Annotated in this window: 49 protein-coding genes and 6 pseudogenes; 23 read left to right on the forward strand and 32 right to left on the reverse strand. The window is 65.4% G+C overall.

Translation table 11 applies throughout. From position 1 onward, the window contains the following. Positions 1-362: 362 nt before the first annotated feature. The 3 genes from QM841_RS37590 to QM841_RS37600 all read right to left on the reverse strand — a co-directional run bounded on the left by QM841_RS37590 (position 363) and on the right by QM841_RS37600 (position 4781). The gene (locus QM841_RS37590) at positions 363-3338 is read right to left on the reverse strand and encodes a UPF0182 family protein (protein ID WP_283335915.1); all 2976 of its coding nucleotides are present in this window, start codon (positions 3336-3338) and stop codon (positions 363-365) included. A 258-nt stretch (positions 3339-3596) separates the two neighbouring features. Next, entirely contained in the window at positions 3597-3836 is a 240-nt protein-coding gene (locus tag QM841_RS37595; protein ID WP_283335916.1) for a hypothetical protein, read from the reverse strand. Between the two features lie 456 nt (positions 3837-4292). Continuing rightward, complete coding sequence (locus QM841_RS37600; protein ID WP_283335918.1) at positions 4293-4781, reverse strand: Ig-like domain-containing protein; 489 nt, start codon at positions 4779-4781, stop codon at positions 4293-4295. 600 nt (positions 4782-5381) lie between these two features. Here QM841_RS37600 and QM841_RS37605 point away from each other — a divergent pair. Next, positions 5382-5540: a hypothetical protein gene (locus QM841_RS37605; protein ID WP_283335919.1), complete on the forward strand. Its 159-nt coding sequence runs from the start codon at positions 5382-5384 to the stop codon at positions 5538-5540. A gap of 183 nt (positions 5541-5723) precedes the next feature. On the opposite strand, the gene QM841_RS37610 is transcribed toward QM841_RS37605, so the two are convergent. Then, the gene (locus tag QM841_RS37610) at positions 5724-6161 is read right to left on the reverse strand and encodes a helix-turn-helix domain-containing protein (RefSeq protein ID WP_283335920.1); all 438 of its coding nucleotides are present in this window, start codon (positions 6159-6161) and stop codon (positions 5724-5726) included. A gap of 132 nt (positions 6162-6293) precedes the next feature. On the opposite strand from QM841_RS37610, the gene QM841_RS37615 reads away from it, so the two are divergent. Next, the gene (locus QM841_RS37615; RefSeq protein WP_283335921.1) at positions 6294-6734 is read left to right on the forward strand and encodes an excalibur calcium-binding domain-containing protein; all 441 of its coding nucleotides are present in this window, start codon (positions 6294-6296) and stop codon (positions 6732-6734) included. 43 nt (positions 6735-6777) lie between these two features. On the opposite strand, the gene QM841_RS37620 is transcribed toward QM841_RS37615, so the two are convergent. The 12 genes and pseudogenes from QM841_RS37620 to QM841_RS37680 form a co-directional block, all read right to left on the reverse strand. Next, on the reverse strand, positions 6778-7218 hold the full coding sequence (locus QM841_RS37620) for a hypothetical protein (protein ID WP_283335923.1): 441 nt from the start codon (positions 7216-7218) through the stop codon (positions 6778-6780). A gap of 657 nt (positions 7219-7875) precedes the next feature. Beyond that, a pseudogene (locus QM841_RS37625) lies at positions 7876-8199 on the reverse strand (rhodanese-like domain-containing protein); the annotation flags it as partial. After that, positions 8196-8462: a hypothetical protein gene (locus QM841_RS37630; protein ID WP_283335924.1), complete on the reverse strand. Its 267-nt coding sequence runs from the start codon at positions 8460-8462 to the stop codon at positions 8196-8198. The gene QM841_RS37630 and the pseudogene QM841_RS37625, both read right to left, overlap by 4 nt. Then, positions 8459-8914 (reverse strand): hypothetical protein, encoded by a 456-nt coding sequence (locus QM841_RS37635; protein ID WP_283335925.1) that lies wholly within the window; start codon positions 8912-8914, stop codon positions 8459-8461. The genes QM841_RS37630 and QM841_RS37635 overlap by 4 nt, the downstream gene beginning before the upstream one ends. A gap of 36 nt (positions 8915-8950) precedes the next feature. Next, positions 8951-9370, reverse strand: coding sequence for a MarR family winged helix-turn-helix transcriptional regulator (locus tag QM841_RS37640; RefSeq protein WP_283335926.1), 420 nt, complete (start codon positions 9368-9370; stop codon positions 8951-8953). Between the two features lie 613 nt (positions 9371-9983). Beyond that, positions 9984-10439: a MaoC family dehydratase gene (locus QM841_RS37650; protein ID WP_283335927.1), complete on the reverse strand. Its 456-nt coding sequence runs from the start codon at positions 10437-10439 to the stop codon at positions 9984-9986. Then, positions 10436-11209, reverse strand: a complete 774-nt coding sequence (fabG, locus tag QM841_RS37655) for a 3-oxoacyl-ACP reductase FabG (protein ID WP_283335928.1) — start codon at positions 11207-11209, stop codon at positions 10436-10438. The genes QM841_RS37650 and fabG overlap by 4 nt, the downstream gene beginning before the upstream one ends. Positions 11210-11224: 15 nt before the next feature. After that, a pseudogene (locus QM841_RS37660) lies at positions 11225-11424 on the reverse strand (hypothetical protein); the annotation flags it as partial. 238 nt (positions 11425-11662) lie between these two features. Further along, entirely contained in the window at positions 11663-12499 is an 837-nt protein-coding gene (locus QM841_RS37665; protein ID WP_283335929.1) for an SDR family oxidoreductase, read from the reverse strand. A gap of 117 nt (positions 12500-12616) precedes the next feature. Then, complete coding sequence (locus tag QM841_RS37670) at positions 12617-13564, reverse strand: helix-turn-helix transcriptional regulator (protein WP_280781013.1); 948 nt, start codon at positions 13562-13564, stop codon at positions 12617-12619. 92 nt (positions 13565-13656) lie between these two features. Continuing rightward, positions 13657-15177: a long-chain-fatty-acid--CoA ligase gene (locus QM841_RS37675; protein ID WP_283335931.1), complete on the reverse strand. Its 1521-nt coding sequence runs from the start codon at positions 15175-15177 to the stop codon at positions 13657-13659. Positions 15178-15229: 52 nt separating this feature from the next. Beyond that, on the reverse strand, positions 15230-16246 hold the full coding sequence (locus QM841_RS37680) for a polysaccharide deacetylase family protein (protein WP_283335932.1): 1017 nt from the start codon (positions 16244-16246) through the stop codon (positions 15230-15232). Between the two features lie 187 nt (positions 16247-16433). On the opposite strand from QM841_RS37680, the gene QM841_RS37685 reads away from it, so the two are divergent. Next, positions 16434-17444, forward strand: coding sequence for an NADP-dependent oxidoreductase (locus tag QM841_RS37685; protein WP_283335933.1), 1011 nt, complete (start codon positions 16434-16436; stop codon positions 17442-17444). A 252-nt stretch (positions 17445-17696) separates the two neighbouring features. Here QM841_RS37685 and QM841_RS37690 read toward each other — a convergent pair whose 3' ends face one another. The 4 genes from QM841_RS37690 to QM841_RS37705 form a co-directional block, all read right to left on the reverse strand. After that, positions 17697-17864, reverse strand: coding sequence for a hypothetical protein (locus QM841_RS37690; protein ID WP_283335934.1), 168 nt, complete (start codon positions 17862-17864; stop codon positions 17697-17699). A 121-nt stretch (positions 17865-17985) separates the two neighbouring features. After that, complete coding sequence (locus QM841_RS37695) at positions 17986-18747, reverse strand: NADPH-dependent F420 reductase (protein WP_349307453.1); 762 nt, start codon at positions 18745-18747, stop codon at positions 17986-17988. Positions 18748-18999: 252 nt separating this feature from the next. After that, positions 19000-19644, reverse strand: coding sequence for an RES family NAD+ phosphorylase (locus QM841_RS37700; RefSeq protein ID WP_283335936.1), 645 nt, complete (start codon positions 19642-19644; stop codon positions 19000-19002). Then, complete coding sequence (locus QM841_RS37705) at positions 19645-20271, reverse strand: hypothetical protein (RefSeq protein ID WP_283335937.1); 627 nt, start codon at positions 20269-20271, stop codon at positions 19645-19647. Positions 20272-20354: 83 nt separating this feature from the next. Here QM841_RS37705 and QM841_RS37710 point away from each other — a divergent pair. From QM841_RS37710 to QM841_RS37720, 3 genes and pseudogenes are all read left to right on the forward strand, one after another. Continuing rightward, positions 20355-20513 (forward strand): annotated as a pseudogene (locus QM841_RS37710) (DUF808 family protein); the annotation flags it as partial. A gap of 15 nt (positions 20514-20528) precedes the next feature. Beyond that, positions 20529-21464, forward strand: coding sequence for a hydantoinase B/oxoprolinase family protein (locus QM841_RS37715; protein ID WP_242323852.1), 936 nt, complete (start codon positions 20529-20531; stop codon positions 21462-21464). A 1035-nt stretch (positions 21465-22499) separates the two neighbouring features. Then, positions 22500-23015, forward strand: coding sequence for a hypothetical protein (locus QM841_RS37720; RefSeq protein WP_283335938.1), 516 nt, complete (start codon positions 22500-22502; stop codon positions 23013-23015). Positions 23016-23164: 149 nt separating this feature from the next. On the opposite strand, the gene QM841_RS37725 is transcribed toward QM841_RS37720, so the two are convergent. Together QM841_RS37725 and QM841_RS37730 are read right to left on the reverse strand one after the other, a co-directional pair. Beyond that, complete coding sequence (locus QM841_RS37725) at positions 23165-24517, reverse strand: MFS transporter (protein WP_283335940.1); 1353 nt, start codon at positions 24515-24517, stop codon at positions 23165-23167. Positions 24518-24664: 147 nt separating this feature from the next. Then, the gene (locus QM841_RS37730; protein WP_283335941.1) at positions 24665-25540 is read right to left on the reverse strand and encodes a FadR/GntR family transcriptional regulator; all 876 of its coding nucleotides are present in this window, start codon (positions 25538-25540) and stop codon (positions 24665-24667) included. Positions 25541-25677: 137 nt separating this feature from the next. On the opposite strand from QM841_RS37730, the gene QM841_RS37735 reads away from it, so the two are divergent. From QM841_RS37735 to QM841_RS43610, 5 genes and pseudogenes are all read left to right on the forward strand, one after another. Next, the gene (locus tag QM841_RS37735) at positions 25678-27276 is read left to right on the forward strand and encodes an AMP-binding protein (protein ID WP_283335942.1); all 1599 of its coding nucleotides are present in this window, start codon (positions 25678-25680) and stop codon (positions 27274-27276) included. 7 nt (positions 27277-27283) lie between these two features. Further along, positions 27284-28048 carry an enoyl-CoA hydratase-related protein gene (locus QM841_RS37740; RefSeq protein ID WP_095869598.1) on the forward strand — a complete coding sequence of 255 codons (765 nt, stop codon included), beginning with the start codon at positions 27284-27286 and terminating at the stop codon, positions 28046-28048. Further along, entirely contained in the window at positions 28045-29283 is a 1239-nt protein-coding gene (locus tag QM841_RS37745; RefSeq protein WP_283335944.1) for an acyl-CoA dehydrogenase family protein, read from the forward strand. The genes QM841_RS37740 and QM841_RS37745 overlap by 4 nt, the downstream gene beginning before the upstream one ends. 8 nt (positions 29284-29291) lie before the next feature. Next, positions 29292-30347 (forward strand): acyl-CoA dehydrogenase family protein, encoded by a 1056-nt coding sequence (locus tag QM841_RS37750; protein ID WP_283335945.1) that lies wholly within the window; start codon positions 29292-29294, stop codon positions 30345-30347. Between the two features lie 2 nt (positions 30348-30349). Next, positions 30350-30550: pseudogene (locus tag QM841_RS43610) on the forward strand (IS256 family transposase); the annotation flags it as partial. A 66-nt stretch (positions 30551-30616) separates the two neighbouring features. On the opposite strand, the gene QM841_RS37755 reads toward QM841_RS43610, so the two are convergent. From QM841_RS37755 to QM841_RS37765, 3 genes are all read right to left on the reverse strand, one after another. After that, positions 30617-33760, reverse strand: coding sequence for a lantibiotic dehydratase (locus QM841_RS37755; protein WP_283335946.1), 3144 nt, complete (start codon positions 33758-33760; stop codon positions 30617-30619). Next, the gene (locus QM841_RS37760; RefSeq protein WP_283335947.1) at positions 33705-35858 is read right to left on the reverse strand and encodes a peptidase domain-containing ABC transporter; all 2154 of its coding nucleotides are present in this window, start codon (positions 35856-35858) and stop codon (positions 33705-33707) included. Before QM841_RS37760 ends, QM841_RS37755 begins: the two co-directional genes overlap by 56 nt. Positions 35859-35995: 137 nt before the next feature. Continuing rightward, positions 35996-36142: a hypothetical protein gene (locus QM841_RS37765; RefSeq protein ID WP_283335948.1), complete on the reverse strand. Its 147-nt coding sequence runs from the start codon at positions 36140-36142 to the stop codon at positions 35996-35998. A gap of 275 nt (positions 36143-36417) precedes the next feature. On the opposite strand from QM841_RS37765, the gene QM841_RS37770 reads away from it, so the two are divergent. Continuing rightward, positions 36418-36585 carry a hypothetical protein gene (locus QM841_RS37770; RefSeq protein WP_166680782.1) on the forward strand — a complete coding sequence of 56 codons (168 nt, stop codon included), beginning with the start codon at positions 36418-36420 and terminating at the stop codon, positions 36583-36585. 1191 nt (positions 36586-37776) lie between these two features. Here the strand turns inward: QM841_RS37770 and QM841_RS37775 are convergent. Then, complete coding sequence (locus tag QM841_RS37775) at positions 37777-37938, reverse strand: hypothetical protein (protein ID WP_283335949.1); 162 nt, start codon at positions 37936-37938, stop codon at positions 37777-37779. A 307-nt stretch (positions 37939-38245) separates the two neighbouring features. Here QM841_RS37775 and QM841_RS43615 point away from each other — a divergent pair, with 307 nt between their 5' ends. Both QM841_RS43615 and QM841_RS37785 read left to right on the forward strand, forming a co-directional pair. Then, a complete protein-coding gene (locus QM841_RS43615) occupies positions 38246-38626 on the forward strand; it encodes a hypothetical protein (RefSeq protein WP_502943312.1) in 381 nt (126 codons plus the stop codon). Between the two features lie 393 nt (positions 38627-39019). Next, positions 39020-39313, forward strand: a complete 294-nt coding sequence (locus QM841_RS37785) for a hypothetical protein (RefSeq protein WP_283335950.1) — start codon at positions 39020-39022, stop codon at positions 39311-39313. A gap of 223 nt (positions 39314-39536) precedes the next feature. Here the strand turns inward: QM841_RS37785 and QM841_RS37790 are convergent. Then, positions 39537-39716, reverse strand: a pseudogene (locus QM841_RS37790) (glutamate dehydrogenase); the annotation flags it as partial. Positions 39717-39920: 204 nt separating this feature from the next. Further along, positions 39921-41318, reverse strand: a complete 1398-nt coding sequence (locus QM841_RS37795; protein ID WP_095869603.1) for an NAD-dependent malic enzyme — start codon at positions 41316-41318, stop codon at positions 39921-39923. Positions 41319-41826: 508 nt separating this feature from the next. Between QM841_RS37795 and QM841_RS37800 the strand changes: the two genes are divergently transcribed. The 4 genes from QM841_RS37800 (at position 41827) to QM841_RS37815 (ending at position 44985) form a co-directional block, all read left to right on the forward strand. Further along, on the forward strand, positions 41827-43020 hold the full coding sequence (locus QM841_RS37800; RefSeq protein ID WP_283335951.1) for an MBL fold metallo-hydrolase: 1194 nt from the start codon (positions 41827-41829) through the stop codon (positions 43018-43020). 531 nt (positions 43021-43551) lie between these two features. Next, positions 43552-43914 carry a cupin domain-containing protein gene (locus QM841_RS37805; protein WP_095869605.1) on the forward strand — a complete coding sequence of 121 codons (363 nt, stop codon included), beginning with the start codon at positions 43552-43554 and terminating at the stop codon, positions 43912-43914. A gap of 347 nt (positions 43915-44261) precedes the next feature. Then, positions 44262-44585, forward strand: coding sequence for a hypothetical protein (locus QM841_RS37810; protein ID WP_283335952.1), 324 nt, complete (start codon positions 44262-44264; stop codon positions 44583-44585). Positions 44586-44616: 31 nt separating this feature from the next. Further along, positions 44617-44985, forward strand: a complete 369-nt coding sequence (locus QM841_RS37815; RefSeq protein ID WP_095869606.1) for a histone-like nucleoid-structuring protein Lsr2 — start codon at positions 44617-44619, stop codon at positions 44983-44985. Between the two features lie 685 nt (positions 44986-45670). Here the strand turns inward: QM841_RS37815 and QM841_RS37820 are convergent. Then, positions 45671-46305, reverse strand: a pseudogene (locus QM841_RS37820) (alkaline phosphatase D family protein); the annotation flags it as partial. Positions 46306-46693: 388 nt separating this feature from the next. Beyond that, entirely contained in the window at positions 46694-47365 is a 672-nt protein-coding gene (locus QM841_RS37825; protein ID WP_283335953.1) for a M23 family metallopeptidase, read from the reverse strand. Between the two features lie 1143 nt (positions 47366-48508). Here QM841_RS37825 and QM841_RS37830 point away from each other — a divergent pair. From QM841_RS37830 to QM841_RS37845, 4 genes are all read left to right on the forward strand, one after another. Further along, positions 48509-49567, forward strand: a complete 1059-nt coding sequence (locus QM841_RS37830; RefSeq protein WP_095869974.1) for a hypothetical protein — start codon at positions 48509-48511, stop codon at positions 49565-49567. A 6-nt stretch (positions 49568-49573) separates the two neighbouring features. Next, a complete protein-coding gene (locus tag QM841_RS37835; protein ID WP_283335955.1) occupies positions 49574-50560 on the forward strand; it encodes a hypothetical protein in 987 nt (328 codons plus the stop codon). A gap of 82 nt (positions 50561-50642) precedes the next feature. Continuing rightward, complete coding sequence (locus tag QM841_RS37840; protein ID WP_283335956.1) at positions 50643-51935, forward strand: adenylosuccinate synthetase; 1293 nt, start codon at positions 50643-50645, stop codon at positions 51933-51935. A 7-nt stretch (positions 51936-51942) separates the two neighbouring features. Then, on the forward strand, positions 51943-52590 hold the full coding sequence (locus QM841_RS37845) for an NUDIX hydrolase (protein ID WP_283335957.1): 648 nt from the start codon (positions 51943-51945) through the stop codon (positions 52588-52590). Between the two features lie 508 nt (positions 52591-53098). Here the strand turns inward: QM841_RS37845 and QM841_RS37850 are convergent. Further along, a complete protein-coding gene (locus QM841_RS37850) occupies positions 53099-53353 on the reverse strand; it encodes a hypothetical protein (protein WP_005572871.1) in 255 nt (84 codons plus the stop codon). Between the two features lie 410 nt (positions 53354-53763). Then, entirely contained in the window at positions 53764-55611 is a 1848-nt protein-coding gene (locus QM841_RS37855) for an RNB domain-containing ribonuclease (protein WP_283335992.1), read from the reverse strand. Positions 55612-56658: 1047 nt separating this feature from the next. Between QM841_RS37855 and QM841_RS37860 the strand changes: the two genes are divergently transcribed. Beyond that, positions 56659-57327: a ScbR family autoregulator-binding transcription factor gene (locus QM841_RS37860; RefSeq protein ID WP_275957911.1), complete on the forward strand. Its 669-nt coding sequence runs from the start codon at positions 56659-56661 to the stop codon at positions 57325-57327. Positions 57328-57671: the final 344 nt, after the last annotated feature.

The raw sequence follows: 57671 nt of genomic DNA on the forward strand, positions 1-57671 counted from the left end.
CAGACTGGCTTCCCGAAAGCATCTTCGAGTAGGAATGATGCCTGGACCAGGGACTCCTACAATCGAGAGCGAGCGGATGTACATAACCCCCGCAAGTGTGCTCACAGTTGGGTGTCCACCTTGGTGTGGGCCGCCGAGTAACGACACAAGGATGGGTCGCTACCCGATGAGCGGGAGCGCAACCAGACCGAGGATCGGCAGAGAGTTCGCCGCCGTCGATCTTGATCAGTTCGAGGGGGGCGGAGAGACGGCGATGGTGAACGCGTGCGCGGCCGGCGGGTGGTCCTGGCCGGTCTACAGCCCGAATCCGCAATTTTCCATACGGGACAACGTCATTGCGCGGATCGCGCGGAGGGGATGGGTCAGCGCGGGGTGCCTCCCGCGGCCAGGTAGGTGTCGATGGCCTGTTGCAGGCGGTCCAGGGCCGCACCGTAGGCGGTGAAGTCGCCGGTGCGTTGCGCCTCGCGCAGGTTGGCCAGGGCGTCGTTGAGTTCGAGGACCGCGGCGGTCAGCTGGTCCGATGCCGCCGGCGGCGGGGCGGGCGGGGCGCCCGGTGGGGACGGCGCCGGCGGTTGCCCGCCGGTAGGTGGTGGTGTGGTGGCATCGCCGCCGGGTGCGGTGGCAACGGCGCCGGTGCCGGTGCCGAAGACCTGGTCGAGGGCCTCGGCGAGGGTGGGGGCGTACCCGATCCGCACCCCGCCCGTGCCGGGTTCGCGGTAGCTGACCAGGACCCGGGCCAGCTGCGGGAACGTGGAACTGTTGGGCGTGCTGGTCAAACGTTCGGTGAACACCGGTTCGACATAGAGAATGCCGCCGTCGGCGATCGGCAGGGTCAGCAGGTTGGCGTAGTAGATCCGGTTGGACCGCTCGAGCAGGGTGCGCTCGGAGGCGACGCGGGTGTCGGAGATCATCGAATTCTGGGTCTGCCGCGGGCCCTGGGTCTGGGTGTCCGTCGGCAACCGCAAAATGTCGATCCTGCCGTAGTTTTCGGGGTCGGAGTGCACCGAGAGGTAGGCAGAGAGGAATTCGCGGTTGAAGCCGACCATGGCGCTGGTGAGCCGGAAGGACGGGGCCGCGGTACCGGCGTCGCCGACCAGAACGTAGTACGGCGGCTGCTCCCCACCGGTGTCGGCGGTCGGATCGCTGGGCACCGACCAGAACGCGTTGGTGGTGAAGAACTCCCGCGGATCATCGACGTGGTACTTCGCCAGCAGGTCCCGCTGCAGGCGGAACAAATCCTCGGGGTAGCGGAAGTGCGCGCGCAGCTCGGTCGGGATCGCCGTCGGCGGCTGCACGGTGCCGGGGAACACCTTCATCCACGCCCCCAGGACCGGGTCGTTCTCGTCGACCTGGTACAGGGTGACGGTGCCGTCGTAGGCGTCGACGGTAGCCTTCACCGAATTCCGCACATAGGACACCTCCTCGCGGGCCAGGGTTCGGCCGGTGTCGTTCACGACCGGCTCAGCGAGTGAACCGACCTGCGAGTACGGGTAGTGCGCGGCGGTGGTGTAGCCGTCGACAATCCACACGATCCGGCCGCCGACCACCGCCGGATACGGGTTGGAGTCGGTGGTCAGCCACGGGGCGACGTGTTCAACCCGGCCGGCCGGGTCCCGGTTGAAGATGATCTTCGACTCGGACCCGATGGCGCCGGAGAACAAGATGTTTCGCTCGCCGTACCGGGCGGCGAACGCCAACCGGTTGACCCAACTGCCCACCGGCACCCCACCGCTGCCCGTATAGGTGTACTGGGCGGTGTCGGTGTCGTACTCGCGCGGCGGCACACCCTCCGGGCCGCCGACGATGGCGTAGTCCGGGTCCGCCTGCGCGATCACCTCACCGAAGTAGATGCGCGGTTGCTCGACCGGGATCACCTGGTCGCCGCCCACCTGGGAGGCGATATCGCTGACCGCATAGATCGGATACCCGCTGTCACTGCTCGCGCTCTGCCCGGCGACATCGCGGACGGCGGCGTTGACCCTATTGGCGGGAGCGGCGATGAACCCGTTGCCGTGGGTGTAAACGGTGTGCCGGTTGATCCACTGGGTCTGGTTGCCGCTGAGGCTGTTCGGGGAGAGCTCGCGGGCCGCGACGATGTAATCGGTGAGTTGTCCGTCGATGGTGTAGCGGTCGATGTTGAGATGCTCGGGAAAACCGTAGAAATTCTTCAGCTGTTGCTGCTGGGTGAAGGTGCGCGAGAGCACGGTCGGGTCCAGCAGGCGGGCGTTGGCGATCGTGGTGACGTCGGCGGGAATGTCCCGGGGCGACCGGGTGCCCACCCCGGGGTAGTCGAGGTAGCCGACCCGGTCCGGGCCGATTCCGTAGGCCTGCCGGGTCGCGGCGATGTTGCGTTCGATGTAGGGACTCTCCCGGTCGGCGGCATTCGGGCGGACCGAGAACTGCTCGATCAGCGCCGGATAGATTCCACCGACCAGGATCGCCGAGAGCACCAGCAGTGCCGTGGCCATCGCCGGGATCCGCAGGTCCCGCACCGCGATCGCGACGAAGAACGCCACCGCGCACAGCACCGCGATCGCGACCATGATCAACCGGGCCGGCAGCACCGCGTTGATGTCGGTGTACCCGGCGCCGGTGAAAGTCGGCTCCTTCCGGCCGCTCCACAACAAGGAGTACCGGTCGAGCCAGTAGGACGCCGCCTTCAGCGCGATGAACGTGCCCGCGAACACCGCAAGCTGGATGCGCGCCGGCCGGGACACCTCGATGACATGGTCCTTGCTCGGTGCCAGCCGGATGCCGCCGAACAGGTAGTGGGTTCCCGGGCCAATCAACAACGCCAGGAACACCGCGATGAACAGCCACGCCAGGATCAGCCGGTAGAACGGCAGATCGAAGACGTAGAAGCCGACGTCGTACCCGAACTCCGCGTCCACGATGCCAAACGCGCCGCCGTGCAAAAACAGTTGCACCGTCTCCCAACTCGCCTGCGCGTGCAGCCCGAACGGCAACGCCAGCAGCAATGCGATCCCCACCGTGAACGACCGCGGACGGCGCGACACCACCTCCCGGTACCGCTCGACCGGATCCTTCGCCGTGTTCGCGCCCGGGGCCGCGAACAGTGGGCGGGACCGGTACGCCCACACCACGGCCGCGAAGATCACCGCACCCACCAGCAGCGTCACCGCCGTGAACAGGATCAGGCGGGTGACCAGGACCGTCCCCCACACGCGACGGTAACCAACCTCACCGAACCACAGCCAATCGGTATACCCCACGACCAGACGCGGCCCGATCACCAGCAACGCAATGAGCGCCACCGTCACCATGATCATGACCCGGGCCCGCCGCGGCAGCGCCCGCATCCGGTCGGACGGTTGCATGGCCACCTCCCACGGGTCGGCTCACGAGCAGCCCCGCCGCGGACCACCTCGCCCGATCCAGCGAAGGCGTTCGTATCACCCCATTCTATTTCTAAGCGGCGCCGGGCTCATCCTGGCCGGCGCGCACTCGGCATCGGATTGGGCGAAGTGGACCCGCGAGTGGAGCGCCGCCGGGTTCGAGGGCGCGGCTCGTCGCCGGTTCCTCCTCGGCCGGTGACCGCGGAGCGGAGCGCGCAAGCCCGGTCCTTCAGGGCCGGGTTAGCGCATCGACTTCGGTCTACCGGGAGCACGGGGCGGTCGCCGCTGCTGCTCGATGTACTGCCGGATGATCGAGACGTCCACCAGGGTCACCATCAGCGCGACGCCTGCCGCACCGGATACGCCGAGCGCGGCGAGGAACGCGCCCATCTGCACGTCGACCGGGTCGATCAGCCGGGTCTTGGCGCGCAGCTCCCAGCCGACGAAGGCGACGGTCGCGACACCGACCCCGACCAGCATCGGCCCTCCCCACGGTGGCAGCACGGCGGTGCGCGGGTCCGGGTTGTACAGGCCGACGACGGCCAGCCCAAGGGCGACCGCGAGCAGCAGCCCCCGGCCACATCCACCCGGACGGGTTCGTGCGCCGGATCGCGGCGCGACACCGAAACCTGCACCGCGATCATGGCGAGCACGCCGAGCGGTACGTTCATCCAGAACACGCTCTGCGCTACGACCGGGCGATAATCCTCGCCGTCGAATAGCAGGGTTGCCCGGCCAAGATCTCAGCTTCGAAGCCCAGGCCGGCTCAGCGAGTCCTCCTCCCAAAGCTTCGACTTCGGTGTGATCTGCATGGGTTTCGTGGAGCGCCCCCACCTCTTGGAAAGGTGGGGGCGTCCAACGATTCCGAGGCCACCTCAGATCTCGCCGTACCAATTCTGAACCCGGAGATGTTGACCCGACCCGACGACCCCGGATTTAGCCGATGGGGAGGCATACCGAGCCAAGGTTCAGTCCTGTCGCGACGGTGACCGTCAGCGCTCCGGACGTTGAGGCTCTGAAATCGTCCACACCAACTTTTGCTCCGCCAAAGGTTGCTACCACCACATGCGCGCCCGTCGTGCTGAAGGTGTGCTGGACACTGGCGGTTCCGTTCGTCACGGCCGCTGCGGCGCCGAGCGTCGCATTGCCCTCCTTGAATGTGACCGTGCCACCGGTGAAAGCGGGCGTGACCTGGGCGGTCAAGGTGACTGGGCACGTTGTCGCAGCCATACCCTGGATCGAGATTGTCGTTGTGGTGTTGATGGTCGCAGCTGCGGCGGGTGGAGCCACCAGGATCATTGCCGCGGCGGTGGCTCCAAGGGTCAACATTCCGGCCCTCAGGCGGCGCGCAGGTCTGCGTCGACTATGTGCACCAAGGCCTGCAGATTCCCAACCTGACAGGTTGGATACAACTGATGTGATCATGACCGCACTCCTTCGATTCGCGCTGTGGGGGACGCGAAGCGGACGACCACGCATCAGACGTTTCGCGGCCGCCCGGGCCGCTGAATTTGACGTTACTCGGGGCAAGTAGCCACCAACAATGCCAAACCGACCGCTCGGCACAGTGTGGTCAGCCCCGGTGCTTCTTTCCTGGTGATCTGGACATATCGGCAACTCACCCGTAACTCCTGCCGCTCATAGGGCGGTATGGTCGGCGGCCGTGCGCGACGTGCGTGAGCTGCTGATGCTTCCTGCGTACCGACCTCGGCAGGCCGATCACCCACATGTTTCCGCCGCGAGGGTTAGCATCCCAGAGCGTGACAAGCTTGCGGTCGATACCGCTCACGCTTTTGCGAATGAATTACCGATTGTTGCGTATCCCTTTGCAATTGATCGAACAGGTCGCGGAATCACGCCTGGATGAGCACGACCGGTCCAGGCTGACCTACGAGGGATTCCTTGTCCACGATGCGGACGTGCACGGTCTGGCCTTTCTGCGACCGAACTGCCGCCACTCATCTCGGTGACACTGTCGCCGCGGAGCGCGCCGAGGAGTTGCGGCGCCATATCCTGGCCACGCAGATGACCGTCGCTTTGCAACAGCGGCGACTCGAGGAGCGACGAGAGGCCGAGGCGGCCGGCAGGACGGCGCAGTGGGAGGAGCGGCAGCGACATAAGAAGCGGCTCCGCGCGGCGAAGGTGGTGCCACTTTTCGAACAGATCGATCCCCCGTCGCCTTGACTTCGCCACGATCATCGCTCGGATGTCCGGGCGATCTTCCGCCAAGTTCTCGAACACCGGACCCGGGGATGCGATCCGTCCACCGCGCGTGCGCCAGGCCGGTCTGCGCGAGCCGGATCAGCACGTCTCGTAAAACATTCGGGTACAGCCCATTCGCGTCGCAGAAGCACGGTGAAGGGCACGTCAGTACAGCCCGAGGTCTTCCGTCAGGGCCGCCAGCTCGTCCGCGGCGCCGCGCGAGGTCCCCAGTTGCGTCCGCTGGTAGGCGAGCAGCGAGGAGGCGAGGATTCGGCGATGGCGGCCGACCATCCGGTACTCGATGTGCCCTTCGTCGAGGAGCTTGATCACATGTGGGCGCGAGACGTTGAGTATCTGCGCGGCCTGCTGGGTCGTCAGCTCCGCGTGTGCCGGGACGACGGTGACCCCCCGGCCCGCGGCCATATTCGCCAAGACCTCGCGGATCAGATCGAGTGCCGCGCGAGGAAGATGCACCGACTCTGCGGTGCCGGCGACGGTCACATCGAGGGTCTCCCCCGCCGGCTCGACGTAACGAAGCAGCTGCAGTGCCTGCCGGGCCTGTTCCTGCTCGACCACGGTCGGCTGATCATGTGCTGCGGACATCACGCCACGTCCTAAACGATATATACGCAACAAACGAAACAACCGCAACGGCGTGCTCGGTCCGTGGGGGGCCTTCGCCTGTCGGTCACGCAGCGGATACCGAACGTTCTGTTTTCCTGATTTCATGCCGCAATGAAGAAGACAACCCTGGGGATGGCAGCGCTGGCCGTTTCCGCACTCATCAGCGGCTGCGGTGGCGGCACGCAGTCCAGCAGCACGTCGCCCACCACCACGGCCTCGGTGGCCCGGCTGATCGACGCATCGAGCGCACGGCCCACGACCACCACGGGCGCGGCGCCCGCTACGACAACCGCCGCCCTGCCGGTAATCACGACGGCGGCCGTCGCCCCGCCGGTCGCGCCCACGACAACCGTGGCCGTTGCTCCCCCGCCGGCCCCCGCCGTCATTCCGGCAAACCCCCCGGCGCCGATCCACACCGCCCCGCAATCATCGGTCAGCTTCGCGTCCTGCGCCGACGCAAAAGCAGCCGGTGCGGCGCCGATCTACCAAGGCGAGCCCGGCTACTCGACGAAGCTCGACCGGGACAAGGACGGTATCGCCTGCGACAAGTGAGGCGTCAACATCGTCGACGTCGTGCCGTGATCGACGGTGCGGGTCACAGGGGGCACAGTGTTTGCCGGGTCCGGTTCCAGAACGGAAACAGCTCGGGGCTGCCGGCGTCCGGGTGTTGCCGTTGCGCCTGCTCGATGAATTCGAGGACCGTCTTTCCGGTGGTGTGCGAGAGTGCGCAGGCGTCCAGACTCAGCTTCGCCGACGCCACGAACCCGATCCGCTCGGCGTACGGGCCCAGGACCCCGGAATCGACGAACGGAGCGAGGCCTGTCCCCCACCGGTTGAAGGCGGACTGCAACCCGAAATCACAGGGAGACCCGAATAGTTCACTGCACGTCGTCGGTCCGCCGTGGACCATGACCGTGGTATCGGGCAGCGGGCGCGGCGGCTCGGGCGAGTCCGGCCGCGACGCGACCGCCCACACCACCAGCACCGCGGCGCCGACCACCAGGCACACCAGCACCGCCTTCAGGACCTGCTTCATCGCTCACTCACCTCGTCACACACCTTCATTGCACCACTCCTGCCCTGCGGCCGACCCGAAAAACCGGTGGACGCCAACGAGAAAGCCGGAACGCGAGCGCTGTCGTGGGTCATCGGCGGGGTATATGCGTAGATCCACCTCATAGAGGCCGCTACAACCGTGCGCGGCCGGCCACCTCAGATGCGAGGCCCCGCCACCGGTCCGCACCGGCGGGGGTCAGTTCCGCTTCCGCGGCGCCCGTTCGAGACTGTTGAGCTCATCGAGAACCCGGTCTACGGCGGTGGTCGGGATCCGTAAGTCTGTGCCCTCCGAGACCCGGAGGCGGTCGCGGACGTAGGCGAGCATGGCGAGCTCACGCTCGACGTCGGCTACGTTTCGCTCGCTCACGGTCTTAGCATCCCACCCCAGCGGAGTGCGAGTAGGAACTATGCCTCCCGCGTGGCGCCGAGCAGAACGCCGACAACGCAGCGCGGACCACCACTCCGCCCTTGCGGGACATGGCGTCACTCCAGTCGACACCCATTGCATATCGAGCGAATGACACCAAGTATCGGGCGGGCGGCGCACACCCTTAGACGATCCGCCCAGGCCGGGTGCCAGCTCGACCAGTGTCGCAAGGGACGGAATCGCGGGGAGAGTGCCACCCTCTCCCCGGGCGGTCAGTGACCCGCCCGCACCGCGCCAGTGGACGAGGCCACCGCTCATGTTCACCGCGTCGAAGCCGTTCTCCACCAGCAGGTTCGCAGCCCCGGCCGAGCGAATTCCGCCGGTACAGAAGGTGATGAGCAGACGGTCGTCGGGGAACTCCAGGCAGCGGTCGAGCAGTTCCTCGAGTGGCGCGTGCACGGCGCCGGGGATGTGTACCCGGTTCCACTCGAACTGGCGGCGGACATCGACAACGAGGGCACCGTGTTCGACGAGGCGGACCGCCTCCGCGGCGCTGATCGCCGGCGGTCGGCGCAGATAATGCCTGAGACTCATGCGCTGCGCGCCTCCTGCCGCAGGTTGACCATCGTGAGAGGGCCGCTGAGCACGGGCACGAGCGCACCAATGCGGGTCCGGGTCGGCAGGCCGCGACCGAGCAGTGCCGTGACGGCGACGGACAGGTAGAGCGCACCGTGGATCGGGCCGAGGACACCGGCGACCGCGGCGTCGTGCACGGTGCCGAGGTTGGCCAGCAACCCCAGGACGCTGACGGTCTCGAGTGCCGAGAGCACGGCCAGCGTGCACAGCAACCCGGTCATACGTAGCTCGATCCGGGTCGCACGATCATCAGCACGACGACGACCACCCACAGCAGGTTGAACAGGCCAGTCACCATGCCGAGGCGCCGGAGTTGGGTTCCGTCGTCGGGTGTGGTGAGCGCCTGTTGTTGGAGCGGGGCGATTTGCAGGGCGAGCAGTCCACCGGCGATCGCGGTGAGCACCATCGCGACCACGACCCAGACCTCGCTCGTGCGGCCTTGCACGGTGGCGAGGAGAAGGCCGACGACCGGGACCGCGATCGCCAGGACGCCGTAGATACGGGTGATCCGGTGCAGCACCCGGGCGGTGTTGGTGTTCCGCTCGATCTGCTGTGCACCGCCCACTGTGGCGGTCACCGGCGCGTGCCGGGGGAACAGGCTGGTGGCCACCGCGACCGGGCCCACGAAGAGGATGCCCGCCACGACGTGGAGGGAGAGCAACAACGATTCCATGACCTTCAGCCTAACTGAAGGTTGGCGGGTGAGGTGTCAGTCAGTCGCCGACATCACCCGCACCAAGTGCGCCCGCAGCGCCTCGGTCAGCTCGGGATGCTGCGCGGCGAACTCGTCATCGAGACGGGCCACTACCTCGGCCGCGCGAGCCAGCAGTGATTCGCCCTCCGCCGTGATCCGCAGGGTCGAGGCGGCCCCGGCGTGCGCGGTCGAGTCGTCGACCAACCCGGACTCGACGAACGCCGCGACCGCCGTGTGAGCGCTCTGCACGGTGATGCGGGAACGCCGAGCGAGCTCACTGAACGAGATGCCCGGCGTCCCGCGGATGTGCCCCAACAGCCCGTACTTGCGGGTAGTCAACCCGAGCGGCTTCAAACCGTCGGTGAATGCCGCCTCCCACACCCGGCTCACCGTGAGCAGCGTGACCGTAGGACTGAAAGGCGGAGGCTGCGACATGGGAGCAGGCTACCCACACCGCACCACCACAGCTCAATTTTGTGGGCGAACCCGTCGATTCCCCCTCAGAGTTCACGCCGAGAGAAGCCGAAGTCCACCCCCGGCCCTGACCAGCCTCGCCGGTGCCGGCGAAGACCCGACGCCGGCACCGCTGACGCGGACAACCGCCACCGCACGGCGCCGAAGATCATCGTCCCGCAGGCTCATAGCCTCCCTGGCAGGATGGCCACACTTTGGAACAGGGCAATGTTGCGACTCACGCGACCGGCGTCGCTACCTGAGCATCACGGAAGGCTCGCTCGAGCTCGGCCGAAATCCGCCGCGGGACAACACCTCGTGACCCTCGCTGATCGCCCACTCACGAATCTCCTTCGGCGACGTCTTCACCGGAGCCTCACTCCCCACTTCCCTCGTCACCGAGACCCATTTTGACCAGTTGTGCAGGGTCGCCTCGGAAATCCCGAAGTCTTTCGCGATCCCGAAGCCGTTCCCCGAAGAGTTTCCGCCGCGACGTGGTCGCCGCAAGCGAGAAGACCCGCTGAGCCAGTGCAGCCCCCTTCGATCACTTGTCATCGTGCAATCTATCCGGTGGGGATTTCGCAAATTTGCGACGTTAATTCGGAAAGTAGATGCTGACAATCTCAGCAATACAAATCGGCTTGTCGGCATTCTCGCGTTCGATCGTGACGGCCGTGACAACCTGGACGCCCGAGGGAACGGTTTCAACGTCTGCTATTTCAACCGCAGCCCGAATCCGCGAGCCGACGGGAACGGGTGCCGGGAATCGAACCTTGTTCGACCCGTAGTTGATTCCCATTCGGACGCCGTCGACAACGTAGACCTCCCATACAAGCATCGGGATCATCGAAGTCAGCAGATGTCCGTGGGCGATGGTGGCACCGAACGGTCCGTCAGCAGCCCGTGAGGGATCGACGTGAATCCACTGGTGGTCACCCGTCGCGTCAGCGAACGCGTCGATTTTCTCCTGTGTGAGGGTGTGCCATGACGAGTAGCCGATCGGGGTGTTCGCCACCGCGTGCAATTCATCGATTCCGTTGAGTGTCTTCATACTTTGGGCCCTCCGGCGACGTAGAGAACCTGCCCGGAGACGAATCCGGCTCCCTCACTGGCAAGGAATGAGATCGCGTGTGCGATGTCGTCGGGGACCCCAACTCGGGCGACGGGGATGTCGGCGGCCGCCCTCTTCTTGAGATCGTCGAATTTCATTCCCATTCGCGCTGCCGTCGCGGCTGTCATCTCGGTCTCGATGAAACCGGGAGCAACGGCGTTGGCGGTAACGCCGAATTTGCCGAGTTCGAGGGCCAGGGTTTTGGTGAAACCTTGCAGCCCGGCTTTGGCTGCGGCGTAGTTCGCTTGACCGCGGTTTCCGAGCGCCGACACGCTCGAGAGGTTGATGATCCGTCCGAAACCGGCCTGAGTCATGTGTCCCTGAACCTCTCTCGTCATCAGGAACGAGCCACGCAAGTGGACGTTCAGGACGGTATCCCAGTCGGTGGCCGACATTTTGAACAGAAGATTGTCGCGGGTGACGCCAGCGTTGTTGACCAGAACGACCGGCGCTCCGAGCTCCGTTGTGATCTTATCCACTGCTTTCTCGACACCAGTTCCGTTGGAGACGTCTGCGCCGACAGCAAGTGCAGTGCCTCCGGCCTGAGTGATCGTGTCGACCACGTACTGGGCGGCGGCCTCCTCGAGGTCGAGGACGGCGACAGCGTGGCCGTCTGCGGCGAGCCGCTGCGCGACGGCGGCGCCGATTCCCCGTGCAGCACCGGTGACGATTGCGGTACGGCGGTGTTCGGGATGAGGTGATGCGTTCACGAGATGGGGTACCTCTCAAGGATTGGATCGATGTGACTTCGGGTCAGGAGAGCGTTCGAGGATCAGTACCATGCCCTGTCCTCCGCCTACGCACATGGTTTCGAGGCCGAACTGCTTGTCGTGTGTCTGCAGTGAGTTGATGAGGGTGCTTGTGATCCGCGCACCGGTCATGCCGAACGGGTGGCCGATGGCGATGGCCCACCGCTGACGTTCAGTCACTGTTCGCCGACACCGAGCATGAGGTCGTCGATGGCGCTTGGATCGAGTGCAGGTACATTCGCCAACGCGGCCGTGACCATCTGGAGGGGGAGGTCATCGAGCCGAATGTCCTTCAATGGAGCCCTTGATGGCTCTTCCGATCGGCGAACGTGCAGTGGCGACGATGACAACTTCAGGCATGGTTGTTCCTCGAATCGGTGATTGCTGTACGTGGAAGAAGGTGGAGGCGAAGGTTCAGCCGGCGCAGCCGGAGATCCCGCCGTCAAGCGGAATGATGGTGCCGGTCAGGTAAGAGCCGGCGCGGGAGGCCAAGAACCGGACCGTGCCGATCAGGTCGTCGGTTTGTCCGTAGCGGCCCAGCGGGACGCGCTCGAGCAGCTCTGCCTCGACCTCTGGATCCGCCGCGACGTGTCCGAGCATGTCCGTCAAGACCGGTCCGGGGGCGATCGCGTTGACGGTGATGCCGTCGGAAGCCAGTTGCTTGGCTAAATGGCGGGTGACCATGTGCAGCCCGGCTTTGCTCGCACTGTAGGAGTAGTTCTCCCAGCTAGGTGTAGCCAAGGCATCCACGCTGCCGATGTTGATGACACGAGCGGGCCGGTCTGGGCGTGCCGCATTGCGAAGAAGCGGAAGCGTTCCCGTGATGAGGTAGAACGGAGCGACAAGGTTGGTGTTGAGCACCTTCGTCCAACCGATGAGGGGAAACTCTTCAAGTGGCGCACCCCAGGTGGCCCCGGCATTGTTCACCAGGACGTCGATGCGTGTCAGGTGCTCGCCAAGCCATTCGACCAGACCGGTCACCCCTTCGGCCGACGACAGGTCACTGGCGACGGGGGTGCAGCGTCCTGCCGTTCCCGCAGCGTCTGCCTCGGCATTGATGGCTTCGGCCGTCGCGCGGCACTGTTCTTCCTTTCGGCTGGTGATGACAACGTGGGCACCACCCAGTACCAGGCCGCGGGCGATCGTGGCGCCGATCCCTCGTGAGCCACCGGTTACGACGGCGGTCCGCCCGGCGACAGAGAAGAGGGTGTCGGGCGCCGGTCGCACTTCTGAGGTGGTTGCACTATTCATGCCATCTACGCTAGGTCCGCATTGGCGTTATCTCTTGGGGGGCAGCGCACTTCGCTTGCATCGCGCGCAGCAGACACGCGCAGACCCGGTCGTCGAGCGGGCCCGCGGGCCGCTGATTCAGTCGTTTGCGGATGCCGCAGAACGTGTGTCGGACGGGCGCTCACCGAAGGCCCGCCGGTACGCATTACTGAAGGTGCTGAGGTCGCCGAATCCTGAGGAGTAGGCCACCTGAGTCACGCTCTGGTGGCTCCAGCCACGGTCCTGCAGACGCAACCGCGCCAACGCCAGACGCTCCTCTCGGATGAGATCCGACGGTGTTGTCCCAATCCGCTGCAACTGGGCCTGAACGTGCCGGAGCGACCAGCCGAGGCGCGCCGCTGCCACGGCTCCTGTGAGGTTCGGGTCGTGCGCATTCTCTCGAACAAAGCGCCGGATGGCGGTGACCAACCCTTCCTGAACATCGACGGAGGGGGTGGCCGTGTCTGCGTTGTAGGCGAGCGCCACGAGATCGACGATTCGGTCGGCTATCGCATCGAACTGACTCCCGGTGAGCTCGTGCCGCTCCCTGCGCAGACTACTGACCACGTCGACAACGATGCGTCCCAGTCCAGATGTCGCATCGAGGACGGTGCCAGCTTGCGGCAATGTCGGCACCCGCGCCTCGATCCGGTCACGTGGAATCACGAATGCAACAGAAGAGAAGCCATCACCATGGCGCAGAACAGTCGCGGTGTCCAGCGATGTGAGAGCCATGACCGCCGGTGTGATCGTGGCTTCACGACGATCCTGCTCGAGGATCACTTCGCCCCGGACCGGTAGGAGCAGTTCGTAGGCGCCATGTGGATGTCGACGGATGTCCGCTGCCGTGCGGGAGAGGACCTCCGCTTCGCCCCACCAACGAACTAGCTGGTACGTGTCCGAATGTTGATGCTGAAGGATTCCCTGGTAGCTGTCCGCAAGGGAGAAGGCCATCGGACAGTGGATCGACGAGACCTGATCGCGCCACCAATCACCACGCTCGCGCTGGTCGTGCTCGTTGCTGCGCAACGTATCGACGGAATACAACGTCAAAGCACCTTCTCACACCGCTATGCCGAAACTGCGACTCGTGCCACCGTCGACGCTAGCGCGCGCCGGCGCCCACGCCAACGGCGTGATCATCGCAGAGCCCGCTTGAGTAGCTTTCCTGTCGCGTTCATCGGCAAGGTATCCCTGAACTCCACCAGGCGCGGGTACTTGTAAGCCGCCAACCGTTCCCGTGACCAGCCGATCAGGTCTTCCTCCTTCAACTCCGATCCGGGCTCGCGGATGACGAAGGCTTTCACTTCCTCACCGATTCGCTCATCGGGGATTCCGACGACGGCCACGAGGCTGACCTCTGGATGGCCGATGATCACCTCCTCGAGCTCGCGCGGATAGACGTTGAAGCCTCCCCGCACGATCAAGTCCTTGGCGCGATCGACGATGAAGTAGTAGCCGTCCTCGTCTCGCGTTGCGATATCGCCCGTGCGGAACCAGCCGTCGCGGATCACTTCCTTTGTCGCCTCGGGCCGCCCCAGGTATCCCTTCATCACGTTGTATCCACGTACGGCGAGTTCTCCTGGTTCACCGACGGGGACCTCGTTCCAGTGATCGTCGATGAGCTCCACCTCTACTCCCCAGATCGGTTTGCCGATCGATCCCGACCGGTTTGGTTGGTCGAGCGGGTTGAACGTGACGGTGGGACTGGTTTCGGAGAGTCCGTAGCCTTCCCGGATCCCGACACCGAAGACATCCCTGAACCGCTCCAGCACATCGACGGGCATGGCAGCTGCGCCGGAAAGCGCGATTCGCAGGAGACCGGCGAGGTCAACGTCTATTCCGTCAGCGGCCTTGTTGAGCAGAGCCCAGTACATCGTCGGGACACCGGCAAAGACTGTCACCCGGTGCTGCGTGATCAACGCCAGGGCCTCGGCTGCGTCGAATCGTGGCAGCAGGACCAGGGTGGCCCCCATTGCGAAGCCGGCGTTCAGCTGTACGGTCTGTGCGAACGAATGGAAGAGCGGAAGAGTGACCAGATGTACGTCGTCGGCGCGGGCGTCGAGCAGTTGGTTATGCCCGATGGCGTTGAGGACCATGTTGGCGTGGGTGAGCTCCGCCCCCTTCGGCTTGCCAGTCGTCCCGCTCGTGTACAGGACCACCGCTGTGTCCGTTGCCTCGGTCACCTGCAGGACCTCTTCCGCGGGGTGTTCGGCCAACGCGTCAGCCAAGGTAGTTCCCACGCCTGGCTCATCGAACACTGCGGAGCCAAGGGTGACCAGATGCTCACAGGACTCGACGTCCTGGAATCCGCGCCACGCCTCGTCGTCGAGCCCCAGCACGGTACAGAAGTACACCGTCGCGCCCGAGTCACGGAGGTGGTAGGCAACCTCCTCCCGCTTGAGCATCGTGTTGAGCGGCACGACGGCTCCACCGGCCTTGAGGATGCCGAAGTAGACAATCGGAAACTCGACAACATTCGCGATCGTCAGGGCAACGCGGTCGCCTGGGCGCAACCCCCGTGAGAGAAGAAAACGGGCAACACTGTTCGCAGCCGCATCGATCTCACCGAAGGTGAGGGTTCGGTCACCTTCGATGACAGCGGTTCTGCCGGGAGTGCGTCGAGCAGTGTCGGCAAGCATGGTGGCCAGGTTGAGCATGATCCTGCTTTCAGATAATGACGGTGTGACGTTGTGAATGTGGATTGCCGACTCAGGACCAATCCCAGTCGTACTCAGCTCCCACCCGCTTCGCCAACGGCTTGAACATGCGCTCTTCGTAAGTCGCCATCGTGTCGAGGCCGGGAATGGGCGCGAGGTTCAGGATCTCGGCAAGCCGCTCGACGTCGAGTTCAGGTTTCGGCAAGCCCGCAGCAAGCGCGAACCTCTGAAGCTGGTTGGTGAAGCTCTCATTACACGGCGGCTTCCCGAAGTTCACCGGATGCTTCATCGCCTCATCGAGGGCTACGAACTCCACGCCACGCTCGAGGAATGCCTCGAGGATCGGAGCGAGGGTGTCACGAGAGATCGTGGTGCCGTGTACGAGCCAGATGAGAGGCGCGTCGGCACCGAACAGGGTATGCGCGGTGTCCGCGTGCTGGTAGAGCATGTCAACAGCGGTCGACACGTGCAGGTCGCGTACCTGCTTCTGCACGTCCTTGTCGCCTAGGGTCATCGCGCGGAAGTACGGCATGATGAACGCGAAATCACTGAACCAACTGGTGATCGGGGCAGTGCGGTAGCCGAGATCAGCGAGGTAGTTCTCGACTTCCCCTCGACGTCGTTCGGATCCTGACGACATGTCCATGGGGTACCGGAAGTACTTCGACGGTGCGGCGTCGATCAGATGACCGATGTACTTCTCGGCCGTCTCAAAATCGCGTCGGAATGCCGCCTCGGGCATCCAGCGCAGCGGCGCATGCTGGTGAGTGTGGTTACCCAGGTGATGGCCTGCTTCGGCCCACGCCTCGAAGGCCTCGATTTGCTCTGGCTCGTTCTCGAGCCGGTATGTGTGAGAGAAGCCGTAGGTCCCCTTGAGTCCGTAGTCGTTCAACGTTTTCGCCACAGACCGCGTGATGTCGGTGGGAGTCGTGTCGTCCGGCATGGGAACGCCGTCCCACAGGACGAAGTCATCGATCGTGACCGCAATCTTAAGAGGTCGGTCGGCGCGTGTGTCATTCATTGCGTTGACTCCAGATCTACCAGGAGGGCCCTTCGGCACGAAGCCCATTTGTCACCGACCCTATGAAGTGATGGACATCACGTCTTGGCTGTTTGCGCGCACCTGCTTTCCTCAGGCGCATCGCATTCGGCATCGAGATGCGCGCTGTGCGCGCTCTTCGACTCCCGTGCGCATAGGGCCAAGTTTCGCCTTGTCATGACTTCTACCGTCGTTGGTGACGAAGGAGTAGCACACCGTGAATTCATCACAACAGATCGTCCTCGCGCAGCGCCCCCACGGGCACGTGAGCTTGGAGGACTTCCGCGTGGAGGACGTCGCCCTGCCCGAACTCAAGGCTGGCGACGTCGCACTCGAGACCCTCTTCATCTCGATCGATCCGGCCATCAGGGGCTGGCTCGACGACCGACCGAGTTATCTTCCGCCAGTCGCAATCGGAGAGCCAGTTCGCGCTTTCGGACTGGCCCGCGTGACCGCCTCACGCAACAGCAACTTCACCGCGGGCGACATCGTTCGTGGCTTCGTCGGCTGGCAACGGCACCAGATCGTCAGCTCGCCCGGCACTGACTGGGACCGGATCGCATCACGCGAGGTCGTTCCCTTGGAGCACTACCTTGGCGTCCTCGGGATGACGGGCCTGACCGCGGGGGCCGGAGTGTGCGACATCTTGCGGCCGGAACCAGGGCACACCGTTCTGATCTCCGGCGCCTCTGGCGCAGTCGGAAGCGTGGCAGTCCAGCTCGCGAAGCAGGCGGGCGCACAGGTTGTCGGCATCGCAGGAGGCGCCGAGAAGTGCTCGATGGTGGCTCGACTGGGCGCCGACGCCGTCGTCGATCGCAAGGCCCCTGATTGGCAGGACCAGCTCGAGGCGGCAACACCGGACGGCATCGACCGCCTCTTCGAGAACTCGGGGGGCCCGATGTTCGAGGCGTCGATCGCCCGGCTGAACAACCACGCACACATCGCGTTGTGTGGCCTGATCGACGGCTACAACTTGACCGAACGACCATCCGGCCCAAAAAATTTCGGACAGCTTCTCACCAAGCGTATCCTCACACAGGGATTCGTCGTGCTCGACTACATGGACCGTGCGGCAGAGGTTGAAGCCACGCTCGCCGAACTCATCAGTTCCGGACAGTTGGAGGCCGTGCAATCGGTATTGCCCGGATTCGAGCAGCTGCCGGCCGCCTTCGTGGACTCGTTCTCCCACGGCCAACCAGGCAAGCTCATCATCGATCTGACTGCGTAGCCCGCCTCTGAAGCCACCTCAGTCGGAGGTTCGTATCCCGTCACCGCGCGGCCGGGATACAGCCTCCGACGCATGCAAGGGGTATCCGGCCGATTTTTGCCTGGGAGCTGGTGGAGTCCCTGGGAGCTGTATGCATTAAGGGCAGTCGAGTGCGCCAGACCTTGTATTTGAACGCGCTGCGGAGGGCGACGGCACCGGAAGTGGCGTTCAGCGATTGTGCATGTCCAACAAGTTGTGCGTCAACGAGCCAAATCAGGACATCGCGGCTAGCGCGGGTCGCGATGTGGTGTTGTGCAGGCAGGCCACCCCGGGAGCCAGCGGGACCGAATCGTCGACCAGGTCCCGATCCGGGTCCGCCACCCGCAACAACGCCACCGAAATGAGTACCGCCCGCACGCTGCCCAGCGGCTGGCCGTACACCGGACCAGGCGCCAGCGCCCCGCAGCCGCGATACCGATGCCGTCCTGGGCGCGCGCTCCGCACCAGGACTAACGGCCGAGCGGCGTCTTCCTATTCGGAACCGCCACTCGACACCGAACGCTCACTGCGCCACAGCACGCCACTCGTCCGTGCGCTCAGGCGTTGCCTGCGCCAGTGCCTTCAACGTCGCCTCCCGATCAAAATCCTTGCCGTAAACCGGGGTTCCCGGCTGCTGACGCCAGGAATCTTCGACGGTGCCCGCGTCGACAGGGTCAAAGCCGAGCTGATTGATCAGATCGAATACCACCTGCTTCTGCAATGCGTCGTCGCCGGCCACGGGGATCGCGATCCGTCCGCTCGACCCTTCCGGTAGGCCCTTCTCGAGAAGGTGCTTCCACCAGATTCCATTGAATGCCTTGAACACCGGCACTCCGAGATGTTCTTGCACCCATTCACTTTCTACCTGACCGTCTTCGATGGCGGCGATCAATCCGTCTCGCTGCTGCGGGTAGTAGTTGTTGGTCTCGATCACCGGAGCACCATCGGCAGCGCCGGCGAGGATCCCGGCGGGAAGGTCCACGACGTTCTTCTGCGGGATGCTCACGATCACCAGGTCTGCACCCTCGGCGGCTTCGGTGTTCAGTACCGCCTTTGCGCCGGTCTCCGCCTCGAGGTCTGCGAGGGTGTCGGGTGTCCGAGAGTTCGACACGCGCACATCGTGACCGAGCGCAGTCAGCCTGCGTGTCAGCGTGCCACCGATCTGACCAGCTCCGATGATTCCGATGCGCATATCTCTTGTGCTCCTTCGTCGAGTGCCGCGACACTTCGCCACTGCTGTATGCGTCAACAACGGACACCGTCGGATAGTTCCGCGTGGGCACATTCCGCTCGACCTGATTCAAATACTGGACAGTTCGACTCAGACGGCCGACGGTCCGCTTTCTCGGTCCTTCGTGGGTGAGTGGACTACCCCGATTGCGGCACGGATCGTGCTGTACGTCGTGAGCTGCTCTTGGAACTCGCGTTTTGGCGGTGGGAGCCCTACTCGCCGCGAAACGAGCGTGAGCATCGCGGACCCCGGCGCCGGACGCCGTGTGCCGCGTGCCCAACCGGTTCGCCCACGTGCGTCGCAGCGTCAGGTGATGGTGTAGCCGAGCTGATGGGCCGCGCTGTCGATCGGCCCGGACAACCCGGGATGCGACAACGGCAGCGACAACGCCGGCAGCGCAGGAAACGCGTCGGCGGCGCGTTCGGTGATCGCGATGCAGACACCGCCGGCGAACCGGCCGCGGTAGGCGATCCCATCGAGATCGTCATGGGCCTGGTGAATGGTGCGGGCCCAGTGCTGGGTTCGGCCGTGCGCGGCGGAGTCGAGGGCGTGGTTGCCGCCGACCCGGGTCACCCACGCCCCCTCCCCGATGCCGGACACATCGAGCAGTCTCAGCGGGCGGGTGAATCGCAGCCCGGTCAGATACGGGTCGCCGCGGTGCCGGTCGATCACCCGGGCGCTCTGAAACGCCTCGGCCAACCCGCCGCGAGGACTGACGGCGCCGTACCAGATGCCGTAACCGGGACGCTGCGCCCGCGGGAGCGGGTGGTGGTCGAACCGCAGGATCGGACCGAACGTACGCAATCCATTCCACGGCAGCACGTGGGTGCCGGTGGTGCGATGCACCCGCCACACCACCTCTGCCGGTTCCCAGTCGAACACTTCCTCGCCGCGCACGCCCGCATCACGAAGGTCGGCGATGGACGGCGGTGCGGGCAGCATCGACCCCATCTATGCCGATTCCCATTCGGCGGCGGTGATCACGCCTTGGACCTGTTCGATATCGGCGGCGGTTCCGGCGCTGCCGGTCAGCCACGCCACGATCGACACCGGCCGGCCCTCCACGGTCAGGGACGGTTGCGGGCGGGTCAGCAACGCCTGCACGGTCAGCGGGTGCAGATCCTTCGCCAGCAACGGCGCCACCTGGTCGAGGTGCGGCACCGCGCCGGTGTCGGTGAACTGGGCGGGCGGCAGCAACCGGTTCCGGCCCGACGGGAACGCCCACAGGGTGCCCTCGCCGAGGCGTTGCCGGATCCGGGCCGCGGTCACCCCGAGACGGTCCGCGGCCTCCGCGATCGGCAGGGAGTGGCGGACCAGTGCCTGCATGCGAATGTCGCGGTCCACCCGTGCGGTCGTCGCCGCGGCCGGGTCGTCGACGAACCCGGCCTGATCGAGCAGGGCTGTGTCGTGGTCGGACAGCGGCGGTGCCGCCGGGTTCCGGTCGGCGAGGCTGTGCAGGATCTGGGCGAAGAACTGGCGTCCGACGTCGGTGCCGGTCACCTCCTGCAGCGCATCCTCGAAACCGAGATCGCCGCGCAGGTAGCGGGCTTCGGTGCTGGCATCGGCGGGCTCGTTCATCACACCCAACCCCTAACTTTCACCGATTATCACACACAAAGTCATGATAGCTCGAAGCGAGTGGGGCCGCTACGGCACCCGTCGCGGTCGAGGACGAACCGTTCCTCACCCGGCTGTTGGTGCTCCTCGTCGTCGCGATCCTCATCACCGTCCTGGTGTACGGCGTGGTCGCCCTGATCGTGAAGATGGACGACGTGGGTCTGGCACTTGCCCAACGCGAGTCCTCGTTCAGTCCGCGGGTCACCCAGTGAAGACCGGTGTCCGTGTCGTGCTTCACCGGGTCCTCCCCGCAGGTGGCCTCGGCACTCAACGCGACAGCATCCTTCACCCGCTCGGCGTCCTACGCCTCACTACAAGGCGCACTGGGATCGGACATCCCTGCCAACAGCGGCTTCTACCGCCCGTTCACCTTCATCATCCCCGACGCCTCGATTCTCAACGGGCGACGCCCGGCCGCGCGCGGTGCCCGCGGACTGGTCGCCTACCGCATCATCGACACCGTCCTCGGAGCGCTCGCGACCGCCTTTCCCGACCGGGTCCCCGCAGCGGGTGACGGTGGCCCAAACTCCGTCGCGGTCGGCGTCACCGAACCAAACGGAACCTCGATTGTCCTCTGGGACATCCTCTGTGGCTCCTGGGGCGCCACCCCCACCGGCGACGGAAACGACGCAATCAGCCCACTGGGCGCCAACCTGGCCAATACACCCATCGAAGAGCTCGAACAGTCCGGGCACCTTCGAATCGACAGATATGGCTACCTCCCCGACACCGGTGGTGCCGGACAGTTCCGCGGCGGACTGTCAACCTTCCGGGACATGACATTGCTCTACGACAACACCACCATTCAAATCCGATCCGACCGACGCACCTCCCAGCCCTACGGACTCAACGGCGGCCACAGCGGTGCACCGTCAGCAAACATCCTCAATCTCGGTGCCAGTAACGAGGAACTGCTTCCGTCCAAACCACACCGCGCTGTCGGTGCCGGCGACCGGCACCGACAGGTGACAGCGGGCGGCGGCGGCTACGGTGACCCCCTCACCCGGGACCCGCAGCTCGTTCTCGACGACGTCCTCGATGGCAAGGTCACGCCCGAGTCGGCACTGCGCGACTACGGAGTCGTTCTCGACGCATCGACGACCACACTGCTCGCCGACAAGACCCGCGCCGAACGGACGAACCGCACCCAGTAACGACCGGTGTCCGTGTCGTTGTGGACACACACCGCCCATGGCGGCACGGACACCGCCCTCACGATCCACACCACGGGCACTGGAGATCGACAAGCAACGTGAACAGAGAGACATCTCCTGCTCATCGGCACCTGCGCGCTCCTCGTCTCCGGACAATACGAACACCACCAAACGAACCTGCTCCGCATCCGAGATCAGTCCTCAGCGACGAACTGGAATGCGGCATCTCCGACGACAATGGTTGCGCGACACTCGTTGTACCGCGCTCCAGTCGGCGAACCCGGATGGAAGGTTACCCAGGCCTCGCTCGCGTAATCGCGCATATAATACTTAGGGCATCCGATCAGTGCTACGGGTCGAGGACTGCCACCCTCTCCGCATGTCACCGGCATCGGCTAACGAGCCGCGCATTGGCGGATGGCACGTATGAAACGGTTGTGGAGGTGATCGCCGAGTGCGCGGCGAAGACCAGGAGATCCTCGTGGAGGGCGACCGCCCCACGCCGCAACGGCGCCCAGTAGTGCCCACGCCCAGAGGACGGGGCGCCGGTCTCATTTCGCAATGTCCTCGGGCATTCGTCTCGCCATTCCGTGTGGCTGACGCCTCGGTGCAGTGGCATGTCCGCTTCGCGGGCGCTGTCCGGTGTCTCGAAAGTCCGGTGACCTAATAGCGAACGAACGCAGGTCACCGCGACTTTCGGTGGAAACCCACAACAATCGGGATCGACCACTCCTTCGCCTGGGGAAGTAGGCGCTCGCTCACCAATTGACGCCCGCTCGAAATGAGCGATCGGCATCGGCATTGGCCGGGAATCGTTTCCCAAAACGGCGTGCGTCGGATTCGCATCCCACAAGACTGTGGTTGCGATCAAGGGGTCACCGCCGTCGCATCCGTTAGCCACGAAGTGTAGAAGCCGAGTATCGCAGTAACGGCAGCATAGGCGACGTCCGATGGGTAACGTGACGCGCGCCACATCCATGGAAAGCAACTGAATTCACACCGTCTGTTGTGCGCACCATAGAGAGGACTGGACAAATGGACGTTACAGTCGGGCGTTTTCCGCGTGTCGGCGACCGCGCACGGCACTCCATTCTGCGTACGGCGGCAGCAACCGCATTCGTACTCTGCGGGGCCATCGGCATCGCAGGCACCTCGTATGCGGATCCAGCACAGCACAGTACCGAAACCTTCACCGACACTTTCACGTTCGACGGACCGGTGACGTGTGATGGAGGGCCGATCTACACCCTCACCGATACCATCACCGTCACCGACTCCATCGTCACCAACTCGGGCGGGCGACTTCATGTCCGGACGACCCTCACGCAGTCAATCTCTGGGATTCCGCTCGACCCCTCACTACCGACAGTTACCGCGACTTCCGAAGGCCACGGCACATTCAACACTTCGCCACAGGGCGCAGCCGCCCAGACATTCGTGGGAACCACAACCGCGCAATACTCCGATGGCACACACGTCACGACACGGGAAGTCAGTCATGCGACCGTGACTCCCGGCGGACAAATCCACAGTTTCAGCAGATGTAACTGAGTGACTACGGGTCCGAGACTTGGTGGGGCCGATCCGGTGCGGCCACCGCCGTCCGGACCCGTCACTCTCGGGTGAAGCAGTGTGCTGGTTCGTCAACCACGGTGATACCAGCAGGCGTGAAACGGCGTATTTCTCAGTACCCGCCGCCACTATTGGACGGTCTGCGGGGCAGCGGCTTCCGTGTGGGAGGCGGACTCGCGGCGGACGCCGCCGTAGGTTGCGGTTCGGATGCTGAACAGGGTCAGCAACCCGATGAGGCACGATCCGGCGAGAAAGTATGCCGGCGACAAGGTGCTGCCGGTCCGGTCGATCAGCCAGGTGGCGATGTACGCGGCCGTTCCGCCGGTCGCGATCGTCGCCAGGTTGAAGCCCAGAGCGACGCCGGTGAGCCTGACGCGAGAGTTGAACAGCGACGGGAACAGTGGTGCCGTGGCGACCTGGATGAGCGGGGTGCCGAGCGCAAAGACGAAGAAGGCCACGCCCGCGACGACCAGCCCGTGACCGCCCATCAGGGACATGGCCGGGTAAGCAAGGATGCCGGATCCGATCAGTCCGGCTGCCGCGACCGGGACGCTGCCGAATCTGTCGACGAGTAGACCGGCGACCGGCATCAACAGCGCGATCAGCACGATGATGAGCGCGGTCGTCCAGGTGACCGCGGTCCGATCGAATCCGCCTTGGCGGACCAGGTGGATGCCGATGTAGGTGAGCACCATGTAGCCGGTGGCGTTCTGTGCCACGCCGAGCCCGAACACCTGCAGAACCTGCTTGGGGTGTGTGCGGATGAGTTCGGCGAACGGTGACTTCGCCAGGTCGTCCGTGGCCGCGGCGTTCTCGAACTGTGCGGTGTCGTCGATGCGGGTTCGGGTCCACAGGCAGAACAGCAGGAGGGGGACGCCCAGCAGGAACGGGATCCGCCAGCCCCAGCTGGTCATCTGCGGTTCGATGGTGAGCGCTGAGACGGTCCCGACTGCAATTGCGGCGAGCGCGAAACCACCGTTGCTGCCGAGTGCGACGAACGAGGCGCCGAGGCCCTTACGTTTTTCCCCGACGGTCTCATAGACGTAGGTCAATGCTCCGCCGAGTTCTCCGCCGGCGGAGAAACCCTGCACCAGACGCGCGAGGACCAGCAGGATCGGCGCGGCGATGCCCGCGGACGCGTACGTCGGCAGGCATGCCATGAGGAGGCTGCCGACTCCCATCAGCAGTACGGACACCAGCAGGGCGCGCTTGCGTCCGTGCCGGTCGCCGAGGCGGCCGAAGAAGATGCCGCCGATGGGGCGCATGAGGTAGGCCGATGCGAATACGGCGAGGCTGGCGAGCAATGCGGCGGTGGGATCGTTGCCGGGGAAGAACAGTGGACTGACGACCACGGCCAGGTAGGCGTAGACGGTGAGGTCGTAGTACTCGACGATGGTGCCGACAGCTGCGGCGAGAACGCCGCGGCGCCTGGTTTGCTCGAGGGTCGGGGTGCGCGAGGTGGAATTCGTGTGGGTCGCCACGAACGTCTCATTTCTGTGCGGAGAGTGTGGACCGAAGGTGCGCTCACCGTAGGCGGGGGGTGAGTCATATCCTGCGAGCGCTTTTCACACCATAACCGCGCGGCCGCTAAATCTGTACATGTATTCGAAAACTTGGGGATGCAGCCGCTAGAGCTGCCAGTGCACAGGCTCGGAGATGATGTGTGCAAGGCGCTTACGGTAGTACTTCGCGGTGTCGTGGACGAAGGCCTCCATCGCCTCTCCTGCGGCGGAGGCATTTCGGGAGCGCATGGCATTGAGCACCAGCTGCTGCGCTTCGACGGCGGCGGTGCGGGTGATCTCAGGGTGCCGTGTGGGTTCCGCATCGCGTACCAGCAGTAGCAGCGTTTCCATGAGGATGCGCAGCACCGGGTTTCCGGACGCGGTGTAGATGGTGGTGTGGAACAGCGCGTTCTTCTCGATAAAGTTGTCGTAGTCGTCGGGCTGTGTCCGCATGCTGTCGAGCGCTGCCTGCAATTCGTCCAGTTGGCCGTCTGTAATTCGAGGCGTGGCCTGTTGCGCGACCACCGGTTCCAGGGTGAGCCGGGTGTCGATGACGTCGCTGAGATTTGCACCTTCGAGCTGCAGGAACAGTTTCATGGTGTTGCCCAGTGATTCGAATTGCGGCCGGCACGCGACTGGGCCGCCGCCGACACCGGCCCGAATGGTGACCAGGCCCCGGCTCTCGAGTAGGCGGAGGGCTTCGCGCACAGTCGTGCGCGCCACGCCGTACTCGGCGACCATTTCCTTCTCGGTCGACAGTCGGTCACCGGCCTCGATGCCGCCCCCGAGGATCTTGTCCGCTATCTGGTTCGCGATGCGCTCGGACATTTTCGGGGCCCTGCCCGTTGCGCGATGGGCATCGTCCTTCGTCATTGCGTCCCCGGTGTACTCGTCGACAGTTCGGTGCATAGCCGCCATGCGTACAAACCCTACCCAGGCCGGAGCGCGAATCGACAAACTCTGTACATATTTAGGGAAAGTGGCTAGCGTGACACCAGTCAACCCGTGGCACCCACTCAACATCCGAACGCAATAATCTCCCGGAGGTAAAGATGTGGCCGACGCGCCCACCGACGCCCGACCTTGTCCGTACCTACCGAGAGTCAGGGCACTGGCGTGATCAGCCGATCGGGCACTACTTGACACGCGCTGCGTCGCTGTTCCCCGATGCAGTGGCCGTGATCGACGGCGACACACGCCTGACCTTCGCCGACGTCGACCGCGACGCGACCACGCTCGCTGCGGCGCTGCATTCGGTCGGGATCGGTGCCGACGACGTGGTTTCGTTCCAGCTCCCCAATCGGGCCGAAGCGGTCATCATCTACCAGGCGATCATGAAGCTCGGCGCCGTCGCCAACCCCATAATCCCGATCTACCGAGGGCGCGAGCTGCGGTTCATCCTCGGGCAGGCGCAGGCGTCGGCCGTCTTCATTCCCGCGACCTACCGAGGATTCGACTACGCCGCCATGTATGACCAGCTACTCGACGACTTGCCGCACGTGAAGAAGGTCGTCGTCCTCGGCGACCGTGACGAGCGCAGCACCGACGAGCGGATGACCACATGGAAGGAGCTGCTAGGCGGCGCCCCGGCTGAAGCCGCAAAGGTGGTTGCCGCACTGCAAGAGCCGGATCCGGATCAGGTCTGCCTGCTGCTGTACACCTCTGGGACGACCGCGGATCCGAAGGGCGCGCTGCACAGCCACAACACACTCGTATTCGAGAACCTCTCGATGATCGAGTTGTTCGGCCTCAACGAGAACGACGTCATCTTCAACCCCTCACCGGTCACGCACGTGACCGGGGTGAACTGCGCCTTGACACTGCCGTTCCTACTCGGGGCGCCGGTCGTGCTGCACGATCAGTGGGATCTAGCCGCCGCACTCGACAAGATAGCCCGCGACGACGCCAGCTTCATGATCTTCTCCACACCGTTCCTGCAAGGGCTACTCGACGCCGCGGTCTCGGCGGGTCGCCCCACTCCGTCGATCAGGTACATCGTCTGCGGCGGCGCTGACATGCCGGACGAACTGACCCGCCGAGCCACCGATCGGCTCGGCACCGTCGTCCGAATGTACGGCGCCACCGAAGGACCGTCCGTCACAGCAGGCAATCGCTGGGACACAACGCAATTACGCACCCGAACCGACGGGCGAGTCCTCGCGCCCACCGAGGTGATCATCGTCGACCCCGCCGAGCGCCCCGTCGCGCCCGGCTCCATCGGCGAAGTCCTATGGCGCGGCCCCGACACCTTCCTCGGGTACCTCGACTCCTCACTCAACGCCGCGGCGTTCACCAAGGACGGCTTCTTCCGATCCGGTGACCTCGCACGGTTCGACGAAACCGGCGCAATACACATCCAGGGCCGAATCAAGGACATCATCAACCGCTCCGGCGAGAAGATCAGCACTCACGAAGTGGAAAACCTGCTCAGTGAGCACCCCGCCATCAGCGAGGTCGCCGTCGTCGCCGGGCCGGACGCGACGACCGGTGAACGGGGCTGCGCCTTCGTCGTCACACACCACGCACAGGACCTCACCCTCGAAGACGTCCACGAGTTCCTGACCGGACGCGAGGTCGCCAAGCAAAAAATCCCCGAGAGCGTCTTCGTGGTGGACGTACTACCCAAGACCGCGAGCGGCAAGATCCAGAAGTTCGCGCTCCGCGACTGGACCCGCAACCGCACCAACCTCCCGCCACAGATGGTCGGCGTCAGCCTTCATGCGACGCATGAGAAGTGAGAACCACATGACCGAGCACATTCTCATCTCCCAACCCGAACCAGGGATCGCCCTGGTCGAACTCGCCCGCGGCAAGGTCAACGCAATCGACCACCAAATGTACGGCGAACTCGCCGAGACCTTCGACCGGCTATCGGACGATCCCACAGTCAACGTCGCCGTGCTCACAGGACGCGGCCACGTGTTCTGCGCGGGCAACGACCTCAACGACTTCCGCACCATGGACACGACGAGCGGTGAACTGCAGATGCGCAACGTCCGCCGCGCGATGTTCAACCTCATCGACTGCTCGATCCCCGTCATTGCCGCCGTCAACGGGCCGGCACTAGGCAGCGGACTTGGCCTGACCGCATCGTGCGACCTCGTGGTGGCGTCGGAAAAGGCGACGTTCGGGCTGCCGGAAATGAACGTCGGGGTACTGGGCGGCGGCCGCTTCACCGCCCGCATGCTGCCGCAGCAAGCAATGCGCCGGCTGTTCTTCACCGCAGAAGCCGTCGACGCACACACCCTCGAGCGGTGGGGCGCGCCGATCGAGGTAGTCCCCCACGACACGCTCATGAACACCGCACTCACCCGCGCACGGTCCATCGCCTCGAAGAGCCGCTACGCACTGACCCTGGCGAAGCAATCGTTGAACGGCTGCGAGGGTATGGACCTCAAGCGCGGCTACGAACTCGAACAGACCTTCACCGTCCGGCTGTCCGAGCATCCGGACTCCAAGACTGCGGTCGAGGCACGAATGACCGCACTGACGAACGGCAAGAACCCATGAGTACCGCAACACGCGAACTGGCAACACCGGAAGACCTGGACGCGTTCGGCGAGCGCGCCACCGCGTGGCTGTCCCAGCGACTGGACCGACATCTGCCGGCCACCGAAACCGACCTGCCAGGAAACGACGCGGAGCAGTCTTACGCCATCTTCCACAACCGCACAGAGGCCGAAGAGCGCGAACTACTCGTCCGCGGCAAGGCCTGGCAATCCGCACGCGTCGATGCCGGATTCGGCGCGATCACCTGGGGCCCCGAATGGGGCGGACCGGGCCTGACCGCCTCCCACGAACGGATCTACGTCGAGCTCGAACGTCAGTTCCGCGCCCCGGAGCGGCACGAAACCATCCTCGTGACTGTGGAACTGATCGCACCGACCATCCACCTGCTCGGCACCGAGGAACACAAACAACGATTCGTGCAACCGTTCCTGCGTGCCGACGAACTGTGCTGCCAACTGTTCTCCGAACCCGGCGCCGGCTCCGACCTGGCCGCGCTCACGACCCGCGCAGTTCGCACCGACACAAGCTGGAAGATCACCGGTCAAAAGGTGTGGAGTTCGGGCGCACAATTCGCCGAATGGGGACTACTCATCGCACGGAGCGACCCCGCCGCACCCAAGCACCGCGGAATGACGGCATTCCTGGTACCGATGGACACCCCAGGAGTCGAAACCCGCCCCATCCGCCAGATGTCCGGCGGTTCCACCTTCAACGAGGTATTCCTCACCGACGTCGAACTGCCTGACTCGCTGCGTCTCGGCGACGTCGGCGACGGTTGGAACGTCGCATTGACCACCCTCGGATTCGAACGCAGCTCCAGCGGCGGAATCGTCTCCGCCGGCGGCAGCGCAGCCGACCTTATCAGGCTCGCCAGGCAACTTGGCATCACCGACGACCCCCACGTGCGTCAGACACTCGCCCAAGTCATCGTCTACGAACGCGCCACCGCAATATTCAACGCCCGGCACGCCGAGCGCGAACTCGCCGGCCATGTCCCCGGAGTCGAAGGCTCGATCGCCAAGCTCGTGTGGACGCAAAATCTCAAACGCATCGGTGACGCCGCGGCCCGATTCCTCGGACCCCGCATCCTCGCCGACACGGGCACCCCGAACACCTATGCCTGGACCGAGCATCTCCTAGGCGCCCCGGGCTACCGCATCGCCGGCGGGTCCGACGAGATCCAGCGAAACATCATCGGCGAACGCGGCCTCGGGCTGCCCAGAGAACCACGCTAGGAGCAAACATGGCCCTCGAATTGACCCAGGAACAAGAACAACTTCGCGACAGCGTCCGCGCTTACCTCACGAAGAACGCTGATACGAAACACACACCTTGGGAAGGGCTCATCGGCCTCGGCTTGACCGAGATCCCCTTCCCCGAGCGCTTCAGTGGAGCCGGTTGCACCCTCAAAGACACCTCGGTCGTGATGCACGAACTCGGCCGCACCATCTCCGACGCCCCCTACTTCTCGTCCGTGTGCCTTGCCGGCCTCACCCTCTCGGAATGCGCCTCGGACGCGGGCCGCGCCGCACATCTACCCGCCATCGCAACAGGCAAACGCACCGCCACGCTGGTCGCCGGGTACCCCTACTCGGACACCCCGATTACCGCCACTGCAACCGGTGACAGCCGGCTGATTCTCCGGGGCACGCAAGAATTCGTGGTAAACGGCGACAACGCAGATCTCCTCGTCGTTGTCGCACGCGGAGAGAAAGGCCTCGAGCTAGCTGTCATCGACGGCGCGGCCCCCGGCGTCGTGCGTACCCCGCTCGAGTCCCTGGACACCACCCGCCCACTGACCCGGATCGAGTTTGCCGACGCCCATGCACAGGGGGTCGGCGGCGCGAACCTGCATGCGACGCTGCTCCGCGCGCAGGCGTCAGCCCTCGTCGCATTGGCGTCCGAACAGGTCGGCGCCGCCGAGACGTGCCTGGAAATGTCGGTCGAGTACGCCAAGGCCCGGGAACAGTTCGGCCGACCGATAGGCTCCTTCCAATCGATCAAGCACCGACTCACCGACATGCTGGTGGCACTCGAACTGGCGCACGCCGCAGTACTGGACGCGGCAAACGCCGACGAAAAGCCAACAAACGAACTAGCCACTGCAGCGAGCATCGCGCACGTGCTGGCGTCCGAGGCCTTCACCTACACCGCCGAAGAATCCATCCAAATCCACGGCGGCATCGGATTCACCTGGGAACACCCCCTACACAAGTACTTTCGGCGAGCTAAGAGCGACACACTGCTATTCGGCAGCACCGAAACGCACCACGAAGTCATAGCCGCTTCGGTGATATAGGTGTTCGGGGTCGTCGGGATCTTCTTCCCGACCGCACCGCCCTAATTCGGCTCGTCGGAGCCGTTCTGGCCGAGCAGCACGACGAATGGATCGAAGTCCGCCGCTACCTCGGACTCGACGTCCCCGCCCGCGCTCGCGGTGGCCAGACGCCCGACACCACTACCGAACCAACTCAGGAGGTGACACCCGCGGCTCTGACCGCATGGCCATCACGCGAGGAATCACGCGACGACGTCGTACACCACCTCACGGGACTTGACCTGGTTCGATCAACGCGACGATCGGGCGAGGTGAGAACGGTAGCGTCGGTCCAGCAGGTCGTGGATGACCAGTTCCTGGGCGCGGTGGACGGAGCGCAGCACCCTGTTTGCGTGCATGTGGGCCAGGCTCGCGGCCCATGCTTCCAGCGGTACGCCGAGGCGACCCGCGTGGTCGAGATCGTGCAGTTCGGTGCCGATCCTCCGCAACGACTCCGACCTGATATCGAAATACCGCAGGCAAGCGGCGAGCGGGTGTTGAGTGCCGGCAGCCAGCAGTTGCTCGATGGCAGCTCGTTCCGCGCGGTATCGCCGTCCCAGCTCCCGGGCCTGTGTTGGCCCGCCGGGGAACTCGGTGGCGAACCCGTCGCGTTGCCGCCGCACGAGTGCGGCACGAGAAGGCAGGTCGAAGCCGAGGTCGTCGAGGAGGCGGTCTGTGCCGGCCAAGGTCAGTCGCCAGCGAGCGTCGAGACTGGTGTCGCCGGAGAGCATTTCGACGATACCGAGCGCGGCGGCGCTGTCCGCGTGGAATGCCTGCTCGGCGAGCAGTATGCCCTCGTTGCCGCCGTAGCGTTCGATTTCGCGTTGGTAGGTGTCGAGCTGGACCCGCCACACCATCCCGTTGTCGATCAGCGGTACGAGCGCTTCCGACAGTGCGGGCTGGATCTGCTCACGGAGCGCCTCGGGGTTTCCGGTGAGTCGGAGACGGATGTGCCAATCGGGGTCGGCGTAGCGGACGAAGAACCATCGGGTGGCCGAACCAGCGTCGACTGCGTCCCGGATCGGTGGGCCGAGCGTACGCAGAACAGCATCGACGCCGGTGGTGCCGGTATAGATCTTGAGGTAAAGCCAGTCCGACCCCGGCGGAATGTTCCGCGGTACCGAACCGACCCGCCGAGACAACGGCGGCGTTTTCGACGGCACCGGTGCGGGAGGCCGGAGAAACGGCACCACCAGCTCGTGGGTGAATCTGCCGTCGGGGCCGGCAGCGGTGGGTTCGTGGAAGCCGAGAGTTTCGATGAGCGTGGCCGATTGGCCGCGGTTCAAGGCGCGCAACATGGTGTGTACCCAGGGTGGGCTGTCCAGGTCGACGACCAGCTCGTTGTCGAACTCGGCGAGGCTGCACACGCGCGGGAGCTTGCGCGCGGCGCGCAGCCGGGCCACGTCGTCGTGATCGCGCAGCCCGTCGACCTCGGTTGCGGTCAGGCGCCAGCGGGCCCGGGCCAGCACCAGCCGTCCGGCTGTGACCCGCGGCAGAAATGTCGCATCGGCGAGCGGGCCCCAGTCCCACGCCATCCAGGAGGCGACGCCTTGATTCTGAAGGTCGGCGAGGAATCGGTACATGCCGAGGCTGTTGTGGGTGGTGTTGTGTGCGGTGGTCAGCCGCGGGACGATTTCGCGGTCGAGTCGGCGCGAGCGCAGCACCACCCGGTCGCCGTCGAGCCGGACGGTGAGATCGTCCACCGTCAACTGCCGCTCCGCCGGGGCGTCGGAGCGGCCCAGGTAGGTCAGCTCGTACTCGCGGAGCACCGGCCGGCGCAAAATGTTGCCGATCCGACCCTCCGGCAGGTGCACGACCTCGGCGAACACCGTGTCGGGGCGGTGGGCCTGCTCCGTTGCCAGATGCGCTCGGACCGCCGCGGTCAGCTCGTCGTCGCCGTGGCAAAAGCGACCGAGCAGTGCTGCGCCGGACGGTCCGGCGACGCCGCGCACCAGCAGCTGCCCGGTCTGGGGGTCACCCAGCACGATCGCCATGATCGACAGGGCGTCGGGCAGCGGGAGCGGATCGGGCTCAGCCAGCCGCTGGATATCGGCGTCGGCGAGATCGATGCATTCCGCGCCTCGTGAGAGCGCATCGGTCAGCAACTCCAGCAGTACCCCGTCACGACGACTCCACGTGCGGGCGGGTTCCGACCCGAGCCCGAGATCGATGCCGGCCAACAGCGGGGATTCCTCGGCGTCGGGGTGCGCCGAGCCGTGGTAGCCGATGCCGGTCTCCTCGTCGAGCACCTGCGCCAGCCCGACCTCGGCGCCGCCGTACCGTGTGTCGAACGCGGTCCGGAACTCTTGCATGGGGTCCGGGCGCCAGGCCGTGATGCGGTGCAACAGGGCGACGGCCCGGGCGAGCTCGTCGACAACCCGATGGCTGAGAGTCATTCCGGTGCTTGGTTTTACGAGATCGACCTGCACCAGCCGAGCCGGGTCGAGGTCGGGGACCAGCTCGCGCATATCCCTCACGATTGTGGTGTACCGACTCACCGGTTGCCCGAGACCATCTCGATCCAGCGCCGCCAGATGCGCGCGGACGGTATCGAAGCGCTCGGCCACCGGCGCGGTGGCCGGTGAGCGGTGCAGCGCGGCGCAGAGTGCCGCCGCAGGATCACCGGTTCCAGTGACCGCAGGTTGGGCGTCGGAGACCAGCATCCGGGCGTCCACCAATTCGTGGACGTAGTGCCGGGCGTCCTCGACGGTGATGTCGTCGTCAACCAGTTCGGCGGCCAGGTCCTCAAGGCGGGCCCCGCCCACCGCTCGCCGCAGGGTCGCGGTAAGTGCGTCGTCCTCATCGACCGCAACCAGGTGATGCGACCGAACGGTGCCGGTCATCCGGGCCTCGACGAACCGCACGCGGCCCGCGGCCCGGTACAGACTTGTGTTCGGCGAGAACAGCAGGCCATCAGTTGAGCCGGCATCGCATTCTACCCGGTCCGCCTCCGCGGCCAGCACTCCCATGTCCAGTCGGCTCCGGCGCTGGAGCGAACTCAGCGGCGGCACGTGCAGCGCCGTGTCCCGCCCGGTCAGCCGCCCGACCCCGACGCCGGCGAACAGTCCGAATGGGGTGGGGCGGGTTGCTGCGCGGATCAGATACGCCGCGACCGCCCGCTCGACACGGTCCAACGGGCCCTCGGTGGTCGTGTTTTCCTGCCATCGTGCCGTCAGTTCCGGGGAGGCCAACCACAGCGCTTCGGCGACCTCCGGCCGTGCGGCGAGACTGCGCAGCCGCTCGCGCGGGTCTGCCCCGTCGGTACCCCAACCGGCCAGCACGTCCACCGGCAGCAACGGGGTGCGCATGACGAAGAAGCCCGACGCCACGAGCGCTTTTTCAGCGGCCAACGTGATCACTCCCGTCGTCGGGGTTTCGACCGGTGTGATCGTCAACCAGCCGGGCGTATGCGCCGCCGCGGGCCAACAGTTCGTCGTGGCCGCCGGATTCGACGATCGTGCCCTCATCCAGGACGATGATCCGGTCGGCGCCACGGATCGTGGACATCCGATGCGCGATCACGATTCTGGTGCACCCCAGGGTGTTCAGGTTGTCGTGCACCGCTGCCTCGGTGATGGTGTCCAAGTGGCTGGTGGCTTCATCGAGCAGCAGAATCTTGGGCTGGTGCAGCAGGGCCCTGGCCAGTGCGAGGCGTTGCTTCTGTCCGCCGGACAGGGATGCGCCGCCGTCGACGAGCATCGTGTCGTACCCCATCGGCATCGCCGTGATGTCGTCGTGGATACACGCCAGCCGCGCAGCCTGTTCCACCTCGTGCAACTCGGCGGCGGGGTGGGCGAAGGCGATGTTCTGGCGGACGGACACGCCGAACAGGAACGGGTCTTGGACAACTACGCCGAGCTGAGCGCGCACACTGCGGCAGTCCAGTGCTGCCAGGTCGATCCCGTCGAACAGGATTCGCCCACTGTCCGGCGGGTACAGTCCCAACAGCAGGTGCGCCAGGGTGGTCTTCCCGGAGCCCGAGCGTCCGACGATGGCCACCGTCTGGCCCGGTTGGATGTCGAGCCCGATATCGCGGATCACCGGTTCGTCGAGGGGGGCGTAGCCGAAGACGAGACGCTCGGCGACGATGCCGCCGAGCAGGGTCGGCGCGCGGCGCACCGCGTGGCCGTCTTGTTCGCGCGGGGTGTCCAATACGTCGTCGATACGGTCCAGATAGCTGCCCAACAGTTGCAACTGAGACACCGTGGCGACCAGAGCGGCCAGCGGTTCCAGAAACCCGGCGGCCAGCGCCGCCAGCGCGAGCAGTTCGCCCAGGCTCAGCTGCCCGTTCAGCACCAAGAGTGCTCCGACACTCAGGACAGCAAGCGGAGAACCCATCCGCAGAGCAGCCAGGGCCGCCTCGACACCGGCGGCGAGCCGACCCCGGCGCACCGTGACGTTGAGTTCGTCGACGAACAGGTTCGACCAGGCTTCGATGGCGCGGTCCTCGGCGCCGGAAGTCTTCAGAGTCTGCACGCCGGAGAAGATCTGGTAGGCGTAGGCCTGGGTCTTGGCCTCCGCTTGCAGCCCCTCGGCGGTCAGTCGCTGGTTGCGGCCGCGGCTGGCGAGGAGCACAGCCACCTGGGCGGCACCCAATCCTGCCACCAACACGCCCAGCTGCGGCGAGAAGATCACCAGCAACACCAGGTAGCCCGTGACCAACGCACCGTCGAGCATCGCCGACAACGCGCCGGTGGTGAGGATCTCGCGGACCACGGTGTTGGAGCGCAGCCGCATCATCAGATCCCCGGCGGAGCGGCGCAGGTGGAAACTGTAGGGCAAGGCCAGTAAGTGATCGAGGAACCCGACGGTGGTACGCAGGTCCACGACCGTGCGCAGAGCGAGCAGCAACCGTCCCCGCAGCCACGTCGTGGCGAGCGTCGTGGCAGTCATGATCGCCATCACCGCCGCGGCCACAGCGAGCAGTGAGCGGTCGTTTCCGGGGATCACCCTGTCCACCACGATGCCGGTCAGGACGGGCAGCGCCAGTGCCAGAACCCGCAGCACGATCGATGCGGCCAGGACCTTGACCAGCCGGCCCCGTTGGGTCAGCAGTGCGCCCGCATGGCGGCGCAGCCGCCCTCGCTGCGCTGGGCGCCGTCGGGTCGCGAATTCCTCGCCGGGTTCGAGTTCCAACGCTACCCCGGTATACCCGCGGCCGAACCGGGCCCAACCGAGGCGGACCCGCCCCACGGCCGGGTCCACCAAGTCCACCCCGCGGCGCCGCACCGCCCCGAGCACCACGAAATGGTTGAGTTCCCAGAACAGGATCGACCCCGTCGGCAGCAGACCGAGCTCATCGACCTCGGCCTGAACGCCGCGAGCGCGTAACCCAAAGTGGCGGGCAGCGGAAACCAGCGCCTCCGCCGTGGCCCCGTCCCGGCCGTTGCCGACCACTTCTCGTACTTCCCGCAACGGCACCCACTTGCCGTATGCGGCCAGCGACATCGCCAATGCGGCGGGTCCGCAATCGGACATCTCGGCCTGCGGCACGAACGGCACCCGACGGCGCCCCGGCGATGCGACCCGACGAAACCCTCCATGATTGTCCCCCGGGCGCAGAGGCTCGCCCGGCCGACCACCTCGGGCGTGGTACTCCAACGCCTCCTTGCGGAACAACCCCCGCCCGTTCACGGTCCACTGCCGACCGAGGCGAGCCAGGCGCTTCGGCGCACAGCGGTGGCGGTCGCCTCGCGCCGTGAGCCGCACAGCCTCGACCGGCCGGGATCGGTGGTTACCGAGTCGGTCGTGCCAGCAGCCTCTGCGGTGGTGGTCATGACATGGTCCACTCTCGCATGATTGGAAGATCAGCGGTGACCAGTTTTCACTAGCAGATATGCGAGTGGATCAGCCTGCAGCCGTCCACCCCGACCCAGATCCACCGGCCAGTACCGGTACAGCACGCGGAAAGCGAGCCTCGATCCGGTAACGGGTCGAGGCGCTTTGCGCGCGTCACGCTATTCACCGCCGATGTCGACTCCTCGGCGCTCATCGTCGCGGCGAGCCAAGAGCACACGCTCACCTCGATCTAGCCATCCCCGAGTGAAACCGAATGCCGACACCCGAACCTGACGACCAGCAGAACCTAATCCCGAACGCACTGCGTCAGAGGAGAACCGACGACCTGCTGCCGGGAGACATATCGCTGATGGCGCTGCTGTACCGCCACCGGGACCGGATCTCAGTCGACCTGCTGCGCCGCCGCGATACCTTCCGATGACTCCGGAATCTAGGAAAAGGAAGCCGACAGCTCAGTAGATCGGCGATCTCAGCGGACCCGCAATGACCGCGCCTTGGTCGACCCGTCCGTCAGCGGCCACCGACCGCTCATCGCGCACGGTTGCGGTACCAATGGCTAGCGTGACGTGGCGGTCGTTCTCAGTGAGCGCCTGTCATTGGCGTCAGAGAGTTACTCACGCCCGCGCCTCTACCGGCCGCGATCTGGCGCAGATCGTCGGTGGTCAGTTCGCGCAGCGATTCGCGGCGCAGCGCCGGCAGTCGGAGGGTGGGGTGAACTTACAGGCGCGACGGGTGTCGCGTTGGTTTTCATGGTGGGCCTATACGATGCCGGTTTTGCTGGTGGTGCCAGACGTACACGCTGCGGAAACCCGTCCGCCAGCGATGTGGCGCAGGTCGTCGGTGGTCAGTTCGCGCAGCGATTCGCGTCGTAGCGCAAGCCGTCGCGGGGCGACGGGTGTGTCAGCGGGCGCGCCGGGTGCGGGGGTTGTGTTCATTGTCAGTCTCCGTTGTGCTCGTGGTCCAGGATGAAACTCCCGGATTCCCTGGACTTGAAGCGTGACCCATCACCGAGAGTCTCGACAGAAACCCCAGGGCTGGGAATCACCCACCCCACCACCGTGCGCCGACGTCGATCACCATCCAACCGGCGATGCGGTCCTTGGTCTCGGCGCATCCGCCACCGGCAGCCCGCCGACCGTGGCACTCGCACACCCCCGAGCCTCCCGGCGCGAGGCGAACAATCCCGCTCCCCCGTTCGGGCATCGAGTACTCCCGGCCACGGTTCTCCGAATTGAATAATGCACTGTCCCAATCGGTTCACCACGGGAGAAGATCGGACACGCTCAAGCCGTTGTCGTCCTGTTTCAACGCCAGATCGCCTCGTAAGTCGGGCGGCGTAAGCCGTAGGCGGCTCCCAGGCCGGGCCCTTTCGTGGGTCCACGACACGGGAAAGTCGCCCTTTTCACGTGCCTACCCGAGCGCTTCGCCACCGGTCCACGTCGGAAGCCCAGCTGCCGTGCGGTCGGCTGACCACGGTTGGGCTTGGAGATCAGGAGGCAGACCGCGGGCACCCACACGACAGATGCCTTGAGCTACGTCCACTCCACGGTCCCGCGGAGCGATCACTTGGCCGCCGTCCGTACTGCCTCTGCCGACGAGGACCGGCCCTCGCTCACGTGTCGCGGTCGCTGGCACGGTAGAGCCGCCAGAACCAGATCGCGCCGCCCACCAAACCGATCAACCCCGAACCGAACGACCCCACCGCCAGCAACATCGTGCCCAGCGTCACCAACGCGAGCACACACACGAGCTGAAGCAGCACACTCCTTGGCACAGCCCCGAATGTGCCGGACAACCCGCGCCCGCGCAACACCGCTGCACACCACCCCTCCGCCGCCGCCGCCGCCGCCGACCCATACTGCGCGGTGTGCCCGCCCAACACCGTCACCCCAGAGTCGCCGAGCCTTCCGGCCGAGCCTGCCAGCCCATGAAGTCCACGACCGACGGGCTTCGGGGTACAGCGACGACGATGCCACGCTACATCCGCAGATGGGTCCGCCGACGGCACAGGCTAACGATTCCCAGCCCGTCCCCCTGCGCGACACGCACCTGTGCCCGCTGAGCGTCGGGAAGGTGCGCCGGTGGGGGTTCCTGATACGAAAGCGGTCTGGGCGCAAACGCCGAATACTAACTGCCCTAACACGATCGGGGTGGAGGAGGAGTTCGTGCTGATCGACCCGGTCACCGGCCACCCGGCACTATCGAACACCGCGGTTGCGGCCGCCGCGGGTATGGGCGTGGATCTGCAACGCGAGCTGTCGCGCGCCGTGCACCGCTGTTCGCCTGTACGCGCGCCACTACGCGCAACGTTCCCCGGCGAGACGGTGGGCCTGGTCCTGGTGGAGCCCGAACATGAGGACTACGACGCCTTTATGGCCCAGCAACTGAACGAGCTGTCGATCAGCGGCTCGCGGATCTGCGCCGGCCAGTCGGCCATATCCTGCGCGAACAGGTCGCAGTAGAACGGGATGCGTTCGTCGAGCACCTCGTCGGGCACCGCCACGCCGGGGTCCCATGCCTGGTTAGGAGGAACACCAGTGCGATGTTCCGGAGGACCCCCGACTGCACCGCGAGCGAGCTGATCGCCCAGGCGTTCGGCGGCGACCGGGATGAGCGTCCACCATGGCATGCCCCCGGCCGGAAACGTCCGACACCAGCTCCGTGAAGGCAGCCGTGGTGCGCAGGTCGCGCGTTGATTGAATACGGCCGCAGTGGGTATGCAGGCACTGCCCCCGCGCGCCGGGTCCCACACCTGGGCCGCCGCGCACCCGGTGTCGATCGCCCGACGATCACCTCACCCGCCCCGGCGACCGAGCCACGACGACACCACGTCGCGACACAGCAGGATCGATCTCATGACCACACACACGCATCTCACCACCGGCCACGAGGAAATCCGTCAATGGACCCAGGCCCATCACGGCATCCCCGCCCGGGTCCCCCACACCACGGCCAACGACGTGCTCCGAATCGACCTGCACGGAGTCGACTCCGGGCTCGAACACATCTCCTGGAGGGAATGGTTTGCCGCCTTCGACCAGCAGGGCCTGGCCCTCAGCTATCCGGATCCGCACCTACAGGGCGGGATCAGCGCCTGGTTCGAACTCGTACCCCGACCCCGACCCCGCACCGCGGACGGCCCCCAGTGATCGCGCGCGCCACACCCCCGCCCTTTCCAGACAACCGACAGGAGTGATGAGTACCCGTCGCAGGGAGGCAGTCGTGAATGCGCCTGCCGGGTCGGTGGGGCCGTTGGCCGAACGGATCTCGGGATGCCGCCGACGAGATCTTCCGGGCCGCGTTCGCCGCCACAATCAAACTCCCGGCTCGCCGGGACGAACGTCGTCGCCACTGAGGCAGGGTCAGGTACTCGCGCGTACCGGCCTCGTACAGATGCCAGGCCGCCCCCATGGTGCCGATGCCCTGGATTGCCACCGTCGTGTCGGCCGGAGTCCAGCCACATGCTTTCACCGCACCGATGCAGGCCTGGGCGACTCCGTAACCGCCGATCACATCGCCCAGCAGAAAACCGCTGGGCACCGGGGCGTTCAGATACGACTCCCTCCCCCGATCCCTTCAGTCCTCCAATCTTCGCGACCCGAGGCGGAGTACCCATGACCTCACATAGGGCACCGCCCCGGCGCGACGCGCTGCAGGGACGGGTGGGCGCGATGCACCATGGGCGCCGGTTCCGGCCTCGGGACATCTCGCCCGCAGCTGTGACCGCCGGGGACACGCAAAAAATGAGCGAACGGCTCACTTCTCGGACCGTGGCCCCCGCTCGGCCACCTCGCGAACCGCCGCCGCGACCGCCGGCGCGACGGTGGCATCGAACACGCTCGGCACGATGTACGTGGCATTGAGCTCGGACGGCGACACCCTGTCGGCGATCGCGCCAGCCGCGGCGATCAACATCTCGTCGGTGATGTCGACCGCGTGCGCGTCGAGCAGACCACGAAACACCCCCGGGAAGGCGAGGACGTTGTTGATCTGGTTGGGGAAATCCGACCGACCGGTGGCCACCACCGTGGCATGTTCGCCGGCAGCGACCGGATCGACCTCCGGGACCGGATTGGCCAGCGCGAACACGATCGACTCGTCGGCCATCGCCGCGATGTCATCGCCCGTGACAATGTTCGGCGCCGAGACTCCGATGAACACGTCCGCCCCGACCAACGCGTCCCGCAGTGATCCCGTCCGAGCCTCGGGATTGGTGTGCTCGGCGATCCAGGTACGAAACTCGTCGGCGGTGTCGTCCGGGGACACGATCCCCCGACGCCCGCAGCCGATGACGTTCGTCGCACCTTGGGCGACGAGCAACCGGATGACAGCGTGCCCGGCGGCGCCGACGCCGGACACCACGATCCGAGCCCGGCCGAGCGACTTACCGACCACCCGCAGCGCGTTGGTCAAGGCGGCCAGGACCACGATCGCGGTCCCGTGCTGGTCGTCGTGGAACACCGGAATGTCGAGGATACCGCGGAGCCGAGCCTCGATCTCGAAACACCTTGGGGCGGAGATATCTTCAAGGTTTATCCCGCCGTACACCGGCGCGAGGGCCCGGACGATCTCGACGATGGCATCCGGGTCCTGGGTGTCCAGGCAGACCGGCCAGGCGTCGACACCGCCGAACCGTTTGAACAGTGCCGCCTTGCCCTCCATCACCGGGATCGACGCCGCGGCACCGATGTTACCCAGACCCAGGACCGCGGAGCCGTCGGTGACCACGGCGACGGTATTGCGTTTGATCGTCAGGCGGCGCACATCCTCGGGGTGTTCAGCGATGGCGGTACACACCCGGGCGACGCCGGGGGTGTAGGCGCGGGAGAGGTCGTCGCGGTGTGTGAGCGGAACCGTGGGGACCACCTCGAGCTTGCCGCCCAAATGCAGAAGGAAGGTGCGGTCGCTGACCTTGCCGACGATCACCCCCGGAACCTCGGCGATCGCGGTAGAGATCTGGTCGGCGTGCGCGACGTCCGAGGCGTCGCAGGTGAGGTCGATGACCATGTGGTCGGGATGGCTCTCGACGACGTCGAGCGCCGTCATGGCACCTTTCACCGATGCGATCGCGGCCGCCAGCGTCGACGTGGTGCCAGCGCCGACCGGTGCATGGACGCGGACGGTGATCGAATAACCGGGGCTGGGACTGGGCATGTGAAGCTCCTGGATACTGAATGATGACTGGCAGGGTTCCGGCCGGATCATCGGGTGCCCGATCGGCACGCGCGCACCGGGTGCTTCCGCCCGCAATACCCTTAGTCTGCGCGGCCATCGCCGATCCGGACAAGAGGACAACCATCCGGCCCCGCTCGGTGGCGATCGTTCATCGGAGCGCCCGCACCGGCAGGGCTACGGTGTCGCAACCGAACTCGATGCCCCTGGGCTTGCAGTCGCCTACCGGCGCGATGGTGCTCACTGAAAGACGGACACACCCGGGCGCCCGCTCGCAGATCGGCGTGCAGGACGACCCGGACTACCCGAAGCTTCGGGCACTTCCCTTTCCGGTCGAGTCCATGGCCAGGGGTCAAATGCGCATTTGTCTACGACATTGTTCGTTGCGGAGGGGGCAACACGCCCACTCCCTCGACGTCCAAAAGAAGCCAACCATCTTGGTCCTCCCATGCTCAGCACTCATACCCTGACCAGGTCTAACGTCGTGAACATGTCCACAGTGATCACCGCCCCACTCGAAGCGCTCAAACGCATGATCCCCACCGCAGAGCCACGACACATGGCGGCGACCAGCGGCGCCCCGCTGACGATTCCGGTACCCGCCCCTGTGGATCTCGGCGCACTAATCCCCACCCTCGAGCGCATCCACACCACCCAGGGCGGACCGGGAGCGGCATTGCGCATAGCGCGGCAAGCCGCCGCCGACTTCAAACGTGAGTTCGCCGCGACCGGTACGCCCTCGCGCGTCTCCACACACGACCTGATTACGTTGCCCTACCCGACGAAATTCGGGTTGTGGCGCGCCCCGTCTTCACCGGCATCATTCCTGTTCATCACCAACCGAATGATGATCGTGCGCTGGAACGACAGCGACGGGACACCGAAGACACTCGTTTGGGAGCCCAGCGATTTCGAGCTCGACGCCAACACCCCGTATTTTGCCGCACTCCGCGATCAAACACCGGCGCCGGTACTCGCCAGAATGCTGACCGAGCACGGCACCGTTCCCGCGAACCTCGCCAGGCTAGGCATCGATCCGGTCGAGGTGGACTACCTGGCCTTCGACCACCTGCACACCCAAGACGTGCGCAGATTACTCGGCACCACCAAGCCCCAGACCGACATTTCCCCCGACACCCCGGTACAGGGTTGGTTCCCCAACGCCAAGCTGGTGGTCCAGCGCCACGAGCTGGAAGCGATGAAGGACCTGCACCCGTTGCAGCGGCCTTGGTACCAGCCCGAGACCTTCATCGATCTCGACCCCGACCGCATCTTGCCCATCGATGGTGACCGACTGCTCGGCCCCGGCGTCGCCCTCATCCGCACTCCCGGCCACGCCACTGGCAACCAAACCTTGTTACTCAACACCGACACCGGCGTGTGGGGGATGTCGGAAAACGTGCTCGCCGCCGAGCTGCTGACCCCCGAACACAGCAAGTTGCCAGGCATTTCCGGCTGGGCTTCGCGGTGGGGCCAAGAACTCATCATCAACGCCAACACCATCGAGTCCACCGCACAGCAATACACCTCCTGCGTCGTCGAAAAGTCCCTCGTCGACCGATCACAGCACGACAGCCGCTTCGTGCAGTTCTTCCCCACCAGCGAACTGACCGCCAGCCCCTTCGCACCGGGCACCCACCCGACTTTCGTCCACGGAAGCCTGGAGCACGGGACGGCGGCGTGACGCCGGTCTTCATCATCGGAGGTACGGGTCCATCAGCCACCGAACTGCCCACAGGCCCAGCGGGAGCTACCGCGACACGTCGGCCCTTCGAGGCGACAAGCTTTGCAGAAGCCGGTTCCGCAACCGGATCGGTCTAGGGCTATGGCGCGGACCGGTGCGTTCGCCACCCACGGCAAACCTGCGTCGCCTTCGTGTGGTGGGCATGCCGTGCGGGAAGTCCTTGTAGGTCTTCAGGGTTCCGCTCGCGAGGAGCTTACGCACGGATGCCGATTCGGGCTCGCGGTGATTCCGTCGAACTGGGCCAACTGTTAGGGGTCCCGATGTCGAGTCCAAAAAAATTCGCCAATCGAGTTCGGGATGTGGCCTGATTTTTCATCGTTATCACCACCGCCTCCTTTGCAAATAGGCCGACCCCGCGTGCCAGCCTAGAATCGAAGAGCCAGGAAATCGCTTCAGCCCGCGGTTCCCTATTTGCCGGTCGAAGGTCCGCCGCATCTGTGGGTGCCGCCACAACGACGTGGGAGGACAACAATGTCCGGTCTCATCCGCAAGAGTCTCGATTCACCCGAGGAAACCCGCCCCTTCGAGGACGACATGGGCAAGCTCGAACTCGTCAACGTCCCGTCCGGCGCTGTAGGGAGGGCGACCTTCCAGCCCGGCTGGAAGTGGTCCAGACACGTCAAACCGATAGCCAAGACCGACAGCTGCCAGGCCGCTCACATGGGTTACGTCATCTCGGGTCGTATGAAGATCGTTATGGACGACGGGGAAGACATGGAGTTCGGGCCGGGTGATCTCATGGTCTGCCCGCCCGGACATGACGCCTGGATTCTCGGTGATGAGCCCTGCGTGGTCATCGACTGGACCGGCGTCGCCGACTACGCCAAACGGTAGACGACAGCGCCCCATGTTCCGCCCACTCATCGCACGCGCGCGGAAACCGCCGTAGTGGACGTTTGCCCAGGTAGTACGGCCGGCGAGTGTCGCGGACCCGTCACCCTCACACCTCCCAATACGACTTCGACGGCTGTACCACCCCGGTGCATATGCTCTTGGGCACCTCGAGGTGGTGAACTACTACGGTTCCTTCGCCGCCGCACTGGTGTTCAACAACAATAGAGCGGGCGCGAAACTCGATCGAGTGAGCGCCTCCCTCGTCCGCCGCGCCTCCCTCGTCCGCCACCTGCACCGTGAATCGGACGGGGACCTGCGGTGGGATCCGTTCTTTCACCGCCGCCTTCATGACCATTGCCGAGCTGTACCGTTATCCAACAAGGCATTTCGACTTCCACGAACAGCAACTCACCCTCGGCGACTCCGAACAAATGGATGCGAGGCACCGTATCTATGTGGGGGAATCCTGTCGCTGCCCGCCGCTGACCTGTGGACATCTAGTATTGCCCACTTGGCTGCGGCTACATCCAACACCCCGCCGTGGATTCGAGCTGACCCGCCTGGTGGATGAGGTTCTTTCCGCCAAGAATTTCCGTCCGACTTGTCATTTTCGATGCATGCGTGTCGGGCACAGCATTATGGCTGAGGCGAGCATTGTGCAATGGACGTAGAGTGGGTGCGTAAAGCGACGAAGGAGTTGGAATGGCGCGCCAAATAGTTGTCGAACACGTCGACGATATCGACGGAACTCCCATTGCGGAAGGAAAGGGCGAGACGATCGCCTTCTCCGTAAATGGAATCGACTACGAGATCGACTTATCGGCGAAGAATGCGAAGGAGTTCCACAAGAAACTCGGTCACTACGTCGGTCACGCCACAAAGGTAGGTGGCCGCAAGAATCGATCCGCAGGCACACTCACGTCGGGTGGTGAGGTCAAGCGGAAACCTGCGCGGCCGGACCGTGACCATGTGAGGGCAGTACGGGAATGGGCTCAGGAACAGGGCTATGACATCGGGGTCCGCGGGCGAATTCCCACCGAAATCGCGGAGGCATACAACGCTGCTCACTGACGACCGCCAGAAGGGCTCCATTGTTATTTGAGCTCCGCGGTCGGGTGGATGGAATGGCAGACTGAGGGGCGAACGGCATTCACGGATGGCGTATCGGCGCGAGTTCCTGCACTAAATTCTGCTCCGAGACCTGCCATTCGACTCGCATGCCCAGTCTCGGAGCAACCGCGACCAATCCCCGCCCTTCCAATGAACCATTTGCCCTTAAGGAATTCACCTCGATCTCCTTCGCAGACTCTCTCCAGAATCCGACCACTCCGACCAGCGCTATCAACAAGAATCGCGATGCCTATTCAGCGATTCGGCGGCGTTGCTCTAGCGTCCACATGCCTCCACCAACACCGCCACGACCTCACCCACCACCACATCCGGCTCAATCGCACTCACCACCCAGCGCCCGGTCGGCAGGCAGAAGAATGTTCGTGGGAACATCCAGGGTGATACACCATGCATCACCCTCCAGGCCGTGAGGGGTGATGAATCTCCAGCCCGCCGCAACTAATCCAGCAAACGATCCGCAAGTGTGGCCGCGGACCTAAGGTGACGGAAGGGTCCCGCCAGCGCAACACGCGCAACACGTCTACACAGTGGACAGACCCGCGAGCTGCGTCGGCGACGCAGTGGAGAAGATCTCGAAAACGGAGACGGTCCACCTCACCCCGATCGAGTGGGAGATTCCGGAGCTGGGCAGATCGACGGCCTCGTCGCGGTCGACTCCCATCGACATTCCCTCGCGGCCGCGCCTCCATCCGCGTTCGCAGATGCAGTCGACCAGATGGACGACCAAGTCGAGGTCTTCGTCGCTCATGTGCTCGTAAGCGGTGTAGAAGCCCGAACTCCATGATTGACGGGAGGCGAACGCGAAGCGCATCCGCGTGGTGGCTTGTCCTTCAGCCGAGCGCGGGTCCGGCCCACCGGGGAGAGCGCCGACCCCGCACGGAATCGGTAGAAGTACCAGCGAGAGGCTCCAAGCCGTGGATCTCCGGGTGCACGCTGTGGGCGAATTCGCGGGTCGCGGCAGCCGTACCGTGCGCCACCACCTGCCGGAGGCTCTCGTCGTGCGCGACTTCGTATTCGACGGCCACTGGATCCCACCCATGCCGCCGCGCCCGCCGGGGCAAGCGGATCCGGCGCCAGGCGTGTCCACAGGACGACACCGTCCGCTGTCGGATCTCCCGATGCCACACCGAGCCCGAACGGGTCACCTCCTCGCCATCGCGGCGCAGGCAACCGCGCACTGCTCACCGCCGACGTACCCACCAGCGCCGCTGCCGATCCAGCCACACCAAATCGCAACAACTGCCGACGGGAGAGGGGCATACACCACGGGTATACCCAAGCTGCGATCAGCAAGCCCGGCCCGGCCGATGGGACGACCCCGAACTACGGAAGGCGATGCGACTGCTCGGCTCCAATGGAACGACACCTGAGTCCGAGAGCACCCGCGGTACGAGCCGCCGGTAAGCGCGCCTCGCGCACTTGCCTTCTCGTCACATGTGACGAGAAGGCAAGTACCCCAGAGTGTCCTGAAGGCTCTGTGCTCGCCGGCCGCGGAAGGGACTGCCCCGGATCTGGTCGACCTGACCCGTGAGGGATCCGCCCTCACGGTGAAGGATGCTCGACATGCCCGAACCGCATGCGGGACGCGGCTGCGTCCGGCCTGCCGCGCCCTGCATCGTTTGGAACTGACTACCGCCAGGGCGAAGTCCTAGTCGGCTCCCCAGGTCACCGAGACGCCGCGGTCGCGCAGCCACTGGCTCGGGTTGAGCCGGTTGCCATTGGCGTCCGACACCTCGAAGTGCAGGTGCGGACCGGTCGACTGACCACGGTTGCCGACGGTGGCGATCTGCTGACCCGCCGCGACCCGCTGGCCGACGTTGACGATGAACTCGTTGATGTGGCCGTAGACGCTGACGGCGCCGTCGTCGTGGCGCACTCGCACCCACAACCCGAACCCGGATGCCGGGCCCGCGGAGATGACCTCACCGTCGGCCGCGGACTGGATCGGGGTGCCGATCGGGGCCGCGATGTCGATGCCGCCGTGGTGCGCGCCCCAGCGGGGGCCGTAGCCGGAGGACAGCGTGCCGGACACCGGTTGCACGGCGCGGACTTTGAGCGGAGCGGGGCTGCCCGGGTTGACCGGCCCGGGCACGCCGGGCGCGGGCGGTGCGGCCGGGAGGCCGGGCAACTCGATCGCGGGCAGCTGAACACCGGCGGGCAGCAGGCCCGGTGGGATCTCGAGCGGGCGGGCGGCAGCGGACGCGGCGCCGAACTGCGTGCCGCCGATCAGGATGGCACCGGTCGCCATGGCGACGGTCGCGATCTTCACGCGGCTGGTGATGGAATTTGAACGATTTGCCGTCCTGCGGTGTTTCGCCACAGTGTCTTACCTCGTCTTCGTCGGCTAGCCCACGCTCTTGAGATTCGTGGCCTCGGACCCCCGTCGAGAAGGAAAGTAACAAAACGATATCGACTGCGCCATCGTGACCAAATCGATACATAAATATGATCTTGCCCGAATACGCCCACGTCAGGGGCCTAGAGCGGCTATCACAGATGGTTGACGCCACCAGGATCACCGGCCCGGACACCCCATCGAGCAGAGTCTCGCAATGCCGAGAAAACTGGTGGTGACCTCGACGTTTGCAGGGCCGGCGAGTGGGTGCGGCGACCTCGCGATGACATTCCGCGACCCGGCGCGGGAAGCTTCACAGCCCGACGCAATCGGACCCGCCGCCGACTTCACCAAATGTGACGAGAACCACAGTCCATCCCGTCCAGGTGTGGCACAAAAGTCAATGACGCTCGCGTAGCGCCTGGTCAGCGGGTAGACGGACGAATCATTTGTTGGCGGCAGCTATCGGTGGCTGCGGTCGGGACCGAGGAGGCTGGTGATGCCGCGCATGGCTGCCGGCGAGGTTTGAAGTAGCGGCGCCAGGTTGTCGGGCTTGCGGTGGTGGGACTTGGCCATCAGCTCGAGCAGGCTGGCGCCGGCCCCGGGTCAGAACAGGATGCCGTCGGGCCGGCCGGGATCAACGACGAGGTGCTGGGTGTGCAGGTCTTCGGGACCCCGACCGACTGCCAAAGAGGGTCGCACCGCTGCTACCGCCGCGTGTCACTCATAGTTTGTACACACTCGGCGCCGATACTTTCATTTATCGCACTGTCTCCGCCGAAATCCCAAGTTCGCACAGGCCCGGCGGCCGGCCTTGATGCCCCACTCCCCAGCGCTGGAGCCCTATCACATCCGGGCACCGCCAGTCGGTTTGAGAACCCCGCAGGAAGACGTGACTCGGGACGCTCTGCGCGCCCACCAGAACGACCTGCGGCGATCATCACCGTTCGCCGGTAGTGCGCGAACGGGCGCACCGCACGCGGAAACGGTGTGCTTAGAGGCCTCTTACGCGTGATTTCCGGACAGTCAGAGTGCTCGCAATCGGTGAACACTCCTGCATGCGTGGCGTGCGCTCCGTGGGGATTGCAATCTCATGTTTTAGTCGAATAGACTAAAACAATGGAAGCGATGATGGAGGCACTCGACGTCGTCGGCGCGGCAGTCGTGCCGAGCGACCTGTTCGGCCCAATCACCCACGACCCGGCGGCTCAGCGCGCTGCCCGTCGGCGGTTCCGCCGCTTGTCGGTTCTGATTCACCCGGATCGGGTTGATCCCGCGTACGCCGCTTGCGCGGCAGCGGCATTCACGCACGCGTCCGACCTTTTCCGCCGCTGGCAGCACGATGCGTCCAGCACGAATTCGGCCACGGCGATCGTGTTGGACGGCAGTCGCGGCTCCTACCGACTCGGGCCTCGGCATGCTCGCGGTTCGATCGCCGACCTGCACCATGCCACCGACAGCGGCGGCGCGGGCGTGGTGGTGAAGGTTCCCCGCAATGTCTCCTCGAACGCTCTGATCGATGCGGAACGGGCGGCGCTCACTGAGATCGCGGCGTCCGCCGAGGGCGGGAATGATTGGTTGCGCGCGTACTTCCCGCAGCTGATCGACCACCTCACCCACGCCGACCCTGTGACCGGCGCCCGGCGGCAGGTGAACGTGCTGGACTCGCTGACCACTGGATTCGTCACCCTCGCCGAGGTCCGGGCTGCGTACCCGGGCGGGCTCGATCCGCGGGATTGGGTGTGGATGCACCGGCGTCTGCTGCGGGCTCTTGCCGCCGCGCATCGCGCCGGGTGGGTGCACACCGCGGTGACCGCGGACAACGTGCTCATTCACCCTGAGCGGCATGGAGTGGTACTGGCCGGGTGGTCGTTCGCCACCCGCCCAGGCACGGTTCCGCTGGCGACGATCCCCTCTCGGCGGGATCACTATCCACCGGAAAGTTCCACCGGCTCCACCGCAACCCCGGCGTGGGATGTGTTCATGGCCCATCAGTTGATGCTGACCATGCTCGCCGATACGGCCCCGGACCGCCTGCGCGCGTTCGCATACGGCTGCATGCAACCACAACCTGGTCTGCAACCTGACGCCGTCGATCTGCTCGACGAGTTCGACGACCTGCTCGACACGGTCTACGGGCGGCGACGCTTCCGCCCGTTCACAATGCCCACCACGAAAGGACAGTGATCCACCATGGGATACGGCAAGTGGGATGACGACACCTACACCGCGGCCAAGACGTTCCGCGCCGCCCGCGGCGTCGACGACTTCGGCTACACCAGCGCCCTGTACGCACGGCCGAGAGACCAGTGGAAGGCCGATCCGACCCTGGACCCGCTGGGTGTGATCGTGCGGGAATGCCGGGATTCGGCCGGGCACCCCGAGTCGCTACCGATCGCCGTGCTCTTCGACGTCACCGGTTCGATGGGCGCGGTACCGCGGATCATGCAGGACAAGCTCGGCAAACTGCACGGACTGCTGCAGCGCAAGGGGTATGCCGACGACCCGCAGATCCTGTTCGGCGGCATCGGGGACGCCGACTCCGACCGAGTGCCCCTGCAGGTCGGTCAATTCGAGTCCGGCAACGCCATGGATGAGCAACTCCGCACCATCTTCCTCGAAGGCAACGGCGGCGGTCAGAAGTCTGAAAGCTACGAGCTGGCCGCATATTTCATGGCGCGGCACACCGCCACGGACGCGTGGGACAAACGCGGCCACAAGGGGTACCTGTTCATCATCGGCGACGAGCTGAACAAGGCCCGACTGTCGGCCCGGCACGTGCGCGCGGTGATCGGCGACGACCTCGACCGCGATGTCACCGTCGAGTCGGTGTACCGGGAACTCGAACGGCGGTGGAACGTCTACTTCGTACTGCCGAATCAGTCGGCGTACTTCCACGATCCCGAGATCGCGGAGCACTGGCAACGTCTGTTCGGGGAACGGTTCCTCAAGCTGGACGACCCGGGCGCGGTGTGCGAGCTGATTGCTCTGACGGTCGGCATGGGCGAGGACCGCATCGACCTCGGTGAGGGTCTGGCGGACCTGCGTGACGTCGGATCCGCCGCTGAAGCGGACACCGTCGGTCACGCGCTCGCCGTCCTCAGTGCGGCGCGGGCCCCCGTCGCGGTGAGTCCGCTGCCGATCGATCCGGCCGGCAGCGACGACGTGTCCTTCACCTGACACCCGTTCGGGAGGCGGGGCATTCGATTCCGCTTCGGGTGCGAGCCCCGCCTCCCGACCCCCTTCTACGACAGGAGATCCCATGACCACGGTGTTCGGTGACCGCGACATCATCGTCGTCGACCTGGGCTTCGGCGACGCCGGTAAAGGCGCCACCGCCGACTGGCTCTGCGCACCGGACGCCGGCCTCGACGTCTCAGCCGTCGTCCGGTTCAACGGCGGCGCACAGGCCGCGCACAACGTCGTCGCCGACGGTCGCCACCACACCTTTTCCCAGTTCGGGTCCGGGACCTTCTCCGGCGTTCCCACTGCGCTGTCGAAGCATGTCCTCGTCGAACCTATCGCCCTCGCCGCCGAGGCCCGCGCCCTGGCCGCGCTGGGGGTGCCGAATCCGCTCCAGTTACTGCACATCGACGCCCACGCGCTACTGACCACCCCGATCCACGTCGCCGCCAACCGCGCCCGCGAGGACGCCCGCGGCGACGGCCGGCACGGCTCCTGCGGCAAAGGTATCGGCGAGACCGCCGCCTACGCCCTCGACCACCCGGACGCACCCACAGTCGGGGACTGCCACCGCCCAGCGGTTCTGCGCGCCAAGCTCTCCGCGATGGCCGACCACTACCGTCACCTGGTCTCCCCCAGCGTGCACCGGTGGCCCGACCTCGACGACATGGTCATCATGTACTCCGAATTCGTGGCCGCGGTCCGGATCACCGACGACGGTGACCTCGCCGCCCTCGCGGACGGAGGGCGCCTGGTTTACGAGGGCGCACAAGGAGTGCTACTCGACGAGTGGCGCGGGTTCCACCCACACACCACCTGGTCCACCGTGGAACCGAGCAACGCGCGCGCACTCTCCGCCGAGCAGGGCCGCGACAGCCACGTGCTCGGCGTCACCCGCACCTACACCACCCGGCACGGTGCAGGCCCGATGCCCACCGAGAACCCAACGCTCGGTGCGGTCCTTCCCGAACTGCACAACGACACCGGCAGCTACCAGGGCACCTTCCGGATCGGGGACCTCGACGAGGTACTGATGCGGTACGCGACAAAGGTATGCGGCGGGGTGGACAGTCTGGCCGTCACCCACCTCGACGCCGTCACCCGTGCCGCAGCGGCCGGCATTCCCCTCCGTAGCGCACGCCGGTACCCCGGCGTCGGCGACCTGCTGTCGCTCGGGCCGTGGAAGGACCTCACGCATCAACAACACCTCACCGACGTCCTGTCCGCACTCACGCCCGACACAGTCGAGTTGCCGACACATCCGGCAGACGTCGCGGCGCACCTCGGATCGCTGGTCGGCGCACCGGTGGTGCTCACCTCCGACGGTCCCAGTCGGGCCGCTCGTCGCGTCCGAGAGCCTGCTGTCGCATGATCACCGTATGGAACAGTCATCCGTCTCCGTCGACGTGGTCGCTCTCCGGTTCGGCAACCCGGAGCCCGGCTCGCTGCGCTACGGCGTCGCGCCCCGCCGCTGGGAGCCGTACACCGGGCAGACGGCCCTGCCCGGTGTCCTTCTCGGCGCCGGTGAACGCCTCGAGACGGCTGCCCGCCGCGCCGTCACCACCAAGCTCGGTATCCCGGACGACGCGATCCTGGCCGTGGGACAACTCGCGGTGTTCGACGAACCCAGTCGCGACCCACGCGGGCCGACCCTGTCCATCGCCATGTGGGCCGTCATCACCGCCGACAACATCACCACGGACCCGGCCGCCGCCACACTGTGGCGTGGCTTCGACGAACACGGCACCCTTGCCTTCGACCACGACCGCATCCTCGCGGCCGGACGCCGCATCCTGGCCACCAGCCTCCTCTGGCGGGACGCAACATTCACCCGGGCCCTCCTCGGCGCAGAATTTCCCGCCACCCACGCAGTCACGGTCACCACTGCCCTCACGGGCAGCCGGCCCGATCAAGGCAATCTCAATCGCACGCTCAAGGCGATACCGGGACTCGAACGTACCGACGAGCGCGTCCGAGTGCAGGCCACCGGCCGACCGGCAGTCGTATGGCGTTGGACCACAACATAATTGACACTCTCACGGTCACCGTGCCACGTGCGCACCGAGCGGGGCTACCGTCCCTGCTGACCTCGGTCGCTGACGCGAGCATAGACGTAGCAACGAGTCTGGTCGCAGCTGTTCGGGGTCAGGGCTCGGATTCGACACCTCATACCCTGTCACCGGGTACTGCTCGGTGTCTCGTTCGATCTTTGCCGCATGCGGTGACGCAGGTTGTAGTACCAGTCGGGATTGGTCGGTATACCGTCGGTGCGCCCTCGAAAGCGTCGTGTCGCACTCGTTCCCGTGAACTGTCTACTGCGACAATATGAGCCATTGCGGAGGAGCTGGAAAATTCAGTCGAGCAACGAATCTTTCTCAGGTTCGTGGCTGGGTCGGTGATGGCAGATCCCGAGGTGGTTGGGAGGGCGTATGGAGGGTCGGAACGTTCCTCGTCGTGGTTCGGGATGATCTTGGGGAAGCAGCACCGACTCGCCGGTGCGACCGTTCCCGACCACCTCGTCAGTGGTGCTGCCGGCTATTCGGAGTCTGCTGTGCCGATATCGACCGTGAGGTCCTCGGTGTCGGCGAAGACCAGACGGCCGTCGTCAAGGGCGACCGCCCACCTATGGACAGGTGCCCAATCGTGGCCGCGTCCAGCGGTGTCGGTCAGTTCGGCGTAGTCCTCGACGATCACGCCTGTCGCTGCCTCAGACGGCCTACGCACCAGCACCCGGGTGCCCACGCGCATCGCATCAGGTGACGCCGACTTCTTCTCGCTCTCGTCGCTCATGGACTGCACCTTTCTTCGGCTGCCCTTCGGAGCATAAGCGTGACCTATCCGCGCCCACCAGGCGAACTCACAACCACCGGCCGATCTGTGCTCAGGCTATGTGGGTTCACACGTGCGCCGGCCGCGTATGTGGCGAGCTGGCATGCGGCTCGCCCATGGACCGCGTTGCGGTCGGATTTCTCCGGGGCGAAGCGCGGGGTAATTCGATGTTCCGCGGGTACTCCCGACCTACGCTGCACAGCGGGTTCGACGGTCCCGGTGGCAGCCAGGCCCAACGACCAGCGCTCCCTTTCGCTGGCCGGAGGGCCGCTCGCCGCCGAGGGATCAAGAGCTCGCCCCCGCCCGTGGCCACGGCGGCGCCCATAAAGTCTTTATCGAAACGGACACTGACCGGGTGGGTGAGCTTCGGTTTACCGGTGTGATCGGGCTGGGGACGTCTCGTCGAGAAGCGAATCGACAAGGTCCGCTGCCGCGGTGGTTCTTGCGAGGTTCTTTGTTGTCCCGCTGCCGGTTGCTGTGTGGTCCAGGTAGCGGACTTCGCAGGTGAACACCGGCGCGTGGGCGGCGCCCTCCATTCTCACGGCCCACTGTGGGGAGGGATGGCCGTGGTGTTCGGCATGGCTGATCACCCAGGCGATCGGGTTCTTCTGCGCTCGCTCCCGCCGTCTCGATGCCTGGCCCGAATCCAAGTCCATGGGTCCGCTGCGCGCTGATGCCGGCCGCGCCCGTACCCCTGCATGCGTGGTGCTCGGGGGCACAGGCTGCGGGTCGTCCCGCAGCGGGGAGCCGACCTCCGGATGGCTCTCCCCTGCCGCGACGGCCTTCGTCAGGCCCCACGCTGCGTCCTGCTCGGCTCGCTTCTTACTGCCCGCGGTGGCCCACGGCCCACAGACCTGACCCACCCGGAATCGGGCCGCGAACACCGGTGTGTGCGAGGGCCCGCGGTGATCGCCGTCGATCTTGGGCCGGTGCAGGTCCGGGTGCGCCTGCAGCCACATCGACACCACACTCGGCCCGAACTCCGGATGCGCCCGCGATGCCCAGTCGAAGACCTCGCGTCGGATCGGCGCCCAATTCTCCCCGGCTTCGAGCAACGTCACGATCGTGGTCACCGTCACGTCGTCGGTCTGCACGCGCCGGCGCAGCTCGTTGACCACGTCACCGATCGGGTCACGTGCTGTTGCGGCCGTGAGCACCTTCGCCCACCGCTTCGAGTCGAGACCTTCGAGTTCGCCGGCGGCGACGACCTGCGCGGTCACCTTTCGATCGCGTGCCTTGAAGTGCGCTGCCTTCTCTTCCCGGTCCGCGGCGATCCGCCGGTTGATATCGGCGGCGAGGTTGCCCAGTTGCTCTGTCGTGTACGGGGCAGGCGCGGAGTCGAGATGGGCGAAGATCACCCGCTGGGTGATCAGGTCCGACACCCTGCGCAGCGGCGACGTCGCGTGCGTGTACGCCGCCAACCGGAGCCCGTGATGGCCATGCACCGTCGGTGCGTACGTGGCAGCACGATACGACGATTGCAGACGCGAACGCAGCTTCTCGAACAGCACTGGATCGGTCATCGCCACCGCGACCTCCGCCGCGAGGTCCTCGGTGCTGCCCGCGGTCACCGCGCTGCGATGATTGCGGAACAGGACCGGAAGGTCCTCTTGCACACACCACATGGCGATGGCCTCGTTGGCTGCGATCATCAACTCCTGCACGATGACATATCCCACCGTGCGCACGTCCAGTGGGATCGGCGCGATTCCCCCTTCCTCGGTGGAGCCCCAGCCGTGCGCGAGATCGTAGAGGGCGAAGACACCGGACCTGCGACGTCCCTGGAGCAGCACCTGCGCGGCGTCATTCGCGGCTCGCACGCCCTCGTGTAGCGGGTCGTCGACCGAGCCGAGGATTTCGGTGATCTGCGCATGATCGACCGCGATGCACCTACCGGCCGGCACCCGCCCGCGATCGACGCTCACCCCGGACACCACCCCGTCCGCGGACAGATCTGCTAGTACCCGCAGCGTGGACCTCTCCGCTGTCTCGGTCAATGTCGCCGCCTGCTCGGTCTCGCGGCCAAGCATCGGCACCGTCCGACGGGACAGATACTTCGATTCACGGCGCAGGAATGCCGTCGCATCGGCGTCGGAACCTAGGGCCACGACGTCCGCGACCCCGGCGATGTGCACCTCCAACTTCCAACCCGAACCGTCGGCGAGTTCGGTCACCGCGAACGCATCATCGCGATCGAGGGCCTCGGACCGATCCACCATCAACAATGGCACACCACTATTGGACACTGCGCCTCCTCAACCAGAAATCGGCAGCGACACTGCACCAGAAACCATCAGTACCAGCGACGGACATCAGTGTCGATCACCTCTTCCCTTCGACACGCCCACCGATCCAGCGGACTTGCGGCTACGCCGCCAACGCCCTGTTGAGGCAGCTTTGTCCCCGCCCACCCTGGTGTCCCCCACGCCCCTGGTGCCGGTCTCGTGCCCCTGAGTACCCGTTGCTTCCGGATCTGACGACCACCGAAACGGGGGCCGCGTTGTACGGGAGCGTCTCCAGCGTGCACGAACACGCCCGACCAGCACGAACAAGACGATCACCTCGCTCAAAAAGCGTAGATCTGGTCTAACACCCGGGCCGACAACCTGACGCGAGGCGCGCCGTGTATTCGGTGAGAGTTCACATTGCCCCCTACCTGCCAGTGGACCTGCGCGGCCGAGGTCCACCCAACACTCCACCCCGTCACCGTCTCCACCGCCCGGCTGGCCGCTGGCCACCGCGGATGGAAAATGCTGTCGCTGAATCGAAGTCGGTCGTGACTGTTTTATCGGCGGATCCTACGAATTTGCCCGAACCGCGAGCCGCAGTGGCATATTTCTGAGTATGCCCAGGTACCTGGTAACGCTCGATGATGGAACATCGAGCGAGAAGACATTCGAATCAGACTTTCACGCGATTAACGAGACGCACCGGCCCCATCCACCCCGGCGCGGCATCGCCCAGATCGACCGCTACGACAAGGACGGAACTCGGTTCCCTGTGTGGCCATCCTCCCCCACCAAATCCAGCTGACACGCTTCTCTCCTCGGCCTCGACGGCAGGTGGACGCCGACTGATCAAATCGCCCGTGCCGACATCTTGCCGACTTCTCGGCAACTAAGCCGACTCGCCCGGCGACGTCCCTGGGCGAGTCGGCGCCACCCGGGCACCGGAGACAGCCTTGCCGGAGACCTCCATGCGCAGCGAAAATAGGACATTTGTCCAGTTTTGCAAACTAATACCAACCTGTAGGTTTGATATGAACAGTGGGAAATACAGAAGGGAACGCCTTGCAGAAGCGTGCAATCGCTACGCGGCAGGCTGTAGTGGCCGCCGCAGCTGAGGTGTTTAACCGCCTGGGTTACGTGAAGGCGGGCCTACAGGAGATCATCGCCGAATCCGGGGTGACGAAGGGTTCACTGTACTTCCACTTCAGCTCGAAAGAACAGTTGGCACGGGCAGTTATCGACGAGGGCTGCGCAACCCTCGAATCGGCATGCTCTCAACAATTCGACTCCCGCACACCAGCTCTGGAAACGTTGATCGGGATCTCGTATGTGATGATCGACCCGTCCAACAACGACGACCTGGTATTGGCCGCATTCCGCCTTCTCAACGAGATGGGCGACTTCCGAGGCACCGGGAACGTGGTCTTCGATCAATGGATCTCGACCTACCAGGCATTGGCGGCAAGGGCAGTCGAAGAAGGCGACTTCCGCGCTGACACAAATCCGGATGAGGCGGGCCGTCTGCTGCTGGAGATGGCATTCGGCACGCGTCTACTGGCAGCGGCAACCGACACACTGAGGGAACTGCCTGAGCGTATGACCACCGCGTGGAAGGTCTTCCTGCCCGGGCTAGTCGACGACGCGAAAGTCGACTACTTCTCCCAGTTCGCCGCTCGTCGGCTATCCTCCTACCTCGTGCCCTCCTAGCGAAACGCGTCACCCGGTCGACCAGGTGCGGACCCGAACCCCACCTCCGTCCACTGAAAGAGACGACGGCGCCCGACCTACCCCGGGTGCCAAATTAGGACCATCGCCCCGAGCATCTACTCGTCGAGACGCTATGGGCGGCAAAGCATCGTCATCGCCGGATAACGCCGTCGCAACCATGCGTTCCGACAATTCCATACTTGTCCAACAGCGTGTTGAACAAATACGTGGGTAGGGTAACAGCATGTCGTCGCAGTCTGCACCGTAGTTACTTGGCGGCTGCGTCGCCGCGCGATGAACGCCCTTTCCTTCAATTCGGTGAGGCGGACACCAGTCGATTCTCG

It is taken from the genome of Rhodococcus sp. IEGM 1307 (assembly GCF_030056915.1).
GTDB classification, from domain to species: Bacteria; Actinomycetota; Actinomycetes; order Mycobacteriales; family Mycobacteriaceae; genus Rhodococcus_F; species Rhodococcus_F opacus_D.

What these genes read in the sequence shown, in the direction of transcription:
- QM841_RS37590 (WP_283335915.1), bottom strand. Translation starts at nt 3,338, where the DNA reads ATGCAACCGTCCGACCGGATGCGGGCGCTGCCGCGGCGGGCCCGGGTC.
- QM841_RS37595 (WP_283335916.1), bottom strand. Translation starts at nt 3,836, where the DNA reads ATGCTGGTCGGGGTCGGTGTCGCGACCGTCGCCTTCGTCGGCTGGGAG.
- QM841_RS37600 (WP_283335918.1), bottom strand. Translation starts at nt 4,781, where the DNA reads ATGATCACATCAGTTGTATCCAACCTGTCAGGTTGGGAATCTGCAGGC.
- QM841_RS37605 (WP_283335919.1), top strand. Translation starts at nt 5,382, where the DNA reads ATGACCGTCGCTTTGCAACAGCGGCGACTCGAGGAGCGACGAGAGGCC.
- QM841_RS37610 (WP_283335920.1), bottom strand. Translation starts at nt 6,161, where the DNA reads ATGTCCGCAGCACATGATCAGCCGACCGTGGTCGAGCAGGAACAGGCC.
- QM841_RS37615 (WP_283335921.1), top strand. Translation starts at nt 6,294, where the DNA reads ATGAAGAAGACAACCCTGGGGATGGCAGCGCTGGCCGTTTCCGCACTC.
- QM841_RS37620 (WP_283335923.1), bottom strand. Translation starts at nt 7,218, where the DNA reads ATGAAGCAGGTCCTGAAGGCGGTGCTGGTGTGCCTGGTGGTCGGCGCC.
- QM841_RS37630 (WP_283335924.1), bottom strand. Translation starts at nt 8,462, where the DNA reads ATGACCGGGTTGCTGTGCACGCTGGCCGTGCTCTCGGCACTCGAGACC.
- QM841_RS37635 (WP_283335925.1), bottom strand. Translation starts at nt 8,914, where the DNA reads ATGGAATCGTTGTTGCTCTCCCTCCACGTCGTGGCGGGCATCCTCTTC.
- QM841_RS37640 (WP_283335926.1), bottom strand. Translation starts at nt 9,370, where the DNA reads ATGTCGCAGCCTCCGCCTTTCAGTCCTACGGTCACGCTGCTCACGGTG.
- QM841_RS37650 (WP_283335927.1), bottom strand. Translation starts at nt 10,439, where the DNA reads ATGAAGACACTCAACGGAATCGATGAATTGCACGCGGTGGCGAACACC.
- QM841_RS37665 (WP_283335929.1), bottom strand. Translation starts at nt 12,499, where the DNA reads ATGAATAGTGCAACCACCTCAGAAGTGCGACCGGCGCCCGACACCCTC.
- QM841_RS37675 (WP_283335931.1), bottom strand. Translation starts at nt 15,177, where the DNA reads ATGCTCAACCTGGCCACCATGCTTGCCGACACTGCTCGACGCACTCCC.
- QM841_RS37680 (WP_283335932.1), bottom strand. Translation starts at nt 16,246, where the DNA reads ATGGGCTTCGTGCCGAAGGGCCCTCCTGGTAGATCTGGAGTCAACGCA.
- QM841_RS37695 (WP_349307453.1), bottom strand. Translation starts at nt 18,747, where the DNA reads ATGTGCCCACGCGGAACTATCCGACGGTGTCCGTTGTTGACGCATACA.
- QM841_RS37700 (WP_283335936.1), bottom strand. Translation starts at nt 19,644, where the DNA reads ATGGGGTCGATGCTGCCCGCACCGCCGTCCATCGCCGACCTTCGTGAT.
- QM841_RS37705 (WP_283335937.1), bottom strand. Translation starts at nt 20,271, where the DNA reads ATGAACGAGCCCGCCGATGCCAGCACCGAAGCCCGCTACCTGCGCGGC.
- QM841_RS37720 (WP_283335938.1), top strand. Translation starts at nt 22,500, where the DNA reads ATGGACGTTACAGTCGGGCGTTTTCCGCGTGTCGGCGACCGCGCACGG.
- QM841_RS37740 (WP_095869598.1), top strand. Translation starts at nt 27,284, where the DNA reads ATGACCGAGCACATTCTCATCTCCCAACCCGAACCAGGGATCGCCCTG.
- QM841_RS37745 (WP_283335944.1), top strand. Translation starts at nt 28,045, where the DNA reads ATGAGTACCGCAACACGCGAACTGGCAACACCGGAAGACCTGGACGCG.
- QM841_RS37750 (WP_283335945.1), top strand. Translation starts at nt 29,292, where the DNA reads ATGGCCCTCGAATTGACCCAGGAACAAGAACAACTTCGCGACAGCGTC.
- QM841_RS37765 (WP_283335948.1), bottom strand. Translation starts at nt 36,142, where the DNA reads ATGACCACCACCGCAGAGGCTGCTGGCACGACCGACTCGGTAACCACC.
- QM841_RS37770 (WP_166680782.1), top strand. Translation starts at nt 36,418, where the DNA reads ATGCCGACACCCGAACCTGACGACCAGCAGAACCTAATCCCGAACGCA.
- QM841_RS37785 (WP_283335950.1), top strand. Translation starts at nt 39,020, where the DNA reads ATGACCACACACACGCATCTCACCACCGGCCACGAGGAAATCCGTCAA.
- QM841_RS37795 (WP_095869603.1), bottom strand. Translation starts at nt 41,318, where the DNA reads ATGCCCAGTCCCAGCCCCGGTTATTCGATCACCGTCCGCGTCCATGCA.
- QM841_RS37800 (WP_283335951.1), top strand. Translation starts at nt 41,827, where the DNA reads ATGTCCACAGTGATCACCGCCCCACTCGAAGCGCTCAAACGCATGATC.
- QM841_RS37805 (WP_095869605.1), top strand. Translation starts at nt 43,552, where the DNA reads ATGTCCGGTCTCATCCGCAAGAGTCTCGATTCACCCGAGGAAACCCGC.
- QM841_RS37810 (WP_283335952.1), top strand. Translation starts at nt 44,262, where the DNA reads ATGACCATTGCCGAGCTGTACCGTTATCCAACAAGGCATTTCGACTTC.
- QM841_RS37815 (WP_095869606.1), top strand. Translation starts at nt 44,617, where the DNA reads ATGGCGCGCCAAATAGTTGTCGAACACGTCGACGATATCGACGGAACT.
- QM841_RS37830 (WP_095869974.1), top strand. Translation starts at nt 48,509, where the DNA reads ATGATGGAGGCACTCGACGTCGTCGGCGCGGCAGTCGTGCCGAGCGAC.
- QM841_RS37835 (WP_283335955.1), top strand. Translation starts at nt 49,574, where the DNA reads ATGGGATACGGCAAGTGGGATGACGACACCTACACCGCGGCCAAGACG.
- QM841_RS37840 (WP_283335956.1), top strand. Translation starts at nt 50,643, where the DNA reads ATGACCACGGTGTTCGGTGACCGCGACATCATCGTCGTCGACCTGGGC.
- QM841_RS37845 (WP_283335957.1), top strand. Translation starts at nt 51,943, where the DNA reads ATGGAACAGTCATCCGTCTCCGTCGACGTGGTCGCTCTCCGGTTCGGC.
- QM841_RS37850 (WP_005572871.1), bottom strand. Translation starts at nt 53,353, where the DNA reads ATGAGCGACGAGAGCGAGAAGAAGTCGGCGTCACCTGATGCGATGCGC.
- QM841_RS37855 (WP_283335992.1), bottom strand. Translation starts at nt 55,611, where the DNA reads ATGGTGGATCGGTCCGAGGCCCTCGATCGCGATGATGCGTTCGCGGTG.